Here is a 56851-nt window from a genome sequence, read left to right as displayed (position 1 = left end):
GCAAGGCGGAAGACATCGGCATAATGGCGGATGCCGCGCGCCGACTGCATGCCGCCGACCATCGCGAAATGATCCTGGTGGCCGTTCAGCCAAGCCATGAAGACGATGCCGGCTTTATAATATTCGGTCGGCGCCTCGAAGATTTTTCGTGACAGCGGCACGGTCGGCGCCATCAACGCGTCGTAGCCGGCACGATCGCCGTCAGCCAGCTTCGCCAGCGCGGCATTGGCAACCGGCGCGATCGCGTCGAAAATGCCGAGCAATGCGTGCGAGTGCCGCTTGCCGTCTCCGGCGATCAGTTCGGGATAATTGAAGTCGTCGCCGGTGAACATCAACACGCCGTCCGGCAGCCGGTTCCTGAGCGCCACCTCCTTGCCGGCGTCGAGCAGCGATATCTTGATGCCTTCGACCTTGCCGGCGTGGCGCTCGATGATGGCGACCACCGTATCGAGCGCGGCGTCGAAATCGTCGCTGCCCCAATAACTCCTCAAGGCCGGATCGAACATGTCGCCCAGCCAGTGCAGGATGACCTTGCCTGAGGCTTGGCCCAATATGCGGTCGTAAACCAGGGCGTAATGGTCCGGCCCCTTCGCCACGGCCGCCAGCGCGCGGCTGGCCATCATGATCGCCTTGCCGCCCTGCCCTTCGATGAAAGCGAACTGCTCCTCATAGGCAGCGATCACATCGTCCAGTGTCCTGGCCGACGCCGACGCCAGATGGTCGGTTCCGGCACCCGACGCGAGATCGGCGCCAGCGACGGTTCGCGCCTCCGCGATTGAACGGCGGATCAATTCCTGCGCATTTGTCCAATCGAAGCCCATGCCGCGCTGCGACGTGTCCATCGCCTCGGCGATGCGGAAGCCGAGCCGCCACAGATGATGACGAAACGCCATCGTCCTGTCCCAGTCGACCACGGGCCGCGACCACGGATCGGTCATCTTGAGGGGATCGGCAACGACATGCGCTGCGGCATAGGCGATGCGCGGGAACCGCGCGCCGATCACCGGCTGGACCGGCTGTCCGACAAGCGCGTAACGTGTGCTGCGGCCACTCTCGCCCGGCAAGGCAATATCCATCGATCTCTCCCTTTTCGGCGCCTATTAAATGGAACGTTCCAATAAATCAAGAACCTCTAAGATTCGAAATGGCCGGCCGGCCAATGCTGCGTTGCAACACAAAAGGTCCTGAATGGCGTGTTGCTTGACCACATATCATCCGCTTCCTTCTGATTGAGAAAAAATCCCGATTGACTCGCCCACGAAGCAGAGATTAGAACGTTCCAATAAAAGTCGATCGAGAAAACCGGGAGGATATCAGGATGGCCAGCCGGGCCAAGGCGACGATCTTCGACATTGCCCGCGAGGCGGGCGTGTCCAAATCGACCGTATCGCTCGTGCTCCAGGGCAGCGGCCTGATCCGCCCCGAAACCGCGGTCAAGGTGCGCAAGGCGATCGAGGATGTCGGCTATGTCTACAACCGCGGCGCCGCCAATCTGCGCAAGGCCCACTCCAACGTCATCGGCATGGTCATCAACGATCTCACCAATCCGTTCTTCGCGGAACTGGCAGTGGGCATGGAGCGTGTTTTCCAATCGGCCGGCATCGTGCCCTTCATCGCCAACACGGCCGAAAATCCTGTGCGCCAGGAAGAAGTGCTGAAGTCTCTGATGGAACAAGGCGTCGCCGGGCTCATCGTTTCCCCGGCGCGCGGCACCACGCCAGGGGCGTTCCGGCGGCTGGAAATAGCCGGTCTGCCGATTGCCTTCGCCATGCGCCGGCTGCCTGAAAGCCGCATTCCGGTGATTGCTCCCGACAATCATCGGGGCGCCTATCTCGCCACCGCTCATCTCGTCGGCAAGGGACATCGACGCCTGGCCTTCTTCGGCGGCTCGTCCGATCTGGTGGTCTACCATGAGCGGTTGGGCGGCTTTCGCGAGGCCTGCGAGACGCTCGGCATCGACGCTCGCGACGCGCTCATCATCGAGGGCGAGACCAACCGCAAGGGCGGCATGGCCTGCCTGGAAACGTCACTCGCAATGGCGGAGCCGCCAACCGCGGCGCTCTGCTTCAACGATGCCGTTGCCTTCGGCGTCATGCTGGCGCTGCGCAAGCGCGGACTTGAGCCGGGCCCGGATTTCGCCGTCGTCGGCTTCGACGATGTGGTCGAGGCCGAACATTATATGCCGCCGCTGACCAGCGTCGCGGTGGACTCCGCCGGTCTCGGCGAACGCGCGGCCCACGTCATGATCAAGATGATCCAGTCGCGCACCACGCGCGCCGAGGACCATATCGGCGCCGTCAATCTCGTGGTCAGGGAAAGCTGCGGCCCAGATCGCCGCACGCAAAAAAGGCCCGCGCCTACGGGAGCCGCGACATGAGCGTCAAATGGGGGCTGATCGGCGCCAGCACGATTGCCCGGCAATTCATGATCGACGCCATTCGCGCCCGAGCCGATGGCGAGATCGCGGCGGTAATGAGCTCCAACTCCGAACGCGCCACGGCCTATGCGACGGAAAATGGTATTCCATCCGCCGTATCAAATCTCAATGCCTTGCTCGGATCCGACATCGACGCCGTCTATATCTCGACCACCAACGAATTGCATCTCGAACAGGCGCTGGCCGCGATCAAGGCGGGAAAGCATGTGCTGTGTGAAAAGCCGCTGGCGCTGACCAGCGACGACGCGCGCAGAATGGTCGTTGCGGCCAAGGCCGCGGGCATCGTGCTCGGAACCAATCATCATCTGCGCAACGCCGGCGCGCACCGTGCCATGCGCGAGGCGATTGCCGCCGGTCGCGTAGGCCAGCCGATCGCCGCGCGGGTCTTCCACGCCGTCTACCTGCCCGAAAACCTGCAGGGTTGGCGCATCGCCAGGCCTGAGGCGGGCGGCGGCGTGGTGCTCGACATCACCGTGCACGATGCCGACACGCTGCGCTTCGTGCTTGGCGACGATCCGGTCGAGGTTTCCGCTTTCACGCAATCCGCCGGTATGGCCGGCAGCGGGCTGGAAGACGGCGCCATGTGCATCTGGCGCTTCGAGTCGGGCCTCATCGCGCAATCGCATGAAGGCTTCACCACCAGATTTGCCGACACCGGCTTCGAGGTGCACGGCTCCCAAGGCTCGCTGATCGCCCGGAACGTGATGACGCAGAAACCGGTCGGCTCTGTCCTTCTGCGCACCGCCAGCGGCGAGGAAGAATTGAGCTGCGACCGCGAGAATCTCTATGTCAGGTCGGTGCGCCGGTTCCATGCCGCGATCCGTGGCGAGGGCCAGCCTTCCGCCACCGGCGAGGACGGCATCTGGTCGCTCGCCGCGGCCGAGGCGGCATTGCAATCGGCCAATTCCGGCAGAGCCGTCAAGATCGACCCGAAACTCGGGAGCATGAATTGAGCAAGGTCGTTTCGTCGGCGCAGGCAGCCAGCCTGATCAAGGATGGTGTGGTCGTCTCGGTGTCCTCGTCGAGCGGCCTCGGCTGCCCGGACGCCGTGCTCGCCGCCATCGGCGAACGCTTCGACAGCGAGGGCCATCCGAAGGACATCACCACGCTGCACCCCATCGCCGCCGGCGACATGTATGGCATCAAGGGCATCGATCATCTGGCCAAGCCGGGCCTGTTGAAGCGTACGCTGTGCGGCTCCTATCCGTCAGGTCCCTCCTCCGCCGAGCCGCCGCGGATCTGGAAGATGATCGGCGACAATGCCGTTGCCGCCTATAACGTGCCGTCCGGCATCCTGTTCGACATGCACCGCGAGGCCGCCGCCAAGCGGCCGGGCGTGCTGACCAAGGTCGGCCTGGACACTTTCGCCGACCCGCGCCACCAGGGCTGCGCGATGAACGCCGCCGCCGGCGAGCCGATCGTCTCGGTGCAGCAATTCGACGGCGAGGAATGGCTCTATTTCCGCGCCATCGTGCCCCAGGTTTCGATCATTCGCGCCACCACCGCGGACGAGCGCGGCAACCTGACCTATGAGCATGAGGGCGCCTATCTCGGCGGCCTGGAACAGGCGCTCGCCGCCCGCAACAATGGCGGCATCGTCATCGCGCAGGTCAAGCGCGTCGTCGAGAACGGCACGCTGAAGCCGCATGATGTGCGCGTGCCGGGCGTGCTGGTCGACCATATCGTCGTCGCGCCCGACCAGTTGCAGACGACGCTGACGCCTTACGATCCGGCAATTTCGGGTGAAATCTTCCGGCCGCTGTCGAGCTTCCGCACGCCGGAAATGAGCGTTCAGAAGGTGATCGCGCGCCGCGTCGCCATGGAGCTTCGCGACGGCATGGCCGTCAATATCGGCTTCGGCATCTCGGCCAACGTGCCGCGCATCCTTCTGGAAGAAGGCCAGCACGGCAAGGTCACCTGGCTGATCGAACAGGGTGCTGTCGGCGGCGTGCCGCTGCTCGACTTCAAGTTCGGCTGCGCCTCCAATGCCGAGGCGATCATGCCCTCGCCGCACCAGTTCATCTATTTCCAGGCCGGCGGCTTCGACGCTTCGCTGCTCTCCTTTCTGCAGATCGACCGCCACGGCTCGGTCAACGTCTCGAAGCTTTCGGCACGGCCGCATGTCACCGCCGGCGCCGGCGGCTTCGTCGACATCACGTCGCGAGCGAAGAAGATCGTCTTTTCCGGCTTCTTCAATGCCGGAGCCAAGCTGTCGCTCGCCGATGGCGGCATCCGCATCGACGCGGAAGGCAAGGTCAAGAAAGTCGTCGAGGAGGTCGAGCACATCTCCTTCTCCGGCAAGCGCGCCGTCGCGCAGGGACAGGATATCACCTATGTGACCGAGCGTTGCGTGATGAAGCTGACATCAGATGGGCTGATGGTGACGGAACTGGCGCCGGGCATCGACCTCGAGCGCGATGTGCTTGGTCAAGCCGAGATCCCGCTCAACGTAGCCAACGACCTCAAGGTGACGCCGGCCGCGCTCTACCAGGATCGGCCGATCGGACTGTCGCTCAATGGCAGCACCTCGCTCGGAGGCGAGCATGGCTGAGCGCCTCGTCACCTTGGAGCAGGATGGTGCGATCGGCACCGTCACCTTGCGCCGGCCCGAAAAATTCAACGCGCTCGACATCCCGATGCTGCGCGCGCTGGAAGCGGCGCTCGATGAGGTGGAAAGCGCCGAAGGTGTGCGCGTAGTGCTCATATGCGGCGAAGGCAAGGGTTTTTGCGCCGGCGGCGATGTCGAGGCCTGGGGCGGCATGAGCGCCGCCGATTTCCAGGTGCAATGGGTGCGCTACGGCCACCGTGTCTTCGACCGGCTGGCGAGGCTGCGGCAGCCGACCATCGCGGTTCTGTCCGGCCATGCGCTCGGCGGTGGGCTCGAATTGGCTGTCGCTTGCGATTTTCGCGTCGCGGAAACGCAGGTGAAACTCGGCTTTCCCGAAACCTCGATCGGCGTCGTCCCCGGCTGGTCCGGCACGCAGCGCGCGGTGCGCCGCCTTGGCGCCCAGACGGTCCGTCGTATGGCTGTCGGTGGCGAGGTTTTTCTGGCGGCGGAAGCGCTTGCGCTGGGTATCGTCGACCGCGTCGTCGAAACCGGCAAAGCGTCGGGTGAAGCCAAGACATGGGCTGAAAAAATCGCCGAACGCGGGCCGCTGGCAACCGAAGCCGCCAAGCTGATGATCGCGGTGGCGGAAGGCGAAGAAAGCGCTGCCGCGACCGAAGCCTTGGCCAGCGGCTTCATAGCGCTCACCGGCGATCTCAAGGCCGGCGTCGGCTCCTTCAAGACCAAGCAAAAGCCAGTGTTTTCGCGTTCCTAGGACAGAGTGGAAATCACATGAATGCACCTCTGAAGATTTCCATGCCAGCCGAGGCCTCCGCGGCCCCCAAGGCATACAGGCTTCTGATCGACGGCAAGCATGTGGATGCCCGCGACGGCCGTATGCTGGAACGCAAGAGCCCCGGTCACGGCTTCACCGTTTCACATTATGCCCAGGCGGGTGCCGCCGAAGTGGAAGCCGCGATGCAGGCCGCGCACAGGGCGTTCGAGACCGGTCCCTGGCCGCGCATGAAAGCGGCCGAGCGCGCCGCGATCCTGCTCAAGGCCGCCGACCTGATCGAGGCACGGCTGGAAGACATCGCCCGGCTCGATGCGCTGGAATCCGGCAAGCCGATCGCCCAGGCGCGCGGCGAGATCGGCGGCGCCGTCGACATCTGGCGCTATGCCGCCTCGCTGGCCCGCACGTTGCACGGTGAAAGCTACGCCAATCTCGGCGATGCCATGCTGGGCGTCGTGCTGCGCGAGCCGATCGGCGTCGTCTCGATCATCACGCCGTGGAACTTCCCGTTTCTCATCGTCAGCCAGAAGCTGCCTTTCGCGCTCGCCGCCGGCTGCACGGCGGTGGTCAAGCCGAGCGAGATGACCTCGGCCTCGACCTTCGTGCTTGGTGACATCCTGCTCGAAGCCGGCGTGCCTGCCGGCGTCGTCAATATCCTCGCCGGTCTCGGCGCCGATGTCGGCGCGCCGATGGTCAGCCATCCCCTGGTCGAGATGGTTTCGTTCACCGGCTCCACCCACGTCGGCAAGATGACCATGGCGGCGGCCTCGAACTCCCTGAAGAAGGTGTCGATGGAGCTCGGCGGCAAGAACGGCCAGATCGTCTTTCCCGATGCCGATCTCGAGGCGGCCGCCGACGCAGCGGTATTCGGCGGCTTCTTCAATGCCGGCGAATGCTGCAATGCCGGCAGCCGGCTGATCGTGCACGAGGCGATCGCCGACGATTTATTGGCCGCCGTGAAGGCGTTGACCGCCAGGGTGACGGTGGGCGATCCGCTCGATGACGGGACCAAGGTCGGCGCGATGATTTCGTCCGACCATCTGGCCAAGGTGACGGATTACGTGGCGGCGGCCGCGAGTGACGGCGGCAGCATCTACAGCGGCGGCGGACAACTCCCCTCCAATGCCGGCCAATATCTCGATCCGACGATCTTACGCTACGTCACCGAAAACATGGCCGTCGCCCGCGAGGAAGTGTTCGGGCCGGTGCTCTCGGTGCTGACTTTTGAATCGATTGAAAGGGCGTTGCACATCGCCAACAACACGCCCTATGGTCTGTCGGCGGGTGTGTGGAGCGCCAGCATCGACACCTGCATGTCGGTGGCGCGGGGCGTGCGTTCGGGGACGGTCTGGGTGAACACGTTCATGGAAGGTTATCCAGAACTGCCGTTCGGCGGCTACAAGCAGTCGGGCCTGGGCCGTGAACTCGGCAAGCGCGCCGTCGAGGACTATACCGAGGAAAAGACAATCCAGTTTCATCGCGGCCAGCGCACCGGTTGGTGGGTCGGCTGAGTTGGGAAGAACCCGGTGGGCTGCCACCGGTCGTGTAATGCAACAAGGGAGGAAGTACATGTTGCGCAAACTGCTTATCGGAACGGCGCTCGCTTCGGGCCTGGCTTTCGCGGCCCATGCCGAGGATGTCAAGGAAGTGCAGATGCTGCATTGGTGGACGTCGGGCGGCGAAGCGGCTGCTCTCAACGTGCTCAAGGGCGATCTGGCCAAGGAAGGCTATGCCTGGAAGGACGTTCCCGTGGCTGGCGGCGGCGGCGATGCCGCCATGACCGCGCTGAAGGCGATGGTCGCGGCCGGCAACTATCCGACCGCCTCGCAGATGCTCGGCTACACCGTGCTCGATTATGCCGCTGCCGGCGTCATGGGCGACCTCACCGAGACGGCGAAGAAGGAAGGCTGGGACAAGTCGGTTCCGGCCGCCCTGCAAAAATTCGCCGTCTATGAAGGCAAGTGGGTTGCCGCTCCGGTCAACGTCCACTCGGTCAACTGGCTGTGGATCAACAAGGCGGTGATGGACAAGATCGGCGGCACCGAGCCGAAGACCTTCGACGACTTCGTGGCATTGCTCGACAAGGCCAAGGCGGCCGGCGTCACCCCGCTCGCGCTTGGTGGTCAGAACTGGCAGGAAGCCACCATGTTCGATTCCGTCGTGCTGTCGACCGGCGGGCCGGAGTTCTACAAGAAGGCGATGAACGACCTCGACGACGCTTCGCTCAAATCCGACACGATGAAGAAGTCGTTCGACAATCTCGCCAAGCTCGTCACCTATGTCGACCCGAACTTCTCGGGCCGCGACTGGAACCTCGCCACCGCCATGGTCATCAAGGGCGATGCGCTGGTGCAGGTCATGGGCGACTGGGCCAAGGGCGAATTCCACGCCGCCAACAAGACCCCGGGCACCGACTTCCTCTGCTATCGCTTCCCGGGCACCGACGGCTCGGTGATCTACAACTCCGACATGTTCGGCATGTTCAACGTCCCGGACGACCGCAAGGCCGCCCAGGTTGCGCTCGCCACCGCCACTTTGTCGAAGAGCTTCCAGTCGGCCTTCAACGTCGTCAAGGGTTCGGTTCCGGCCCGCACCGACGTGCCTGACACCGACTTCGACGCTTGCGGCAAGAAGGGTATTGCCGACCTGAAGAAGGCCAATGACGGCGGCACGCTGTTCGGCTCGCTCGCCCAGGGCTATGGCGCGCCCCCGGCTGTCGCCAATGCCTACAAGGACGTCATCTCCAAATTCGTCCATGGTCAGATCAAGACCTCGGACGAGGCCGTGACCGAACTGGTCAAGGCAATCGACGACGCCAAGTAAGCGCTACGCACGAAAACGCCTTCCCCGCTCCGGCGGGGAAGGTCCCGTGAGGCCGGTCGGCCGGACGCCGATGGGAGGAACCCATGAGCACAGTTGCGACAAGCCAGATCAAGCTGACGCCGGAGCATGCCCGCCCGCGCACCTCTGTGCGGTCGCGCCTGCAGGACGCCTTGCCGAAAATCGTGCTGGCGCCGAGCTTCGCCATCACTATCGTTTTCGTCTACGGCTTCATCCTGTGGACGATCTACCTGTCCTTCACCAACTCCAAGACCTTCCCGTCCTACGCCATAACGGGCGGGCGCGCCTATCAGCGACTGTGGGGCTGGACCTTCGACACCGATCCGCCATCGAGCTGGTACACGTCGATCACCAATATGGGCATTTTCGGCTTTCTCTACATCTTGATCTGCCTGGCGCTCGGCCTGTTCCTGGCCATCCTGCTCGACCAGAAGATCCGCGGTGAAGGCGTGCTGCGTCCGATCTATCTCTACCCGATGGCGCTCTCCTTCATCGTCACCGGCGTTGCCTGGAAATGGTTCCTCGACCCTGGCCTCGGTCTCGAGCAGACGCTGCATCAATGGGGCTGGACGAGCTTCCATTTCGACTGGATCAAGAACAAGGATTTCGTCATCTACACCGTGGTCATCGCCGGCGTCTGGCAGGCCTCCGGCTTCATCATGGCGATGTTCCTGGCCGGCCTGCGCGGCATTGACGGCGAGATCATGAAAGCGGCGCAGATCGACGGCGCCACCACCTTCCAGCTCTATCGCCGCATCGTCATTCCGCTCTTGCGGCCGATCTTCCTGTCAGCCTTCATCGTGCTCGCGCACCTTGCCATCAAATCTTACGATCTGGTTGTGGCGCTGACCAGCGGTGGCCCCGGCGGCTCGGCCTGGCTGCCGTCCAACTTCATGTATGAATACACCTTCAAGCGCAACGAAATGGCCGTCGGTTCGGCAAGTGCCGTGATCATGCTGATGACCATCGTCGCCATCATCGTGCCCTATCTCTATTCGGAACTCAGGGAGAAGTCGCGATGAGCGCCGTGACCATTCCCACCCGCCAGGCCAGCGGCGGCATGAACGCCAAGATCGTCAACCGCATCGTCATCTACGGGCTTCTGGCGCTGTTCGCGCTGTTCTACCTGATGCCGCTGTTCGTCATGCTGGTGACCTCGTTCAAGACCATGGACGAGATCCAGAATGGCAACATGCTGGCGCTGCCCAAGGCGCCGACCTTCGAGCCCTGGCTGAAGGCCTGGGGCGAGACCTGCGTTGGCCTCACCTGCGCCGGCATCAAGGGCTATTTCTGGAACTCCATCAAGATGGTGGTTCCCGCCGTGCTGATCTCGACCATGCTCGGCGCGCTCAATGGCTACGTGCTGACCAAATGGCGTTTCCGCGGCGCGACACTGGTGTTCGGGCTGATGCTGTTTGCCTGCTTCATCCCGTTCCAGTCGGTGCTCTTGCCGATGGCGACGATCCTGGGCAGCCTCGGACGCTTCGGCGTGACGCTGCAGAACACGGTCGGAACCAGCTTCGGCCTTGGCAACCCGACGGTCAACCTGGTGTTCGTCCACGTCGTCTACGGCATCGGCTTCACCACGCTGTTCTTCCGTAACTACTATGAGGCGTTCCCGACCGAACTGGTGAAGGCCGCGCAGGTGGACGGCGCTTCCTTCTTCCAGATCTTCCGGCGCATCATGCTGCCGAACTCGATGCCGATCTTCGTCGTCACCGTCATCTACCAGTTCACCAACATCTGGAACGACTTCCTGTTCGCCTCCGCCTATGCCGGCACAGGTGACGCGATGCCGATGACGGTGGCGCTCAACAATGTCGTCAACACCTCGACCGGCGTCGTCGAATACAACGTCAACATGGCGGCCGCGATGATCGCCGCGCTGCCCACCCTTCTCGTCTATGTGCTCGCCGGCCGCTATTTCGTGCGTGGCCTGATGGCCGGCGCGGTCAAAGGATAACGCAATGGCTTTTCTGGAAATTGATGGTCTGAGGAAGCGTTTCGGCCAGGTCGAGATCCTGAAAGGGATTAACCTCGAGCTTGAAAAGGGCGGCTTCCTGGTGCTGGTCGGTCCGTCCGGCTGCGGCAAGTCCACGCTGCTCAACACCATTGCCGGACTGGAGACGATCACCTCTGGCGATATCCGCGTCGACGGCCGCACCATCACCGATCTTCACCCGTCCAAGCGCGACATCGCCATGGTGTTCCAGAGCTATGCGCTCTACCCGAACATGACGGTGGCCGGGAACATCTCCTTCGGCATGGAGATGCGCGGCGTACCAGCCGAGGAACGCCAGAAGGCGATCGACAAGGTGGCCAAGGTCCTGCAGATCGGCCATCTGCTGCAGCGCAAGCCGAGCCAGCTCTCCGGCGGCCAGCGCCAGCGCGTCGCCATGGGCCGGGCATTGGTGCGTGACCCCAAGCTGTTCCTGTTCGACGAGCCGCTCTCCAACCTCGACGCCAAGCTGCGTGTCGACATGCGCATCGAGATCAAGCGTCTGCATGCCACCACGGGCACAACCATCGTCTACGTCACCCACGACCAGATCGAGGCGATGACACTGGCGACCAAGATCGCGGTCATGCGTGACGGCGAGGTGCAGCAATTCGGCACGCCGGCGGAAATCTACAATAACCCGAGCAATGTCTTCGTCGCCGACTTCATGGGGTCGCCGGCAATGAACCTGATCCCGGCGACCATCGGCGGCAATGGCGGCGATCTGGCCGTCGTGCTTGATCGAGAGGCACGCCAGCCGATCACCTTGCCGATGGCCAACGCGCCGGCTGGATTGTCGGCGTTCAAGGGCAAGCCGATCATCTTCGGCGTCCGCCCGGAGGCGCTCACCGATCCGGAAGGCGCGGAACGCAACGCCTCGCAAATCGCCACCGCCGACTGCCATATCGAGGTGGTGGAGCCGGCCGGTTCCGACACTTTCGCCGTCACCAATCTCGGCGGCAAGGGCGTGGTGGCGCGGCTGCGCGCCGATGCCAACATCCAGCCGGGCACCAACACGCCGCTGGCCTTCAACCTGACCAAGGCTGTGTTCTTCGATCCGGCAACCGAGAGCCGTATTCGCTGATGCGTGTCGCCCAAAAGTGGATCCGGTTTTGGGGCAACGACGTGCATCAAAACAAACGACCTGAAGCGGGTCGCATGTGTCAATTCAAACGCGGCGCGCTTTAGGCGATGGCAACCCCCGATATCGTCATCATCGGTTCCGGCATCGGCGGCGCCACGATCGCCGCCGGTCTGGCCGGCAGCGGCGCCTCTATCCTGATGCTGGAGCGTGGCGAGCCGCTGCCGGCAACGCCGCACGCGCGCGACACACGTGCCATCTTCGTTGACGGCCATTACCGGCCGAAGGAGATGTGGCGCGAGGCCGGCGGTGCCGCGTTCAACCCAGGTAATTACTACTATGTCGGCGGCAATTCGAAATTCTTCGGCGCGGTGCTGATCCGCTACCGCAAGGAAGACTTTTCCGCCATGGAACACTTTGGCGGCGTCTCGCCGGCTTGGCCGTTTTCCTATGAAGAGTTCGAGCCTTGGTATTCCATGGCAGAGCAGCTGTTCCGCGTGCGCGGCGCGCTGGGCGAGGATCCAACCGAGCCATTTCATTCGGTTCCCTATGCCTTCAAGCCGGTGCCCGACGAGGCGCCGATCGCGCGCGCCCGTGCCGAACTCAAGGGGCTGGGGCTGCATCCGGCCTCCCTGCCGCTCGGCGTCGACATCGACGCCTGGCTGAGGGAGGGCAGGACCGGCTGGGACGCTTTTCCCAATACCGGCCAGGGCAAGGTCGACGCGCAGACCGGACCGCTGACGGCGGCCCTGACCGACCGGAACATCAAGCTCGAGACCGGCGCCTGTGTCGAATATCTCGAGACAGCCCCGGACGGCAAAACCATCTCGGCCGTTCACTACCGCCAGAACGGCGAGCCGAGGAAAGTCGCGCCGAAGCTGGTGATCCTGTCGGCCGGCGCGGTCAATTCAGCGGTGATCCTGCTGCGCTCGCCCTCACCCGGTAATGGCAAGGGCCTGGCCAACCGCTCCGACCAGGTCGGCCGCAACTTCATGAATCACAATTCGAGCGCCATGCTGGCGATCGATCCGCGCCGCAGGAACGATGCCGTCTACCAGAAGACGCTGATGCTGAACGACTACTACCTCACAGGCGGCAAGGGCGGAAAACCGCTCGGCAATGTCCAGCTTCTCGGCAAGATCGACGGCAACATGCTCAAGGCCAATGTGAAACGGGTGCCGAAATTCGCGCTCGACTTCATGGCCGGCCATGCCGTCGACTGGTATCTGATGTGCGAGGACCTGCCCGATCCGGAAAGCCGCATCATGGTCGACGGCAAGGACATCGTCATGCAATGGCGACGCTCCAACATGCAGTCGCTCGACGGGCTGACCAAGATGATGCGCGCGAATTTCCGCGCCTGCGGTTATCCCATCGTGCTGTCGCGCCCGTTCGACAAGCGCACGCCCTCGCACCAGTGCGGCACGGTGAAAATGGGCGACGATCCGGCGACGTCGCCGCTCGATCCGTTCTGCCGCGCCTTCGATCACCGTAACCTCTTCGTCGTCGACGCCAGTTTCCTGCCGAACTCGGCCGCCGTGAACCCGGCGCTGTCGATCGCCGCCCAGGCGCTGCGGGTCGCCGAACACATCCGCAAGACAGAGCTTGCCGCATGACCCGCCCGGCAGCCATCGTCACCGGCGGCGCGCGCGGCATCGGCCTTGCCTGCGCCGAGGCGCTGGCCGACGCCGGCTTCGACATTCTCGTCGCTGACCTTGCCGAAACAGCCGCAGGCGAGCTCGCCGCAAACATCACCGCGCGCGGCGCGAAGTTTGCCTATGTCGGCTGCGACGTCGCCGATCTTTCCGCCCATGCCGCCCTTGTCGACGCCGCCATGCAAGCCTTCGGCCGCATCGATTGCCTGGTCAACAATGCAGGCGTCGGCGCCGTGGTGCGGGGCGACCTCCTCGACCTCAAACCCGATAATTTCGACCGTGCGCTCGGCGTCAACCTGCGTGGCACCGTCTTCCTCAGCCAGGCCGTCGCCAAGGCGATGCTGGCCAAGCCGGGCGATCATGCCAAGTCGATCATCACCATCACCTCGGTCAGCGCCGAGATGGCCTCTCCGGAACGCTCCGAATATTGCATGTCGAAGGCAGCGCTTTCCATGTGGGTGAAGAATCTGGCGCTCAGGCTCGCCCCGGAAAACATCGGCGTGTTCGAGCTGCGGCCGGGCATCATCCGCACCGACATGACGGCAGGGGTGAGTGCCAAATACGACGCGCTGATCGACGGCGGCCTGGTGCCGGCGAAACGCTGGGGCGAAGCCTCCGATATTGGTGCCATGGTGGCGGCGCTCGCTGCCGGCAGACTGGGTTTTTCGACCGGCTCGATCATCAATGTCGACGGCGCGCTCTCCGTGCCCCGGCTGTGAACGGATGAGACAATGACCGACCACATCATCGTGGGCGCCGGTCCGGCCGGCTGCGTGCTGGCCAACCGGCTAAGCGAGGATCCATCCAATTCCGTGCTGCTGCTCGAAGCCGGCGGCAAGGACTGGCACCCCTATATCCACATGCCGGCGGGTTTCGCCAAGATGACCAAGGGCATCGCCTCCTGGGGCTGGTCGACCGTGCCGCAGAAACACATGAACGACCGCGTCTTCTGGTACACGCAGGCCAAGGTGGTCGGCGGCGGTTCTTCCATCAACGCCCAGATTTACACGCGCGGCAATGCCCGCGACTACGACGCGTGGGAGAAGGAAGAAGGTCTTGCCGGCTGGGGCTATCGCGACGTACTGCCCTATTTCAAGCGCGCCGAGAACAACCAGCGTTACGCCAACGATTTTCACGGCGACCAGGGCCCGCTCGGCGTCTCCAACCCGATCTCGCCGCTGCCGATCTGCGAGGCCTATTTCCGCGCCGGCCAGGAGATGGGCATTCCTTTCAACCCGGATTTCAACGGCGCCAGCCAGGAAGGCGTCGGCTACTACCAGCTCACCCAGAAGGACGCCCGCCGGTCCTCCGCTTCGGTGGCCTATCTCAAGCCGATCCGCGACCGAAAGAATCTCATTGTCCGGACCGATGTGCTGGTCACCCGCATCGTCGTCGAGAACGGCCGTGCCATCGGCGTCGAGGTGGTCGACAGACCGGGCGGCCAGACAACAATCCTGCATGCCGACCGAGAGGTGATCGTCTCGTCCGGCGCCGTCGGTTCGCCGAAGCTTCTGATGCAGTCAGGCATCGGGCCGGCCGACCACCTGAAATCGCTCGGCATCACGCCGGTACACGATCTGCCAGGCGTCGGCTCCAACATGCAGGATCATCTTGACCTGTTCGTCATCGCCGAATGCACAGGCGATCACACCTACGACAATTACGCCAAGCTGCACCGCACGGCCTGGGCCGGCCTGCAATACCTGCTGCTGAAGAAGGGACCGGTGGCTTCCAGCCTGTTCGAGACCGGCGGCTTCTGGTACGCGGATCCGACCGCCGCCTCGCCCGACATCCAGTTCCATCTGGGCCTCGGCTCCGGCATCGAGGCCGGCGTCGAGAAGCTGAAAAACCCGGGCGTCACCTTGAACTCGGCTTTCCTGCGGCCGCGCTCGCGCGGAACGGTGCGGCTGAAAAGCGCCGATCCAGCCGACCATCCGCTGATCGATCCGAACTACTGGTCCGATCCCTATGACCGCGCCATGTCGCTGAAGGGGCTGCGGCTGGCGCGGGAGATCATGCGGCAGAAGGCACTTGCCCCCTACGTGCTGCGCGAGGTGCTGCCCGGTCCGTCGCTCGCCAGCGATGACGAGTTGATCGACTATGCCTGCCGCACGTCCAAGACCGACCACCATCCCGTCGGCACCTGCCGCATGGGCCATGACGAGATGGCGGTGGTGACGCCGGATCTCAAGCTGCGCGGTATAGAAGGCTTGCGCGTCTGCGACGCATCGGTGATGCCGCGTGTGCCTTCTTCCAACACCAACGCGCCGACCATCATGGTTGGCGAAAAGGGCGCTGATCTGATCCTTGGCCGCGAGCCGCTGGCGCCGGCGGTGTTTTCCGGCAATCGTGCTGCTTAGGGAGTGGTAAAATGATCAGGCACTGTGTTTTCGCAAGATTTCGTAGTGATGTGTCCCCGGCCGAGCGCACAGCTATCCACGCCGACCTCGAAGCGTTGCGGCAGGTGATCGAAGGCATGGAAACGGTTCAATTCAGCGCCAATGTCAGTCCGGAGCCCTTCGCGCGGGGTTTCAGCCATGGCTTCACCATCGATTTCCGCGATGCAGCGGCGCGCGACGCCTATCTCGTCCATGAGGCGCATCAGCGTGCCGGCGCCCGGCTGGTCGCGGCCCTCGAAGGCGGCACCGACGGATTGATGGTCTTCGACCTCGATCTTACGAAAAAGTGAACCGCCGGCCTTTCGAAAGCTGCCCGGTCGCTGTTCTCTTTTGCCGACAAGGCGACATATCGTTCCTTTGGGGGTACAAAGGAGGACGCCTTGAACCTCGCCGCCGAGCAGAAGAAAACCGTTCTGGCGTCATTTCTGGGCTGGACGCTCGATGCTTTTGATTTCTTCCTTCTGACCTTTCTGCTCACCGACATTGCGGCTGAATTCCGGACCGATGTCCCCGCGGTGTCGAAGGCTCTGTTCCTGACCTTGGCGACCCGCTTCATCGGCGCGTTCTTCTTTGGCATGCTTGCCGACAAATACGGTCGCAAGCCGATCTTGATGCTCAACATCGTCAGCTACTCGGTGATCGGGGCGCTGGCTGCTTTCTCTCCCAATCTCGGCATCTTCCTGGCGCTACGCGCCCTGTTCGGCATCGCCATGGGTGGCGAATGGGGCCTCGGCTCCTCGCTTGCCATGGAATCCATACCGCCGCGGGCACGCGGCATGGTCTCGGGTATCCTGCAATGCGGTTATCCCGCCGGTTACCTCCTGGCGGCGGTGGTCTATGGGCTGCTCTATGGACAGAAGGTCGGCGACTTCGTCCTCGGCTGGCGCTTCATGTTCCTGCTGAGCTTCATACCGGCGCTGATGGTTCTGTTCATCCGCTCGCACGTGCCGGAATCGCCCCCCTTCGTCGAGGCACAAAAGCAGGTCAGACCGGGGTTGCTGGAAACGCTGCGGAAGCACTGGCGCGTCGCGCTCTATGCCGTGGTGCTGATGATGTTCTTCAACTTCTTCAGCCATGGCACGCAGGACCTCTACCCGACCTTCCTGAAGAAGCAGCATGGCTTCGACCCGCATACGGTGAGCTGGATCACCATCGTCGCCAATATCGGCGCCATTGCCGGCGGCCTGGCGTTTGGCGCGCTGTCGGAGAAGACCGGCCGCATCAACGCCATTACCCTCGCATGCATCATCGCCCTGCCGGCGATCCCGCTATGGGCCTACAGCTCCACGCCCTTCATGCTGGCCATTGGCGCCTTCATCATGCAGGTCGCGGTCCAGGGTGCCTGGGGTGTCATCCCGGTTCACCTCAATGAGCTTTCGCCCGGCGCGGTGCGCGCCACCTTGCCCGGCTTCATATACCAGGCCGGCAATCTCGCTGCCTCCTACGGCGGTCCGTATCAAGCGGGGATCGCGGAGGCACCCGGCGGCAGTTATGGCTATGCGCTGGCGCTGTTTGCCGGCGTGGTCGCCGTCTGCATCATCGTGGTCATCCGCTTCAGTCCTGAACGGCGCGGTCAGGTAATGACTGTGCTGGGTTGAAACGTCAGCCCATCCTCAGCGCGATCACGCCTGCGACGATGCTGAGCGCGGCGGCACCGCGCCAGCCCGTCATCTTCTCGCCGAGCGCGTAGACCGAAATCATCATGGCGAACAGGATCGAGGTCTCGCGCAGTGACGCCACCGAGGCGATCGGCGCCTTGGTCATCGCCCACATGACGATCCAGTAGGCGGCGCCGGAAAGTACGCCGGTGAACAGCCCGGTCTTCCAGTCGCGCGCCAGAACCGGAAGCGCCTTGGGTCCTCGGAAAACGAGGCAGAGCACCAGCGCCCCAAGCGCATCGCAGATGAACAACCAGGCGGCATAGCTTTGCGCGGTTGCGGCCAGCCGCGCGCCGCTGCCGTCGGATAGCGTGTAGCTGGCAATGAAGATCGACGTGCCCAGCGCAAATGCGACCGCGCGCAGGTTCAGCTTCTCCAGATGCGCCCCACCGCGGAACGACATTACCAGCGTTCCGGCCGATAGAAGCAGGATGCCCACGATGGCGAGCGGCGCCGGCACCTCGGCGACGACGAACATCCCACCAATCGCGGCCAGCAGAGGTGCCGTGCCACGCGCCAGCGGATAGGTCTGGGCAAAATCTCCGGCCTGGTAGGCGCCGATCAGGAAGGTGCGGTAGCCCATGTGGAAGATCACCGAAGCGGTGATGTAGGGCCAGACTTCCGCCTTGGGCACCTCGACGAAAGGCAGCACCACGAGGCCAGCGACCCCCATGCCGAACGTCATCAAAGTGATCGACAGGAAGCGGTCGAGATGCACCTTGACCAGCGCGTTCCAGATCGCGTGCATGGCGGCCGCGGCAAGCACCGCGAAGAAGACGAAAAGCGTCATATGGAGCTCATCGACCTCCAGAGCCGAAGGGCGTTTCGAGATCAATGTCGACCCGGACGGGGAAGTGGTCGGAAGCAAGCTCGCCGATATCGGCGCTGGCCGAGCGCACACGCCCGGCCAGCATGCCGCCGACAAAGCAATGGTCAAGACGGCGCTTTGCCAGTCTGCCGTCGATGATCTTCTCATGCGTGTGGAAATCACCAGCCGGTTCAACCGCCACGGCGGCGGCATCGACGAAGCCGTCGAAATAGGCTGCTCCACGATGATATGGCGTGCTGCCGACGATGCGACGGTACTCGGCGCTGCCGGGTTCCATGTTGAAGTCGCCCAGCCAGATCGCCGCCAGCGGATTTTCCGGCTCGACTTCCCCATGTGTCCAGTTGCGCGAAGGTTCGTCGTCCACGCCGCTCCACGGTCCGCCTTCCCCCGGCGCCCGGCGATGCTGCGCCAAGAGATAGTCGATCTGGTCCAGCCGCTCTTCCGCGGCGATGTGCGCGAGATGCAGCGAAAGCACCCTGACCGACCCGGCCGGCGTGCGGATCATGCATTCGAGCGCGGCGTTGCGGGTGTTGAGCGGACGCAGCGTACGGCGCATCGGCAGCGCGTGCAGCCGCGACCAGACGATCGGCAGTTTTGACAGGACCATGGTGCCGAATTGCCGGCGGCGGTTGACCAGACGGCCGTCCCGCCATTCGCTGGCATCCATGTCGAAGGCCGGGCCATACACCCAGTGATAATCAGGCAGAAGCCGTGAAAGCAGCTCCGGCTGGTCGTCGAAATTGCTGCGCTGCCAGTGCCGCTCGACCTCCTGCAAGGCGATGATGTCGGCGCCGGCAATCATGCGCGCGGCGCGCGAAAGATCGTAGCGCCCGTCGCTGCCGAACCCGTACTGGATGTTGTAGCTGACCAGCTTCATTGCTTATCCGGCTCACTTCCCGGTGTTGGCAGTAACGGTTCGGTCGATCGCTTGCAATGTGCAGGAGGACGGACGGGGCTTGGGCCAGCAGGGCGGCGGTCGAGACGCGGCATCTGCTAGTCGGTGGTCAACGGCTGGAACCGGCCTGCCGGCGACGCCGCCAGTTCCGCCCAGTCGATCTCTTCCTCCAGCCGGTGATAGGCTTCATCGCCGATCGTGCCGTTGCTGCGCAGTTCTTCCAGCGTGTCGCGCTGGCGGTTGATGGCGTAGAGCCGCAGCCGGTCGTATTCGGTCGCCGCCTGCGCGTCCTCCGGGTTTTCCGCGACCACGCGCTGAGCCTCGTATTGTTCGCGCACGACGGCCGCCGCGGCCGACGTCTTGCGGCTCAATACATCAAGGGCGGCCTGCATGATGGCAACCCGCGCCTGAGCCACTTCGCGATCGACACTCGTGTCCCGTTCGAAGTTGAGTATCCGCAGCAAGGGCTTCAAGGTCATGCCTTGCAACACCAGCGTGCCCAGAACCACTGCGAAGGCCGCAAGCACGATCGGGTCGCGGCCGGGAAAGCCGGCCGGCAGGGCAATGGCCACCACCAGCGTCACCAATCCCCGCATGCCGCACCAGCCGACCAGCACGGCGCCGCGAAATGTCGGCGCTTCTCGCCTTCTGTCTTCGCCGCTGAAACGGGCGAACCATCGGATGATCGCAACGTAACTCGCCACCCAGACGAGACGTGCCAGAATGACGACAACCAGCACCGTCGCGGCAAAGAGAAAGGCTCCGCCCTGCCCGTCGCCGGAGAGCCGGCCGACGATAGAGCGTGCCTGCAGCCCCATCAGCACGAAAGCCAGTACATTGAGAACGAACACCGCCGATTCCCAGACTGAATAGGTGCTGACGCGGCGTCTCGCCGACATGCGGCGCGGCGCACTGCGCGCAATGGTGATGGCATAGACGACGATGGTGATGATGGCGGAAAGACCGAGCCTGTCGGCCAGGATCCACACCCCGAATGTCCCGGCGAACTGCACCACGGTGCTGCTTGCGGCGTCGTCGATCCGGCTAAGTGTCAGCAGCGAGACACGGCCAAGCACATAACCCGCGGCCAAACTGCCAATCGTCGACAGCAAGATCACCGGAATGGCGTTGCTCAGCAGGATCGAGCCGAGCGCGGCCGAAACCGCCAACCGGTAGATCAGCAGCGCGGTGGCATCGTTGAGCAGGCTCTCGCCCTGCAGGATGGCGGTGAGGCGGTACGGCACCTTGAACTGGCCGAGCACGGCGCTGGCCGCCACCGCATCCGGCGGCGCGACGATGGCGCCAAGCGCGACCGCAGCCGCGATCGGCAGCCCGGCCATTTTCCAGCCGACGAAGGCAACGACCACGGTGGTGAAGACCACGGCGCCGAGCGCCAGCAGCACCAGAGACAGCCTGTAGCGCTTCAGGTCGCGCAGCGACGTGTCATAGGCGGCATCGAGAAGCACCGGCGCGATGAACAGGGCAAGCGCCAGTTCCGGATCGATCTCGATCACTGGCGCACCGGGTACGAAGGCAATCGCGACGCCGGCCAGGGCCAGAAGGGACGGATAGGGAATCTCCAGCCGTCGCGACAGTGCCGTCAGCGCGACGGCGGTCAAAAGCAGGACAAGGGTGAGTTCGAAAAGAGCCATGGGCGTTTAAATCCATGCGACGGGAGTGCCTGCCTCGACATGCCTGGAGGATGCGGTGGATTGGCCACCAAACTCAAGCCCTCTGGCAGTACGTCTCAAACCGCCTTCAGCCGGACAGACCGAACGCGCGGCCAGGCCAGGAAAGGCGAGCCGACAGAAACATTTGCCTGATGCCAATTGGTCAAACGATGAGTCTTGACCTTTCAACGACAGCGGTCCTCTATTACCAACTGCAAAAGTCATATCTCGATATTTAGCTGATTGAAGAGTCCCATGCTGAGATTGTTCGCGACACTGTGCGCATTGATACTGCTCCCGCCAATGGCAACAGCGTCCGCACTTTACGAAGAACTACTGGTCGCGAAGGTAAAACTTCTGGGAACCCAGCGACCAGATCCGGGCATGGGACTCTGGGCGAAACAGACAAATGAGAGATTGATGTCCACACTAGAAGGGAAATGGGTCGATCTCGGATACTCCGATCTGACCAGCGAAGACCGCCTGAATAAATACTGCCGTGAATTTGGAGTCACATTCAGAAAATTAACAGACTATTCCTTTGAAGTCACCTCACAGGCAGTCCTCCGTCACGCGAAACAGCCGATCCATAAAGAGTATATTTTCAAAATGGGAATGTCCTACAACTACCGATGGAACATCCAGCAACAAATAGACAACCTCGGCGACTCGGAGCCCACCAGCACGCAGATATTGAGAAATGCCAACGGAACAAGCTCGTTGATGATGATGTCGCCAAACATCCTGCTGGAAGTTGATTTCGGCTTCGGAATGCCTTTCCTTTGGGGGCGTTGCCCCGCGCAATAGTCTTGCGGCTTGGGCCCGCCCTAATTGACCAAACGGCCTGTGCTACTGTCAATGCAACACCAGCATATCGCTCGACGAGAACGAAATCTCGGCCTTTTCACCGACCGCGGGCGGCGGCGTCGCCGGGCTGTTGAACGTGTCGAGCGACACCGTGTTGCCGCCGATGCCGACGCGAACACGGATCACCGAGCCGAGGAAGTGTACTTCGGAAATCTCGCCCGAAAGACTGGAATCACGGCCGGGCTGGCGACCAAGCGAAATTGCCTCGGGCCGCAGCGCCAGCGACAGCATGTCGCCGGACTTCGAGCCGTTGAGCTTGCCCTTGAGCGAGACTTCCTGCGTGTTGACCTGCACCGTGCCGGATGCGGCGTCGGTGACCTTGCCTTCGAGCACGTTCAGCGTGCCAACGAAATTGGCGACGAATTTGGTTGCCGGCCGGTTGTAGATCTCGAACGGTGTGCCGACCTGCTCGGCCTTGCCGCCATACATGACGGCGATGCGGTCGGAGATGGACAGCGCCTCTTCCTGGTCATGGGTGACGAAGATGGTGGTGATGCCGAGCTTCTTCTGGATCGAGCGGATTTCCTCGCGCAGCGACACACGTACCTTGGCGTCGAGCGCCGACAGCGGCTCGTCGAGGAGCAACAGCTTCGGTTTCGGCGCGATCGCACGCGCCAGCGCAATGCGCTGCTGCTGGCCGCCGGAGAGCTGGTAGGGATAGCGGTCGGCCATCTGCGGCAGCCTGATCATGTCGAGCATCTCGGCGACGCGGGCATCGATATCCGCCCTGGGCATGCCGGCGACCCTCAGGCCGAAGCCGATGTTCTGCGCCACGGTTAGGTTCGGGAACAGCGCATAGGCCTGGAACACCATGCCGACATTGCGCTGGTTGGGCTTCAACCGGGTGATGTCCTTGCCGGCTACGACGATCTTGCCGGCTGATGGCTCCTCGAAACCGGCGACCATGCGCAGCACAGTGGTTTTGCCACAGCCGGACGGCCCAAGAAACGAGACGAATTCACCCGGCTCGACGTCGAGATTGAAGTCCTCCACCACCGTGGTGGCGCCGAAGGATTTTCGGACGTGCTGGATGGAGAGGAATGGCTCGGCCATGGTTCTTTCTTTCAATCAATTCGGGCGGTTGGCGGACTTCGGCGCAAACCGCGACAGGACCTGGATCAGCGACATGCAACCCCAGGTGATCACGAAAGCAATAATGGACAGCGCTGCCGGTTCATAGGCTCGGTTGGCAACCAGGTTCTGCAAATAAGGACCGAAAGCGGGCCGATTGAGCAGACTTGCCATGGTGAACTCGCCGATGACGATCGCGAACGTCAGGAAGGCGCCGGAGAGCACGGCGATCAACACGTTGGGAAGGATCACGCGGGTGACGATCGTACCCCAGCCGGCGCCGAGGATCTGGGCCGCTTCCGTCAGCGTCCGAACGTCGATGGTACGAAGTCCGGTGTCGACTGCTCTGTACATATAGGGCAGCGCCAGCGCCGCGTAGCCGATGACCAGCAGAGCATTTGTGGCTGTATTGTTAGACAGGAACGGCAGGGGCGAATTCGAGCCGTACATCCTGATATAGCCGAAGACGATGACGATGGCCGGGATGACCAGCGGCAACAAGGTGATGAACTCGACCACTGGGCGAAGCTGGGGCAGACGCAGCCGGATCCAATAGGCGGTGGGCACAACGATTAGCACACCAAGAAGGATGGTGAAGACCGCCACGATCACCGAATACATGAAAGTTGTCTGGAACTGGCTATCGCCGAGCACGACCTTGTAGGCGTCGAAGGAATAGACGCCGCGACGCATGCGCAGCGAAAACTCGATCGTCGCGATGAGCGGTATGAAGAAATAGGCCGCGCCGAGGATGAAGACGACCCAGGCCCAGAATTTGCCAGCCTTCATTTGAGCCACCTCTCGGAACGGGAGCGGAACCAGATGTAGAAGATGTTGGCCAGCCCGGTGATGAAGATCATGCCGAACGCAATCGCATAGCCGAGGTGGGCATTGTGCAGCACATCGCCGCGTATCTGCGCGTAGAGCAGGATGGGCACGATGTTGAGCGAAGAGCCCGTTAGCGCATAGGCGGTGGCGATGGCGCCGAAGGCGTTGGCGAAAAGCAAGATCACGGTGCCCAGGAAACTCGGCCATAGCACGGGTATCACAACCATCCGCCAGTACTGCGACTGTGTCGCGCCGAGCGTCGCTGCGGCCTCACCCCATTCCTTCTTCAGCCCGTCGATCGCCGGCACGATGATGACCACCATGAGCGGGATCTGGAAGTAGACATAGGTGAGCGTCAGCCCCCAGAACGACAGTAGGTTGAAACCATGCGCATAGAGATTCAGCCCAACCAGCGTATTGAGCAGAACGGTAACCAGCCCAAGGCGGCCAAGCGTGGCGATGAAAGCAAACGCAAGCGGCACGCCGGCGAAATTGGAAGCCACCCCGGAAAAGGTCAGCGTTGCCGACCGTATCCAGTTCGGCAGACCGCCTCGTACGATGGCAATCGCAATGGCCAAGCCTGCAAAGGCGCCGATCAGCGACGAGGCCAGGCTTACCTTGATCGATATCCAATAGGCGGCAACGATGTTCGCCTGCGACAATGCGAAGATGTTATCCAGCGTGAATTCGCCTGCATCGTTCTGGAATGCGCCGAGCATAAGGTAGAGCGTCGGCAAAATCAGAAACATGATGGCGAAAATGAAGAACGGCGTCACCCCGAGCCACTGCGTCGGAAACCGCAAGGCGCGCGCTTCTCCTGGGGGCGCGCTCTTTCCCGCAATGGCCTGACTGGAAAGCGTAAGATCGGTCATGCGCCGGCTACCGTCTTCGAGGAAAGACCGGGCGGCCACGTGGCCGCCCGGTGGATTTCAAGTTACTTGACGTTGGCGCCGACGACAGCGTCCCAGTTCTTGGTGATGGTTTCCTTGGCCTTGCCCTGTTCGTCGAGCGTCGGGAACGCGGCGGCGGCATAGGATTCCGCCGGCGGCAGCTTGGCCAGCACGTCAGCCGGGACCTTGCCGTTCTTGGCAAGATCGTTGAAGCGGATCGGGTGGCAATAGCCCTTCAGCCAGCCGATCTGCCCCTCGTCCGAATAGAGGTATTCCATCCACAGCTTGGCTGCATTCGGATGCGGCGCGAAAGCGCTGATCGCCTGCACGTAGACACCGGCGACAACGCCGGTCTTCGGCACGATGACGTCGACGGGCGGGTTGCCCTTCAGCGTGTCGCGGCCCGAAAGCGCGTTGTAGTCCCAGGTGACGAGGATCGGCGTCTGGCCCTGGGCGAGCGTCGCCGTCTTGCCGATGACCGGCACGAAATTGCCGGCGGCGTTGAGCTTCTTGAAGAAGTCGAGGCCAGCGGTGCCGGCGGCTTCACCAGCTGCCGCACCACCGGAAAGGCCGGCGGCGTAGACGGCCTGGATGGCCTGGTTCGAAGCGCGCGGATCACCGGCAAGCGCGACCGAGTTGGCGAATTCCGGCTTCAGCAGGTCGGCCCAGTCGGTTGGAGCTTCCTTGACCAGATCCTTGTTCACTTCGAAGGCGAGCACACCGTAATAATCGCCGTACCAGGCGCCATCGGCATCCTTGGCGCTGTCCGGGATCGAGTCCCAGGTCGACACCTTGTAAGGCATCAACAGGCCATCGGCCTTGGCGGTCGGGCCGAAGGACAGGCCGACGTCGATGACATCAGGAGCCTGCGGGCCCTTATTGTCCTTATTGGCCTTGATCGCCTCGACTTCATCGCCGGAACCGGCGTCGGGGTTAAGTTCGTTGACCGTGATTTCCGGATATTTCGCCTTGAAGCCGGCGATGACGTCGCCGTAGCCGCACCAGTCATGCGGCAAGGCGATCGTGGTGAGCTGGCCTTCGGCCTTCGCGGCCTTGATGAGATCGTCCATCGAAGCAGCGGACGAAATCACCGACGACACCATGAGGGTCGCGGCCGAAAGGGAAAGCACCTTCCCCGTGAATTTGAACATGTGTTCTCTCCATTGAACTGACGCCGTTGGACGTCTGCGATGCGGTATAGTTTCCGTGTGACAGCCAGATGAAAGCTTTGTGAAACCAGCGCCTCGCAGTGTGAAAAGTTAACTCTTTTTAACGGGCTGTAGCAATTAGCCATCACTTAATTTTCCGGCTAATCATTAATACGCCCTATATTGCCCCTTCCCCTTTCCTTTCCCCTCGTTTCCCGATCAACTTCCGCACCCCGGAACCAGCCTCAGACCGTCCCGGCGATCGCGTTTTCGAGCAGTGTCAGCGCCGCCTTCTTGGTCAGCTTGACGGGATTGCCGCCGGCAGTCGGATCGACCACCGCCATGTCGGCGATCAGCGCCTTGCGCTTCTTGTCCATGTCGAGCCCCTTGATCAGGCCCGGCAGCGCGTGCGGCACCTTCAATTCCTTGCGCAGCTTGATGATTGCCTTGGCGAAGCCGTCGAAGCCGCCCTTGATGCCGCAATAGGCGGCAAGCCTGGCAATACGCTCCTCGATGGAGTCCCGGTTGAAGGCCAGCACGTAAGGCATGAACACGGCATTGGTCATACCGTGATGGGTGTCGTAGAGCGCGCCGATCGGATGCGACAGCGAGTGGATGGCGCCCAGCCCCTTCTGAAAGGCGGCAGCACCCATGGCGGCTGCGCTCATCATATGGGCGCGGGCGACCAGGTCCCCACCGTTGGCATAAGCCTTCGGCAGGTTCTCGAACACCAGGCGCACGCCTTCCACGGCAATGCCATCGGCCATGGGATGGTAGCCCGGTGCGCAATAGGCTTCGAGGCAATGGGCGAGCGCGTCCATGCCGGTACCGGCGGTGATGAAGCCCGGCATGCCGACCGACAGTTCCGGATCGGCAATGACGATCGCCGGCAAAAGTTTCGGGTGGAAGATGACCTTCTTGGTATGGGTCGCCTCATTGGTGATGACACCGGCGCGACCGACCTCCGAGCCGGTGCCTGCCGTGGTCGGCACGGCGATGATCGGGGCGATCGCATCGGAGTCGGCGCGCGTCCACCAGTCGCCGACGTCCTCGAAATCCCAGACCGGCCGCGTCTGGCCGGCCTGAAAAGCGATCAGCTTGCCGAGGTCGAGCGCCGAGCCGCCGCCGAAAGCGATGACACCGTCATGCTTGCCCTTCTTGAACACCGCGATGCCGGCGGTGAGGTTGGAGTCCACCGGGTTCGGCTTCACCTCGAAGAACACGCCATAGGGCACCTTGGCCTCATCGAGAATCCTGAGCGTCGAGGCGACGACCGGCAGTTTCGCCAGGCCCGGATCGGTCACGAAAAGCGGCCGCTTGATGCCGGTGGCCGCGAGCACCTCCGGCAATTCCTTGATGCGCCCGGCGCCGAAGCGAACGGTGGTGGGGTAGTTCCATTTGGAGATGAGCTTGGACATTGCTTGTCTTTCAAAAATCAGATGGCTTCGCGCAGGTGGAATGACTTCGGCCTCGTCAGATTGTCGTAGCCGATGGCCGACAGCCCGGCGCCCTTGCCGGTGTCCTTGACGCCGGTCCAGACCAGCGCGGGATCGAGATAGTCGCAGCGGTTCATGAACACCGTGCCGGTCTCGACCCGGTCGCCGATCGCCACCGCATGCTCGGTGTCGCGCGTCCAGATCGAGGCGGTCAACCCATAGGCGCTGTCGTTCATCAAAGCGATCGCCTCTTCGTCGTTGCGCACCTTCATGATGCCGACGATCGGGCCAAAACTTTCCTCGCGCATGACGCTCATCTGATGGTCGACTCCGGTCAACACCTCCGGCGCCAGGTAGGGCGAGCCGGGCTCGTCGTTAGCCACCTTCATGTCGATGTGCGCCACCGCACCCTTACGCAGCGCTTCGGCCTTCTGCTCGCGGATCAGGTCGGCGAAACGCGCCTGCGCCATCGGCCCCATCGTCGTCGCCTGCTCCAGAGGATTGCCGACGACATAATTCTTCGTCTCGGCGATGAAGCCTTCGACGAACTCGTCATAGACCTTCTCGTGCACATAGACGCGCTCGATGCCGCAGCAGCACTGGCCGGAATTGAAGAAAGCGCCGTCGACCAGATTGGCGACCGCATGGTCCATCTTGGCATCGGGCAGCACATAGGCCGGATCCTTGCCGCCAAGCTCGAGGCCGAGCGTCATGAAGGTGCCTGCCGCCGCCTTTTCGATGGCCCGGCCGCCACCGACCGACCCGGTGAAATTGACATGGTCGATCTTGCCCGAACCCAGCAGTTTTTCGGTCTGGGCGTGGTTGAGGACCACGTTCTGGAACACGCCCTTGGGCAGGCCGGCCTTGTCGAAGGCCTGCTGGAAGCGCTCGCCGACCAGCAATGTCTGCGCCGCATGTTTCAGGATAACGGCGTTGCCGGCCATCAGCGCCGGTACGATGGTGTTGACGGCGGTGAGATAAGGATAGTTCCACGGCGCGATCACCATGACCACGCCGAGCGGATCCTTCTTCACATAGCGGCGGAAGCCGTCCTTCGGGTTGGAGGCCGGCACCGACTTGAGCGCCTGCTCGGCGATCTCGACCATATAGTTGGTGCGTTCCTTGACGCCGCCGAACTCGCCGCCATAGCGAACCGGCCGCCCCATCTGCCAGGCAATCTCCGGCACGATCTCGTCGGTCATCGCGACCAGCGCTTCCAGCATCGCCAGCATGTACTTGCCGCGCTCGACGATCGGCGTCTGCGCCCACTTCTCCTGCGCCGCTTTGGCGCGCTCGACCGCGGCGTTGATCGCCTGATCCGTTGCGATCGGACGCTCGGCGTAGATCGAGCCGTCGATGGGAGATTTTAACTTGACCGTTTCGGTCATTCGTTCAGTCCTCGCACTTCATGAATCTTGATTGGCGCCGCCGCCATTCCAGCGATGGCCCGAGAGGGCAGCGGCGGCTTGGTTTAATATCGTTCGAACCCTCTGTGCAGTTCCCAATCCGTGATCCGGCGGTCGTATTCGAACTGTTCCCACTTCGCCGTGTGGACATAGTGCTCGAGCACATCCTCGCCGAGCGCCTGCTTCAGCATCTTCGACTTGGCCAGCGTCTCCGTGGCATCGCGCAGTGTCTTCGGAATCTCCGGCAAACGAGAAGCCTGATAGGCGTCGCCGACGAAAGGCTTCTGCAATTCCAGCTTCTCGTCGATGCCGGCAAGGCCGGCCGCGATCAGCGCCGCGAAGGCGAGATAGGGATTGAGGTCGGCGCCGCCGATGCGGCATTCCATGCGGATGCCCTTGGTGCCCTCGCCGCACAGGCGGAAGCCGGCGGTGCGGTTGTCCTCGCTCCACATGATCTTGGTCGGCGCGAAGGTGCCTGCCTGGAAGCGCTTGTAGGAGTTGATGTAGGGCGCCAGGAACCAGGTGAATTCCTTGGCGTATTTCAATTGTCCGGCCGCCCATTGCTGGCCGAGCGTCGACAAGGTCCAGTTGGCCGTCTTGTCGAAGAACAGCGGCGTGTTGCCGTCGGCGCTCCACAGCGAGTTGTGGATGTGGCTGGAATTGCCGGCGAGCCCGTAATTGTACTTCGACATGAAGGAGATCGCCTTGCCTTCGGACTCGGCGATTTCCTTGGCGCCGTTCTTCAGGATGACGTGGCGGTCGGCCATGTCGAGCGCTTCGGCATAGCGCACATTGATCTCTTCCTGGCCCGGACCCCACTCGCCCTTGGAATTCTCGATCGGAATGCCGGCCGCTTCCATCTCGTTGCGAAGCCGGCGCATGACGCCTTCTTCCTTGGTGGTGATGCCGATCTGGTAATCGCCGATATAGGGCGAAGCGGTGTCGAGACCTTGCCAGTGCTTCTTGCGGGCGGAATCGTAGCTCTCGTTGAACAGGTAGAATTCGAGCTCGGAAGCGAAATAGCCGATGTAGCCGCGCTCGCTCAGCCGCTTGACCTGTTTCTTCAGGATGGCGCGCGGCGAATGCGGCAGGTCGTCATGGGTGTGGTGGTCGAGCACGTCGCAGATCACCAGTGCGGTCTTTTCCAGCCATGGAATGCGCCGCAGCGTCGCCAGGTCCGGCTTCATGACGAAATCGCCATAGCCCTTCGACCAGCTTGCCGCCTTGTAACCCGGCACCGGTTCCATATCGATGTCGGCCGCCAGCAGATAATTGCAGCCATGCGTCTCGTCATGCGCGGAATCGACGAAATATTGCGCCAGGAACCGTTTTCCCGCCAGTCGGCCCTGCATGTCGACGATGCAGGCCAGCACCGTGTCGATCTCGCCATTGGAGACCGCTTTCTTCAACTGATCGAACGAGAAATTTCCGGCCATTCCTTTGGCGCTCCAGTGCTTGGTCGTTGAAAGGGAGAAACAAAACCATGGCCGGCGCGATGCCGGCCATGGCCATGATGGCGGATGTCAGTGGCCGGTTTCGCCGACCGCCTGTTCGGCAGCTTTGATCGCCGCCTGGCGCTTGGCAATCTGGTCACCGATCGGCGGACCTTGGAAGCGGCGGCTCTCGAAGCCGAACCAGAGCACGGCGGTCAGCAACAGAAAGCCGATGGTGATGTAGAGCACCTTGTCATTCGGCGGCTGGACGGCAATGTAGAAAATGATCGCCATGCCGACGACAGACAGGGCGCAGAACAGCTTGAACAGGCCGCTGCCGAGATTCCATGGACCGGGGCTCGGCCACTTCGCCGTTCCGAAAGCCATCATGCCGAGCACGATCGGAATGATGAAGGAGAGGAACAGGAAGACCAGCGTCGAGTTGACCACGATGGTATAGATATTCGTGCCGCCGATCGAGATGAACTGGGCAAGGAAGACATAGATGATCTCGAGGATCGCAGCGGTCCAGATGGCGTTGACCGGCGTGCGCCAAGTCGGATTGACCTTGGCGAGTGAGGCCGAGCCGACCGGCATGCCGCCGTCACGAGAGAAGGCGAAAAGCATGCGCGAAGCCGAGGTCACCGTGGCCAGACCGCAGAGGAACTGCGCGATCAGGATTCCCAGATAGAGCAGTTCCTTCAACCAGACCGGCAAGATCGCGTCCATGGTGGCGAAAAAGACGTTCCAGCCCTGCTTGGCGCCCGCCGCCAGGTCCGGGATCGCCAGAACGATGGCACACAGCATCACCCAGCCGATCAGCGAGGACCAGACCACGGACGAAACGATCGCCCGCGGAACCGAGTGCGCAGCCTTCAGCGTCTCTTCCGACGTATGTGCCGAAGCATCATATCCGGTGATGGTGTAGACCGGCAAAAGCAGGCAAAGCAGGAAAAGATAGCTCATGGAGTCGGTCTGCGGGAAAACGCCGCCGCCGGCGTCACCCGAGTAATTGGTGAAAGTCCACAGCCGCGTGACGTCGATCGCCGGGGCAAACACAAGGCAGGCCACGATCAACACCGCGGTCGTGGCGAGAATGATGAAGCCGGAAGCATCGGTCAGCATGGCGGTCAACTTGATGCCGAAATGATTGAGCAAAGCCTGCAGCACGGTAATCAGAGCGACGAACCCGACAATTTCTCCTGGAGTCCCGGTTATCCCGAACCAGCTCCCGAACGTTCCGGTGAAGAAGAACGCGGTGCCGATGTTGATTGCGCCGAGCACGGTGATCAAGCCAAGCAGGTTGAGCCAGGCGGTCAGCCAGCCGGTAAAGCGGTTCCCAAGGATCGAGGCCCAGTGATAAAGGCCGCCAGCTGTCGGGAATGCCGAGGCGATCTGTGCCATGGCGAGGGCAAAGAAACCGGATACGGCGCAACCGACGATCCAGCCGATGCCGGCACCGGCGCCGCCGATCGAAGACGTGGCTTGGGCGAAGGAATTGATCCCGCCTGAAAGGATGCAGATGATCGAGAACGAGATCGCGAAGTTCGAGAAGCGACTCATGCTTCGCGACAATTCCTGGGCATAGCCCATTCCGTGGAGAACCTTTAGGTCCTCGTGCTTGTCGACTTCCGTGTAGTCTTGCGCTGACATGTTAGTCCCCTTTGTTTCTTAGCTGGCCGAAAGTACTGACTTTCCTACTGCGCGTTGTCGGGAGCCCATGGCCTCCTCTGGCTCCAGATCCGAAAAAATGCCGGTGAGCAGATCCGCCCATTTCCGCTGCCCGGTCTCGCCGGAGATTTCGTCGTTGCGGATCTCGATCATCGCACAGGGCAAGCCTCGCGAACGTGCGTGCCGTTCCAGCGTGAAATAGACGCGGTCGGCCGGCGAATAGGGCTCGTTGACGCCGACGGTTACGTCGGCAAGCCGCTTGAGTGCAGCGATCAGCGGCGCCGCCAGGCGGCGATCCTCGTCATGGATAATGCCGATGTGCCAGGGCCGGTTTTTGGACTTGTAGACCGGCGTGAAGGAATGGACGGAGACCAGCCGCGTCTCCTGGCCGCGCACCAGCCGCTCCTCGACGATGCGCTCGATCGTGCTGTGAAATGGCTGCCATGACAGGGCCACCCGCGCCGCGAGCTGCTGTTCGGACAGGCCGGTATTGCCCGGTATGGCTGTCGTTTCGCTGACCTGCGGCACCAGGTCCGGCGCGTCGAGCGGCCGATTGCAGTCGACGACCAATCGCGAAATCCGGGTTTCGACCAGCGTGGCATCGAGTGCCTGCGCCATCCGCGACGCAACCGGCAGCGCACCGGGATCCCAGGCGATGTGGCGCGTCAGGTCCTCGGCGGCGAGGCCGAGCGTACCGAATTCGGTCGGCAGGAAATTGGAAGCGTGGTCGCAGGTCAGTACGAAAGGGCTCGATCCGCCGGGGTTCGTCACCCGCACGGTATCAGACGATGCAAGGCTGGCGGGCCGTGCTTTCTCCATAGTCTGCCGTCCCCGGGGAGCGCTGTATCGTATGTTACGTATTTTGCCTCATTGCGTCCCTACGGATGATTTCATACAGTTTGTCTGGCTTTGTCAAATGCGATTTGGGGAAAAGACCGTCGACGGGCCAGGGTGGGGAAAAGATGATTTCCAACATTGCCGAATTGATCGCCGACCGTATCGGCGCGATGCCCGCCGGCGAACGGCGAGCGGCGCAGACGCTGATCGCGAACTATCCGATGATCGGCCTGAAGACGGTCGCCGAATTCTCATACGCGGCCGGCGTCTCCTCGCCGACGATCCTGCGTTTTGTCGCCCGGCTCGGCTTCCAGAACTATCCCGAGTTCCAGTCGAGCCTGCAGGACGAACTGGCGGCGCAATTGCAGTCGCCGGCGATACGAACGCTCAATCCGCCCTCGCCCAATGGCGGCACGGTGTCGCCCATGCTGGAAGCGACGCTCGACAATATGCGCGAGACCTTCAGGCATCTGTCCGACAGGCAGCTTGCCGACATTGCCACCAGGCTGGCCGAGCGGCGCGGCAAGACCTTCCTCATCGGCGGCCGCTTCACCGATCCGCTGGCGCGCTACATGGCAGCCCATCTGGCCGTCATCCAGCCCGATGTCTTTCACCTCGCCGGCCAGGAGAGCATGTGGCGCGACAGGCTGATCGACATGGGCAAGCGCGACGTGCTGGTGATCTTCGACATCAGGCGCTACCAGGACAGCCTTGTCCGCTTTGCCGAGAAGGCGCATCAGCGCGGCGTGCAGATCGTGCTGTTCACCGACCAGTGGCTGTCGCCCATCGCCCGCTTTGCCCGCCATGTCATCGCCGGACGAACCGCCGTGCCCTCCGCATGGGACTCCTCGGCAGCGCTTTTCGTCGTCGCCGAAACGCTGATCGGCGCCGTCACAAGGCAACTCGAAGCTGACGGCGCCCGGCGCATCCGCGAGATGGAAGGCCTGCGATAAGCAGATCCCCCCGGGGCATCGCATCGGCTCCAATACGGCGTCCCGAATTCACGTTACCGAGATTTAATGTGCACGATTGCGTGATAATTGCCATAAACCGATGATATCGGGGTGTGGCGTGGCCGGTTGTTGCCGCCAGCCCGCATCGTCGCTGCATCCGCTTCCACCTGGAACCCAGCGGACGATTGTTGCCGCTGGAGTATCGATGTCGAGCTGGAAACAGATTGTCCTCGCACTTGTGATCGTGGCCGCCGCCGTGGCTGCGTGGGCGCGTTTCTACCCCGGCGCTCCCGAAGTGCTGGCACGCTGGGGGATGGACTGGGCGTATGGCGCGACGCCTTCAGCAAAGGACACCGCAGCGGCTGGCGCCCGGCAGACGGAGCGCACCCGGATTGCCACTATCGTCGCGTCGCCAGCCAGCATGGCCACGATCAACGACCGCCTGCAGGCGATCGGCACCGGCCGCGCCAACGCCTCGGTGACCGTCAATCCCTATAGTTCCGGCCGCCTTGCCGAACTGCTGGTCGAATCCGGCAGCCATGTCGATAAGGGGCAGATCATCGCCTCGCTCGATTCCGACACGGAGATCATCGCCCAGAACCGGGCCAAGCTCGCTTTGCAGGATGCCCAGTCCAAGCTCGACCGTGTCAAGTCGTTGCGCGCCTCAAACACCGCGACGCCGGTCGCGGTCGCCGATGCCGAAGTGGTGCTGGCCGGCGCCAAGCTGGCGCTTCAGGATGCCGAGCTTGCGCTGCAGCGCCGCTCGATCCTGGCGCCTATCGCCGGTACCGTCGGCATCCTGCCGATTTCGGCCGGCAACTATGTGACCAACCAGTCGGCGATCGCCACGCTTGACGACCGCTCCTCGATCCTGGTCGATTTCCAGGTGCCCGAGCGCTTCGCCGCCGCTGTCAAGGTCGGCGCGCAATTGACGGCGACGCCGATCGCCAATCCGAGCAACGCCTATACCGGAACGGTGTCGGCGATCGACAACCACATCGACGAAAAGAGCCGCACCCTGCTGGTCAAGGCCAAGATCGCCAACCCGGCCGATTCGCTGCGCGCCGGCATGTCGTTCTCCATCACCATGAAATTCCCGGGCCAGACCTATCCGGCCGTCAGCCCGCTGGCGATCCTGTGGGGATCGGAGGGCGCCTATGTCTGGCAGATCGAGGACGGCAAGGCCAAGCGGTTGCCGGTTCGCATCATCCAGCGCAACACCGAGACCGTATTGATCGACGCGAAGATCGACAGCGGCGACATGGTGGTCACCGAAGGCACCCAAAGTGTCAGCGAAGGCGGCGAGGTTCGCATCGCCGGCCAGGACCAGCGCGCCGCCGACGCCGCGGAAGGCTCATGACCGGCCCCGCCAACGCCTCCAGCGACACCGGCTTCACCGCGCTGTTCATCCGCAGGCCGGTCATGGCCTTCGTGCTGAACACCCTTATCGCCGTTGCCGGCCTCGCTGCCTTCTACGGTGTCGAGATCCGCGAATTGCCCGACGTCGACCGTGCCGTCGTCACGGTCTCCACCACCTTCGAAGGGGCCGCCGCCGAAACCGTCGACCGCGAATTGACCGACACGATCGAGGGCGCAGTTGCCCGCGTCTCCGGCGTCAAGTCGATCTCGTCTTCCTCCTCCTTCGGCTCGAGCCGTGTCACCATCGAGTTCAACGACGGTGTCGATCTCAACGTCGCCGCCTCGGACGTGCGTGACGCGGTCGGCCGCGTCGCCAACCAGATGCCGGACACGGCCGATCCGCCGCGCATCGTCAAGGCCGACGCCAATTCCGACGCGGTGATGCGGCTGGCGGTGACCTCCGACACCATGTCGATCCAGGACATGACGGTGGTCGTCCAGGACCAGATCGAGGACGAACTGGCCGCCGTGCCCGGTGTCGCCGACGTCCAGGTCTATGGCGATCGCGACAGGATCTTCCGCATCGATGTCGACCAGACCAAGCTCGCCAGCCTTGGCTTCACGGTCGCCGACCTCAGGGCCGCGCTTGCCTCCGTCGCCTTCGATTCCCCGGCCGGGTCGATCACCACGACAAACCAGGACCTGATCGTCCGCACCACGGCCGACGTGACGACGCCTGAGGAATTCGAGAACATCATCATCGGCGGCACGACGCGCATCCGCGATGTCGCGACCGTCACGCTAGGCCCCGATGTCGGCCAGACGACGCTGCGTTCGGACGGCAAGACCGGCATCGGCATCGGCATCATCCGGCAGGCGGAATCGAACACGCTGGACATTTCGACCGGCGTCCAGGCCGCCGTCGCCAAGCTGCAGGAGAACCTGCCCGAGGGCATGTCGATCAAGATCACCAGCGACGACGCTGTCTTCGTCAAGGGTGCGGTGCACGAGGTCGAGATCGCGCTTGGCCTGTCGGTCACCATGGTGCTGATCGTGATTTATGTCTTCCTGCTTGACTGGCGCGCCACGCTGATCCCGGGCTTGTCGATGCCGGTCGCCATGATCGGCACCATAGCCGCCATCTATCTGGCCGGCTTCTCCGTCAACATCCTGACGCTGCTCGCTTTGGTGCTGGCCACCGGCCTTGTCGTCGATGACGCCATCGTGGTGCTGGAAAACATCGTGCGACGGCGTAACGAAGGCATGGGCCCGCGCGCGGCCGCCGTGCTCGGGGCGCAGGAGGTTTTCTTCGCCGTCGTCGCCACGACGCTGACGCTGGTCGCCGTCTTCGTGCCGATCTCGTTCCTGCCGGGCCAGACCGGCGGCCTGTTCCGCGAATTCGGCTTCGTGCTTGCTATGTCGGTGCTTTTGTCCTGCGTGGTGGCGCTGACGCTTTGTCCAATGCTTGCCTCACGCATGCTGACCAGCGCGTCGCTACACCACGAAGGCGGCCATGGCATTGGCGCGCGCATCGGCGGCGTCCTGAATGCCGGCTACAAGCGTGCCCTCCATGCATGTCTCGACGCGCCGTGGATCGTGGTTCTGGTCGCGGTTCTGTTTGCCGGCATCGCGTTTGCGCTGTTCGGCACCATCCGCCAGGAGCTGACGCCAACCGAGGACCGCGCCGCCGTGCTGTTGCGCATCAACGCCCCGCAAGGCGTCAGCCTCGACTATACGACGCAGCAGATGCAGAGGATCGAGCGCCTGATCCAGCCCATGCGCGATTCCGGCGAGATCCGCTCGACCTTCGAAAACGCCGGCCAGAACGGCTCCTACAATTCCGGTTTCATGGTGATGACGCTGGCGCCGTGGGACGAGCGCAGCCGCAGCCAGCAGGAGATCATGGCCGAGATCAGCCAGTTGACCAGGCAGGTGCCCAGCGTGCGCATCTTCCCGGTCCAACCCAACAGCCTCGGCATCCGCGGCGCCGGCAATGGCCTGCAATTCGCGCTGGTCGGCAACGACCGCAAGGCGCTTGGCGACGCGGCGGTCAAGATCATCGCCGAGATGCAGAAGGATCCGCGCTTCCAGACGCCCCGCCTGTCGATCGACCCGACGCAGCCGCAGCTCGCCGTGGCCATCGACCGCGAGCGCGCTTCCGATCTCGGCATCGACATCACCGGGCTCGCCAACACCATGCAAGCCATGCTCGACGGCAACGATGTTGTCGATGTTTACATCGCCGACCGTAGCTACGGCGTGAAGCTGGTCTCGACCACCAACCCGATCAACGACCCGACCGATCTGGAAAATGTCTTCCTCAAGACGGCGGATGGCCGCTTCGTGCCGATGTCGACCATCGCCACGCTGACCGAGCGCGCCGTGCCGCCGTCGCTCTCGCGCGAACAGCAGCAGCCTTCGGTGGCGATTACCTCGAATCTCTCAGGCAATTTCGCGCTTGGCGACGCGCTGACACGCGCGCAGGAGATCGCCGCGCCGCTTCTGCCGCCCGGCAGCCGCATCCTGCCGCTGGCCGAGGCCGCGACTTTGGGCGAAACCAACAGCGCCATGGTCACCATCTTCGGCTTCGCGCTGGTCATCATCCTCTTGGTGCTGGCCGCCCAGTTCGAGAGTTTCGTCAGCGCGGTCATCATCATGGCGACGGTGCCGCTCGGCCTTGCCTGCGCCATTTTCGCCTTGCTGCTCTCGGGCACCAGCCTCAACGCCTACAGCCAGATCGGCCTGGTGCTTCTGGTCGGCGTCATGGCCAAGAACGGCATCCTGATCGTCGAATTCGCCAACCAGCTGCGTGATCGCGGCATGGGCGTGCGCGAAGCGATCGAGCAGGCTTCCACCATTCGCCTGCGGCCGGTGATGATGACGATGATCTGCACAATTCTCGGCGGTGTGCCGCTTGTGCTGGCCGCCGGCGCGGGCGCCGAGGCGCGCGTGGCGCTCGGCTGGGTCATCGTCGGCGGGCTTGGCCTGGCCACCGTCTCGACGCTGTTCCTGACGCCGGTCGCCTATCTCCTGCTTGGCCGCTTCGTCACCCCAAAGACGCATGAGGAAGCACGGCTGAAGCGCGAACTCGAGGAAGCCGCCTACACCAATGTGGAACCGGCGCAATAGAGATAGTTATTTCAGCAGCCGGCCTTCGATGGACCAGCGGGCGGCAAGGAAGTTCAACACAGCCGCTACGATGACGCCGCCGATCTTTGCCGGCCACACACCGGTGATACCGGCGAAGAGTGCGATCGACAGGCTGGAAACGCCGAGCGAAATCAACGCCCCGGCCGTGACGAACCGCAGGAAGGCATCATGCAGCCGGATGGCGTGATTGCGCTCGAACGACCAGAAGCCATTCGCCACGAAAGAGAAGATCACGGCGATCGACCACGAGACGACATTGGCGGATAGCGGCGGGACGTGCAGCTTGAGCAGCAGGGAAAAGCCGACAAGATCGATGGCCGTGTTCGCCAGTCCGACAAGCGCAAAACGGACGATCTTGCTGCCGGTCGAACGCTGGGGCTGTTTGCCGCCGCTCATCCCATGCCGTCCATGATCTCGACACCGGCGCGGGCCAGGCGCGCGCCGAACGCGTCCGAGGCCAGAACCCCAAATTCCACTTCGCGCACGCTTTGCATCGGGTCGCGCGCGCACAGTGTTTCGTCGACATGGCCGGGGTGGCACATGAACAGTCCATGGTCCGGCAGCGCTTCGACCGCAGCCTCCAGCAATGGGGCAAATTTTTCGGGTTGCCGCCAGTCATAGATGCCGGCGAGCGGCTTCCAAACGGCAAAGCCGGCGCGCTGCATCGATTGGTTGAAGCCGGCGGCCACGGCAGCGATTGCCGCGATCTTCGGTGCGACGGCGGCATCGCCCAGCGCGGGAGCGCCGCGCAACGCCGGCCTGTCGGCAGCTTCGCGAAAATGCGCCCGCAGCCATCCGCGCACGACGGGCAGGAAATGCACGTGCTGATGTCCGTCGATGAAGTCGGGCTTGCGGCCCAGCGCCTCGACAAAACGACTATATTGCGCGCCGAGTTCGGCATGGACGTCGCGCTCGTCGATCCGGCCGCGCAGGACCGGCAGGGCCAGCGAACGAAGCGGGGGCAGCCGGCCCTCAGGCGCCAGGCTCGATTTGCCCGTGACGGCTGGCTGGTCCGTAAGGGTCAGGTGCAGTCCGATCGCCGCGTGGCCGCACAGTGGCCTTATACGCGCTGCTGCCCCAGCCCATTCCGGAAAACCGGTCATGCAGCTGGTGCCGGTCAGGCGTCGCCGGCCGATCAGGTCGAGAATCCCGGCGCAAACCCCTGGCGCCAGGCCGTAGTCATCGGCGATCAGGCGAATGCGCCGCGTCATCCGCGGGACGCGCCCGGGGCGCCGTCCGAAACGTCGCTGCGTACGACATCGCGCACGATATACACCGGCCGGTCCTTGCTCTCCGACAGCGTGACCCAGACATATTCGCCGATCAGGCCAAGGAGGGTGAGGTTGAGGCCACCGAGCAGGACGACGGCGACCATCAGGCTGGGATAGCCAGGCACTGCAATGCCGTAGAACATCACTTCGAAGAACACCTTGGCGCCGTAAACGACGCCCGCCAGCGCCGCCAGCATGCCGCTCAGACTGATGATGCGCAGCGGGATGACGGAAAACGACGTAAAGCCTTCCAGCGAAAAGGCGATCAGGTTGAGCCGGCTCCATTTGGATGTGCCGATGGCACGGTTTTCCGGCGAATAGGGTATGGCTTTCTGGCGGAAGCCGGCCCAGGCGAACAGGCCCTTGTTGAAGCGCCGCTTGTCGCGCAAGCTTGTCAGCGCGCGCGCCACGGTACCGCGCATGACGCGAAAGTCTCCCGCATTCTCGGGGATATCGAAACGCTGGCTGCTGTTGATCAGGCTATAGAACAGCTTCGCCAGCTGGCTTCGCCGCCAACTGGCCTCGCGCCGGTCGTTCTGGGCGTAGACGACGTCGATATCGGGGTGTTCCACCAACTCGGCAATCATCTGCAGGCTGACATCCATGGAATGCTGAAGGTCGGAGTCCATGATCAGCACCATGTCGCCGCGCGAATGGTCGAGGCCGGCGAGCACCGCGACCTCCTTGCCGAAATTGCGGCTGAGCCGCACGACCTCCCAGGAACCCGACAGCGCCAGCGAAAACCGCTCGGCGCCGTCGTCGCGACTGCCATCGTCGATCAGGATCTTATGGACGGCCATGCCGAAACGGCTTGATACCGCTTCCTCGAGCCTCTCAAGCAGCCCGGCAAAGGCCGACGCCGACTGCGCCTCGTTGAAGAAGGGCGCTACGATATCGAGTTTCTGCCGCGACTCAGCCATGTGCAACGGGTCCGACATTCACCGCCTTGTCGCGCGCCTTGGCCCAGAACCACCAGATCAGCGAACAGGCGATAAAGGTGACCGCGAGCGGCCGGAACCAAGGGTAGAAGAAATTATGCATGTGGCGCTCGACGCTGGTCAAACCTGTGAGGAACAATACCGTCGACAGCACCGAAGCCAAGACGCCACCACGCTCCTCCCGCCATAGTGTGGCGATAGCGAGACCGGCAGGCACGGCGATCATGGCATAGGTATTTGGCTCGACGCGCGGATTGAAGACGCACATGTAGAAGGCGGCCGTCAGGAAGATCGCCAGTCCGGCCATCCCAGGCTGGAGCTTGCGGTCGAACCAGAGGACGATCGATAGCGTAAGCAGTGCCACGACGACGCGCACGATCGTGGCGGCGAATTCAGGCATGGGCACTCCCGCCGAGGTGAAAGGCGCCGTGAAGTCGGTGGGGACAAAGTGGCCGGACTGGTCGACGGCCATCGAGGTCAGCATGCGGGCGAAATCACCGTACTGCGCGTTGAGATAGCCGGCGGGTGCGAAGGCATACGGTATGGCGAGCACGAACAGCACCGCCAGCACGAGCACGGGTATCAGCCGCAGGCGCAGGGCTCCCACCAGCAAAAGCATGATGATGGCGGTCGGTTTGGCAATGATGGCGACCGAAGCCCAGAAGAAGGTCTCGGCGCGCCGCCCTTCGAGCGCCGACAGGGTCAGGAGCCAGCAGGCGCCGGTCAAGAGGATCGTCGCCTGGCCGTTGCGGATCGCGCCCAGCGCCATCGGCAGGGCAAGGAAGAGCCCGAAGGAAAGCAGCCACGGCAATTCCCCGCCACCGATTTTGCGCACTTGCCGCATCGCCGCGAAGGTGAGCGCCGCGAAGCCCACCGCATGCCACACCACGCCGCCCAGATACGGTCCGAGCTTCAGCACCGGAATGTAGAGTGCGGCAAAGGCCGGCGCGTAGAGATAGCCCATCTCCGACTGGAGATTGTACAGCGGCTGGCCGCTGAGGAATGCCTCGCTGCCATATCCGTAGGCCTGCATCACCGTGCGCGTGTGGGGCGACCATAGCACCAGGCCGAGAACGACCAGGAACGCCCCGACCCACATGCCCAGCCCCAAACGGTCGAAAACCGGCTTGGAAATCGTCATCAACACACCCCGCACGCCATCGCGGAAGACGCCTCAGCCTGGCGTCGTCCCGGCATTCGATGGCGGCGGCATATCACGGACAAAGCGACCAGGCATAGGGGGCTCAATGGCGCAAGCTACGATCCGGCCGTTCCGATAGCGCCGGACACGTGATTGTGTCGAGCGTCGAGAGCAAGGTCACCGCTTTAAGGCCGAATGAACACCTTGCCGTTGGGCTTGGCCAGTTCCGCCGGCACGCGTGCCATTGCCTCGGCCAGCGGAATGACCGCCGTCACGTCGGTCGACCAGCGTCCATCGGAAAAACGCTTCTGCGCCTCGAGGATCGCCGGACCACGCCGATCTTTGAATTGCCGCATCCATTCGCTCAGCCAGAAGCCCTCGATGTGCTTGTGCTGGAAGATCAGTTGGCCGGGTTCGCGGATGACCGTGGCCTCGGGATCGAGCCGGCCGTAGATGATCCAGCGCGCCCGTTTCGGCATTGCATTGAAGATGGCTGAAGCCAGCGGGCCCGTGACAGCATCGAGGAAGATGCGCGGCTGTTCGGCCTTCATCACCTCGCGCAGCGTGGCCTCGAAATCCGGTGCCTTCTCGTTGAGGACATGCGCCGCGCCAAGCTCTTTAAGCATGGCGATCTGCTCGTCGCGGCGCACGGTGACAACAGGCCGGACCCCTTCCTCGCTGGCAAGGCCGATGATCAGCTTGCAGAGCTGGCTGGCGCCGGCGGTCATGACGAAGGCCTTCTCGCCTTCCTGTTTGACGATGTCGAACATGGCGATCGCGGTCAGCGGATTGACGATCATCGCGGCGCCGTCCTCGTCGCGCACCGTATCGAGCAACGGAATGCAGGCCGCCGCCTCGGCGACGGCATATTCGGCCCACGAGCCCCAATTGCTGAGACCGGTGGCGAAAGCGACACGCTTGCCGACGAGGCTTTTGGGATAGGCCTCCTCGCCGCCCGCGACGACCGTGCCGACGCCCTCGAAGCCGGCCGGCCGACCTTTGGCGCGCGGCTGGCCATACTGGCCCTTGATGAAGGCGACATCCGATGGATTGATCGAAGCCAGGCTGACCTTGATCAGCACCTGGCTCGGTCCGGGCGCAGGCACGGCGATGCTGCCCGGCTCGAGATAGGGCTCCATCGCCTCGAGCGCACTGCCGCTCGGCGTCCTGGTATAGCCGTCACCGACCAAGAGCAGCGCCTTCATTTCGGAGGGGATGGTTATCACTGACACTCCTTGGTTGCCGCAGGAAAACCTGTATGTGGCCAGCCGAACGGCCGCTCAGAGCTTCTCCTGCGTATATTTCTTCAACTCCGTACGCGCCACCTGGCGGCGATGGACTGCGTCAGGCCCGTCGGCGAGGCGCAGCGTCCTCAGATGCGTCCACGAGCGCGCCAGTGGCGTATCCTGGCTGATGCCCTGGGCGCCGAACATCTGCACCGCCTCGTCGGTGACCTTGAGCGCCACCCGTGGCGCGACGACCTTGATCTGGCTGATCCAGGGAGCGGCGGCCCGCGCGTCTCCCTGGTCGATCATCCATGCCGCCTTGAGGCAGAGCAGGCGGGCCATCTCGATCTCCATGCGGCATTCGGCGATGATGTCGAAATTGGCGCCAAGCTTCGCCAGCTTCTGGCCGAAGGCCTCGCGGCGCACGGAACGTTGGCACAGCATCTCCAGCGCCATCTCGGCCTGCCCGATGGCGCGCATGCAATGATGGATGCGGCCCGGCCCGAGCCGGCCTTGCGCGATCTCGAAGCCCCTGCCCTCGCCCAGGATCAGGTTCGAGGCCGGTACCCGGACATTGTCGAAGCGAAGATGCATATGGCCATGCGGCGCGTCATCGTCGCCATAGACCTGCATGGCGCGGACCTTGGTCACGCCCTTTGTGGCCGAGGGTATCAGGATCATCGAATGACGGCGATGCTGCGGCTCGTCCTCGCCGCCGGTCCGCACCATGACGATGTAGATGGCGCAGCGCGGATCGCCGGCGCCCGACGCCCACCATTTCTCGCCGTTGAGCACGTAGTCGCCGCCCTGCCGCTCGCAGCGCATGGAAATGTTGGTGGCGTCGGAGGAAGCGACATCGGGCTCCGTCATCAGATAGGCCGAGCGGATTTTTCCGTCCAGCAACGGCTCGAGCCATTCCCGTTTGTGCTCGGCCGAGCCGTAGCGTTCCAGAACCTCCATATTGCCGGTGTCCGGTGCCGAGCAGTTGAATGTTTCGGCGCCGAGATGCGCCTTGCCCATCTCCTCGGCCAGATAGGCGTATTCGACAGTGGACAGGCCGTAGCCACGTTCCGAGCCGGTCAACCAGAAGTTCCACAGGCCGCGCTCCCGTGCGGTCTTCTTCAGCCCTTCGAGGATCTCGCTCTGGCGTTTGCTGTAGACCCAGCGGTCGCCGGCCTTGCCGACTTCGCCCAGGAACTCCTTGTCGAGCGGCATGATCTCGTCGCGCACCATGGCCGCGACGCGTGCGTGGATCGGCTTCAGCCGCTCGGTCATGCCGAGATTCATCTGCGTCATCGGTCGCTAACCCTTCATGCAGGCCGGGCATTTATCCGTGGCAAGGATGACCGTACTTCGGATAGCCTTGTCAACGCGAACTGTTTTGCCCGCGGGCGAAGGCGCGGAGAATTTGGATGAGCTATCTGGATGAGCTGTTTTCGGTTGCCGGCAAGACCGCGCTGGTGACGGGAGCGGCGACCGGCATCGGCCGCATGGCGGCAACCGCGCTGGTCAAGGCCGGCGCTAGCGTCATGATCGCCTCGCGCAAGGGCGAGGACTGCATCAAGGTCGCCAGCGAGTTGAACGGACTTGGCGCCCCGGGCCGGGCGGAAGGCTTTGCCGCCGACGTTTCCAGCGAGGCTGGCATCGCCGCCCTGGTCGGCGAGGTCAAGGCACGGACCGAAAGTCTGCATATTCTGGTCAACAATGCCGGCGTGTCCTGGGGCGCGCCGCTGGAGAGCTTTCCCTATCACGCCTGGGCCAAGGTGTTCGGCGTCAATGTCACCGCGGTCTTCCATCTGACACGCGAATTGCTGCCGCTGCTTGATGCTGCTGCAAGCGACGCCGATCCGGCCCGGGTGATCAATCTGGGATCGGTGATGGGCACGCAGCCGCTGGCCGACGATGCCTATTCCTACACCGCCTCCAAGGCCGCCGTGCATCATCTGACACGCACGCTGGCGTTCGAATTCGCTGGCCGCCGCATCACCGTCAACGCCTTCGCACCAGGCCCATTCCAGAGCCGCATGACCGCATTCGCCACCGGCACGGACGAACAGGCCAGGCATGTCGGCGGCCATGTCCCGATCGGCCGCATCGGCACGCCGGATGACATTGCCGGCGCAACGCTCTATTTGTGCAGCCGTGCAGGCAGCTATGTCACCGGCGCCATCCTGCCGATCGACGGCGGGCAGTCGGTGCAGCATGGGTTGACCTTATTCAAGGAATGACATTTTCCGGCCGCAGAAGCCGGGAGTGAAACAGGAGGACATGAGCGTGGAACCGATCAGTCTCGATGTGCTTCTGGCCAGTGTCGGCAAGGAGGTCGGCGTTTCGCCCTGGCGCGTGGTCACGCAACGCATGATCGACCAGTTCGCCGACGCCACCGACGATCACCAGTTCATCCACTGCGATCCGGAGCGGGCCAAGCGCGAAACGCCGTTCGGTGGCACCATCGCGCACGGCTTCCTATCGCTGTCGCTGTTGTCGGCGATGACATTCGAGACCATGCCGCCGCTGGAAAACGGCAAGATGGGCGTCAACCATGGCTTCGATTCGCTGCGCTTTCTGGCGCCGGTGAAGACCGGCGCGCGCATCCGCACCCATTTCGTGCTGGCCGACGTCAAGGTCAGGCCATCGGGCTGGGTGCAGACGGCGCATGACGTGACCATCGAGATCGAAGGTTCCAAAAAGCCGGCGCTGACCGCCCGCTGGCTGACGCTGACCTTGCTTGAACGTCAGCCCGAGACGGTATGAGCGACCCGAACGCGCTCGACCAGGCGGCGCTTGCGCCTTACCTCGAGGCGCACATCCCGGGCTTTTCCGGGCTCGCGGCAATCGAAAAATTCAAATCCGGCCAATCCAACCCGACCTATCTCCTGACGGCGGCAAGCGGCCGTTACGTGCTGCGCGCCAAGCCGCCAGGCCAACTCTTGAAATCGGCGCACCAGGTCGACCGCGAATTCCGGGTGATGGAGGCGCTTTCGGGCACCGCCGTGCCGGTGCCCAAAATGCTGCATCTGTCGGCCGAGGGCTCGCCGATCGGCCGCATGTTCTACGTCATGGATTTCCTCGACGGCCGCATCTTCTGGGATCCGGCACTGCCTGAGGCCCGCGACAACGATGAGCGCGCCGCGATCTACGATGCCATGAACGCCACGCTTGGTGTCCTGCACGATGTCGATGTCGAGGCGGTGGGTCTCAGCGATTTCGGCCGCCCCGGCAATTACTTCGAGCGGCAGCTGGCACGCTGGACCAGCCAGTACCGTGCCTCCGAAACCGGCACCATTGCCGACATGGATCAACTGATTGCCTGGCTGGACACCCATATGCCGACCGATGACGCCAGGGTCTCGCTGGTGCATGGCGACTATCGGCTGGACAATCTGATCTTCGCGCCGGACCAGCCGAGGGTACTGGCGGTGCTCGACTGGGAATTGTCGACATCAGGCCACCCCTTCGCCGACATCGCCTATCAATGCATGCAATGGCGTCTGCCGCATGTATCCGGCTTTCGCGGCCTTGGCGGCATCGATCGCTCGGCACTCGGCCTGCCTTCCGAGGAAGACTATGTCGCCGCCTATTGCCGGCGACGTGGGCTGACCGGCATCGGCAACTGGACGTTCTTCCTCGCCTTCTCCTTCTTCCGCCTGGCTGCAATCTGCCAGGGTGTCTACAAGCGGGCGCTCGACGGCAATGCGTCCAATCCGGAGAAGGCCAAAACCTATGGCGAGGCGGTGAAACTGCTCTCGCAGCTCGCTGCCGAACTGATCGAAAAGCAGTCGTAATGGGGAGACGTCATGGGTCGCTTCTGACGCCTGCCGCTTGGGAACCCGCGGCGCCCTTGTTCGTTTCCGTACAGCGTATATAATTTAGCCAAGGCACCAACCAGACAAGGGCAACGGACTTGCCGCTGAGCGTCCAGAAACGCCGCGAGAAACAAAAGGCCGAACTGCGCTCGGAGCTTGTCGCGGCCGCGCACAAGCTCGTCCAGGAAGAAGGCTATGAAGGCCTGACCATTCGCAAGCTGGCCAAGCGGGTCGGCTATGCGCCGATGTCGGTCTATTCCTACTTCGCCGACAAGCAGGACATCCTCTTCGCGCTGGCCGAGGACGCATTTGAAACGCTCGCTCGGCGTATCGAGGAGCACCCGTCCGACGATCCGATCGAGGCCTTGCAGGCGGTGATGACCGAATATGCCGCCTTCGGGCTCGGCAATCCCAACGAATACCGCACTGTCTTCATGACCGAAAAGACCAAGCTGCCGGAAGGCAGGAGCTACGAGGACATGGAGGAAGGCAACCCTGCGATGAAGGTGCTGATCAGCAGGGTCGAGGCCTGCGTCGCCGCCGGCAAATTGCGTGGCGATCCGCGCGCCATCGCCACCATGCTGTGGGCGGTCGGCCATGGCACGATCTCGCTGCTGATCACCTTCCCCTTCTATCCCTTCGGCGACGCGCAGGCTTTCGTGAAGCGGATGTGCGACTTCACCCTTGCCACGCTCAGCACGCAAGATGTGCCACCGTTGACCGAGACACCGGTCAACTGCTGAGCGCGACCTCTTCGTTTTTCCAGATTTCCTCACCGCCTCTCCCAGCCAGAATGGGGCGGATCTCTTGGTTAACAAAAAGTCTACCGTACGTGTACAATTTCTCTTGAACTTCGCGATCGACGGACGTATATGTACAGAGCAACGTACATGTACGGAACAAAATTCACCGCCGAACACGGAGACTGACCATGAAAAAGACACTCCTCACCCTCGCCGCCGTCCTGGCACTTTCGGGCTCGGCCTTTGCCGCCAACAACACCACCCACGCGGTCAAGCACCCGACTGCAGCGACCTGCGTCGACACCAAGACCAATGTGAAGCTCGATTGCGCTTCGACCGGATCGGTCGCCAAGAACGCTTCCACGGAAGCCACAACCGACGGCAAGGGCCCGCGGCTCGGGATCACGGTGAACCCGTGGATCATGCCGAGCGCCTACTGAGATTTTCCGAAAGTCGGTTCTGGCCGACTCAGCCGGCCAGATGGTGATTTCAGGCGACCGACACCGGCAGCTTGGTCGCTGAACTTTCGAAGGCCGCGTCGATCAGCTTCTGCATGTCGGCGGCGCGCCGGAACGACGGATCGCCATTCCATCCCGTGTCCAGCGCATCGGCGAAGCGCCGGGCATTGTGCTTGACGGCAGGCGGCGTCAGCATCCGCCAACGGTGCTGATCGACGTCGTCACCCAGGCAGGCCGACAGCCGCGAAACCTTGCCGTCGGTCTCGACCTTGATCGCGCCCTTGGTGCCGTGCAGGGCCAGCGACAAATCATTGCCATGGCCCGTCGCGTAGCGGCTGGCCATGATCGTGGCCAGCGCACCTGAGCTGAGCCGCGCTGTTATCGCCAAGCTGTCATTGACGTCGAGCACATAGTCACCGATGCGGTCGCCCCCCGCCTTCGGAAACGTCACCAGATCGGCATGCAGCGAGACGATATCCTGGGCCGCGCCATAGGTCGCGAAGTCGAGGATATGGATGCCGACATCGCCCAGAACACCCGTCGAACCGTGCCGGCTCGACAGGCGCCACAGCCATTTGTCGTCGACCCGCCAGTCACCCCAGAACTTGCTGACCAGCCAGCTTTGCCGGTAGTTCGCCTCGACATGGCGCAGCTCGCCGATCTCGCCGGCCTCCACCATGCGCCGCGCCTCGTGGATCACCGGCGTGTTGCGATAGGTCAGGTTGACCATGTTGACGAGCCCGGCCGCCTCGGCGGCTTCGCTCATCGCAAGCGCATCGGCATGGTTCGGCGCCAGTGGCTTCTCGCAGAACACATGTTTCCCGACGGCCAGCAGGGCCAGCGTCGTCGCCTTGTGGACCTGGTCCGGCGTCGCGTTGATGGCGGCATCGAACTCGCCCCAGGCGATCGCAGCTTCGAGGCTTTCGAAGAAATTGCCTATTTTGTTGGCGGCGGCGAACGCCGCCGCGCGGCCCGGCAGATGATCGACGCAAGCGACGATGGTACAGCTCGGAACCTGACCGAACTCCTCGATATGATGTGCCGCGATCCAGCCGGTGCCGAGCAAAAGCAGGCGATGCATCAGCCCAGCCCCTTCTCACCGTCGGCATGCAGGCGCAGGCCTTTCTGGACGATCTTCTCCTTGGCCTTGTCCGTCGGCACATTCGGCGCGTTGGTGATGCCGGACCATGCCGGGGCCGGGTTGTGCGCCCAGTGCACGGCGTTGCGCAGCACCTGCTGCACGCCTTCATTGTGATAGATCGGATAGGTCTCGTGGCCCGGTGAGAAATAGAAGATTTTTCCCGCTCCCCGCTGATAGGTCAGGCCGGAGCGGAACACCTCGCCGCCCTCGTACCAGGAGATAAACACCGTCTCCAGCGGCTCCGGCACCGCGAACGGCTCGCCATACATTTCCGTCTCGCCGATCTCCAGGCATTCGCCGATGCCTTGCGCGATCGGGTGGCCGCGATTGATCGCCCAGACACGCTCGCGCTCGCCCGCCTCGCGCCATTTCAGCGAACAGGGCGTGCCCATCAGCCGCTTGAAAATCTTCGAGTAGTGGCCGGAATGAAGCACGATCAGCCCCATGCCTTCCCAGACCCGCTTCTGCACGCGCTCGACGATCTCGTCCTTGACCTCGCCATGGGCGGCATGGCCCCACCACAGAAGCACGTCGGTGGCCGCCAGACATGTCTCGCTCAGGCCGTGTTCGGGTTCCTGCAAGGTGGCGGTGGTCGCTTCGATGCGCTTGTCCTGGTTGAGGGCGGCGGCGATGGTACCGTGCATGCCCAGGGGATAAAGGTCTCGCACGGCGGCATTGGTCTGTTCATGGACGTTCTCGCCCCAGACAACGGCTTTAACAGGCATTTTTCCTCTCCAAAGCGCTTTGAATATCGCATCCGATGAGGTCTTGGGAAGATGTCTGTCGACCAAAATTTGTGAATCAGGGTTTGCGGGTCTTGCGGCCGGGGACGGCCTTGGCCTTGCCGGGTTTCGCCGGCGCGCCAGGAATGGACGACCCCGTAATCGACACGGGATCGCTGGCTGGAAATGTGTCCTCGAGGCCCTCCTCGAGTTCCTCTTCGGCGTCGGCCTCGCGATGCCGCTCATGCTCGAGCGAACGGACCGCCGCGGTTTTCGGCGATTTCGGCGCGGACTTCGACGGCATCGGCAGTTCTCCCTCGATTTGTCGCCGCACAACGGACGCGGGCGGCAAACGTTCCGGGGTCAGCCGGCGGCGTCGCGGGCTCCCTCGGACAGGAAAGTAAAGACATAGTCCGAGAAGGAACGCCAGCACTCGACCCTGAAGGCCTCGTCGGCCGTGCGCGACAGCACGATCTCGGCCTTGCCCAAAATGGTGCGCGAAGCGGCGCCCACCGGGAAGACTTCGAGCGACAGATCCTGCGGGCAGCCCGAATTGATCGCGGCTTCCGCCGCCGGGCCGGTGACGGAAATCGCGATGTTCCGGTGCGAGATGCCGACCGACGAGTGCAAGGCTGAAACCTTCGCGCAATCAGCGAGCGGGTCCTTGCCGGCCTCGTCGATGACAAGCCACTCGTCCGGCCCAAGCCACAGCGCCGTACGCCCGCCCTTCGACGCCGATGTTTTCGGCTGCCTCGGCAAGGTCAGTCCGAGCGCCTTCGACAGAGCGGCGACCGAAGCTTCCGGCGCGCGCAGCGAAATGCGCTGGGCCGGCGGCAGCACTTCGACCTTGACACCCGTTGCGGAGACAGTGCGCCCGGCCAATGCGGGACGCCGCTCCGCCGAGGGCGAAGCAGTCGCGGCCGTCTTTGCAGCAGCCTTAGCCATTAAGGCGCCCTCCTGTCTCGTCGAAGAACACCATGCCGGCAACCTCCACTTCGATCACCCCGTCCGGCATCGGCACATAGAGCGTATCGCCCATCCGGTCACGCCCGCCGGCGACCAGCGCCAGGGCGATGGAACGGCCGCAATTCTGCGACCAGTAGCTCGAGGTGACGTGGCCGATCATCTTCATGGGGATTGCCTGCTTCGGGTCCTCGACGATCTGCGCGCCTTCTTCCAGCACCACCTTGGGGTCCTTGGTCTTCAAGCCGACCAGTTGCTTGCGGCCCTTGGCGACCAGATCCGGCCGCGCCATGCCCCTGATGCCGACGAAGTCGGCCTTTTTCTTGCCGACCGCCCAATCGAGGCCGGCATCGTTTGGCGTCACCGTGCCGTCCGTATCCTGGCCGACGATGATGTAGCCCTTCTCGGCGCGCAGCACGTGCATCGCCTCGGTGCCGTAAGCGGTGGCGCCATGCTTCTGGCCTTCGGCCCACAACGCTTCCCAGACGGCCTGGCCATAGTCGGCCGGGACATTGACTTCGAAACCGCGCTCGCCGGTGAACGACATGCGGAACAGCCGCGTCGGCACGCCACAGATCTTGCCTTCGCGCACCGACATATGCGGCAGCGCCTCATCAGACATGTCGATGCCTTCGACCAGCGGCGCGATGATGTCGCGGGATTTCGGACCCTGCACGGCGATGACCGCCCATTGCTCGGTGACCGAGGTCAGCCAGACATTGAGATGCGGGAACTCGGTCTGGAGGTAATCCTCCATGTGGTTCATGACGCGCGGCGCGCCGCCCGTCGTCGTGGTGACATGGAAGCGGTCCGGTGCCAGCCTGCCGACGACACCGTCATCATAGATGAAGCCGTCCTCGCGCAGCATGATGCCATAGCGGCAGCGGCCCGGCTCCAACTTTTCCCAGGGGTTGGTGTAGAGCAGCTCCATGAACTTGGCCGCGTCGGGGCCGACCACTTCGATCTTGCCCAGCGTCGAGGCATCGAAAAGGCCGGCCTGATTGCGGACCCCAACGCATTCGCGGTCCACCGCCGCATGCATGTCCTCGCCGGCTTTCGGGAAATACCAGGCGCGCTTCCACTGGCCGACATCCTCGAACACCGCGCCTTGCGCCTCGGCCCAGGGATGGATCGCGGTTCTGCGGGTCGGGTCGAACAGCGGCCCACGCGCGTGGCTGACGATCGCACCGAATGTGACAGGCGTGTAGGGCGCGCGGAACGTGGTCAGGCCGACCTCCGGGATCGGCTTGCCCAGCGTTTCGGCGGCAATCGCCAGGCCGTGCATGTTGGAGGTCTTGCCCTGGTCGGTCGCCATGCCGTTGGTGGTGAAGCGCTTGACATGCTCGATCGAGCGCATGCCTTCATGCACCGCCTGGCGGATGTCCTTGGCGGTCACGTCGTTCTGGAAATCGACGAAGGCTTTAACCGTCGTGTCCGGTCCGGCGCCGGGCGCCGCACCCAGCATGCCGCGCGACCAGCTCTCCGAGGCGTCCACCTTCGGTTTGGTCCCCTTGGCGGCTTTCGCGCCAGCATCCTTGGCCGCCTTGGAGCCCGCCGCATAGGCCTCGTCGACCGTCGCCGCCAGTCCGTCGGTGCCGTTGCAGGCGCCGACCGAGACGCAGTCCTGCGCGTAGGTGCCAGGCACGAACCGCTTGGTCTCGTCGTTGAAGGCGACCTTGCCGCGCGACTGCGAGAACAGATGCACCGACGGTGTCCAGCCGGCCGACATCAGGATCGCATCGACCGGAATTGTGCGTTCGCCGCCGCCATTCTTCGGCTGCACCGTCATCGACGACACCCGCAGCTTGCCGCTGGCCCGGATCACAGCACGGCCGAAATTGATCTCGATGCCGAGCGCCCTCGCCTCGTCGATCACCGGGCCGGTCGGGTTGTCGCGCAAATCGACGATAGCCGCCACGTTGACGCCGGCCTTCTTCAGGTCGATCGCGGCGCCGTAGGCCGAGTCATTGGCGGTGTAGACACCGACATTTTTTCCGACCGCGACACCATAATGGTTGAGGAAGGTGCGCGCCGCGCCCGCCAGCATGACGCCCGGCCGGTCGTTATTGGCGAACACCATATGGCGCTCGATGGCACCGGAGGCCAGCACCACGCGCTTGGCGCGGACCTGCCATAGCCGTTCGCGCGGCAGGTCATGGCCGGGAGCCTTCAGGTGATCGCTGACGCGCTCGACCAGGCCGACGAAATTCTGCGCGTAATAACCGAACGCCGTGGTGCGCGGCAGCACGCGGACATTGTCCATCGCACCCAGCCTGGCGATCGCCGCTTGCGCCCAGGCAAAGCCGTCCTTGCCGTCGATCTTCGCGCCGGACTCAAAGCGCAGGCTGCCGCCGAACTCGGCCTGCTCGTCCGCGAGGATGACACGCACGCCGGTCTCCGCCGCGGCAAGCGCCGCCGCGATACCAGCCGCACCGCCGCCCAGCACCAGAACGTCGCAATGGGCGTAGCGCGAGGAATAATGGTCGGGATCCGGCCTGTCGGGGGAAACGCCAAGACCGGCTGCTTCGCGGATCTTCGGTTCGTAGAGGCTCTTCCAGGCCGCCTTCGGCCACATGAAGGTCTTGTAGTAGAAACCGGCCGAGAACAGCGGTGATGCCAAATCGTTGACCGCGCCGACGTCGAAGGACAGCGACGGCCAGCGGTTCTGCGAATTGGCGGCAAGCCCGTCATAGAGCTCCTGCACGGTGGCGCGCACGTTGGGCGTCTTGCGCGCGTCATCACGCACGATCTGCACCAGGGCGTTGGGCTCTTCCGCGCCGGCCGAGAGGATGCCGCGCGGGCGGTGGTACTTGAACGAACGGCCGACCAGATGCACGCCATTGGCAAGCAGCGCCGAAGCCAATGTGTCGCCCTCGATGCCGGCATAGGACTGGCCATCGAAGCTGAAGCGGGCGGTCTTGGCCTGGCTGAGGCGTCCGGCGCCGGGAATGCGCAACGCGCCGCTCATTTGGCAAGCCCTTCGTTGGAGTTTTTGGGCAGCTTGGAAGGTTTCGGCTCGCCGGCCCTGTAGGTCATGACGAACTTGTCGGTGACGGTGTCGCGCACCGCGTTGAAGAAGCGCGCGCAGCCATGCATGTGCCGCCAGCGCTCATAAATGATGCCCTTGGGATTCGAGCGGATGAAAAAGAACTTCTCGAAATCGTCGTCGCTCTCGCCGACCATGTTGGCCGAACGCGCGATATGCGCCTCGCCGGCGTTGCGGAATTCGAGTTCCGGGCGCTCTTCCTCGCAATAGGGGCAGCGGATGAGAAGCATCGTGTTTGTTCCTACAATTCGCCGTGGCCGACGCGCGCGCCGGGGGGTTGGTCGCAAAGCTTCTGGCCCATGGTCATGAAGGGAGCGACGAGTCGCAGCCGCTCCTCGACGCTCGTCGCCGCACTGAAGAGATCGCGGTTGGCCATGTTGCCGAGCGTCAGCTGCATCGGATCGGTCGTAACGATGACGCCACGCGGTTGGAAATCCTCGTCCTCATCCAGCCCATGCGGCCTGCCCTCGAAGAACATCACCACTTTCTGGCCGACACTCCAGACGCAGGCGAGCATTCCCTCGTCGACGGAAAACGGCCAGCCGGCCTCGTTTCCGGCACGGCTGATCGGCTGTAGCCGCACCTCCTGCGCCGTGGGAACATGGAACATGCCTTGTTCCCCCGCCAGCATCAGCGGCATCGCGACTGCCACTTCGGCCATCATCAGTGCGCCACCGCCGCCGCCGCTGCCTCGTCGATGAGGCGGCCGGTGCGGAAGCGTTCGATGGTGAAGGGCGCGTTGATCGGATGCGGATCGTCCTTGGCTATGGTGTGGGCGAAAACATGGCCCGAGCCAGGTGTCGCCTTGAAGCCGCCCGTGCCCCAGCCGCAATTGACGTAGAGGCCGGGCACCGGCGTCTTGGCCAGGATCGGCGAGCGGTCGGGCGTCACGTCGACGATGCCGCCCCACGAACGCAGCATCTTCATGCGCGTGAAGATCGGGAACATTTCGCAGATGGCATCCAGCGTATGCTGAAGAATGTGAAGCCCGCCGGTCTGCGAATAGGAAACATACTGGTCGGTGCCGGCGCCGATCACCAGTTCGCCCTTGTCGGACTGCGAGATATAGGCGTGCACCGTGTTCGACATCACAACGCAAGGCACGACCGGCTTGACCGGCTCCGATACCAGCGCCTGCAGCGGATAGCTCTCCAGCGGCATGCGCACGCCGGCCATGTTCATGATGACCGAGGAATGGCCGGCCGCGACGACGCCGACCTTCTTGGCGCCGATGAAACCGCGCGTCGTGTCGACGCCTGTGACCGCGCCGTTGGCAGCCCGCTTGACGCCGGTGACCTCGCAGTTCTGGATGATGTGGACGCCGCGCGCCGAAGCGCCGCGCGCATAGCCCCAGGCGACCGCGTCATGGCGCGCCGTGCCGCCGCGGCGCTGCAGGGCAGCCCCGACGACCGGATAGCGCGCGTCTTTCGAGGTATTGAGCGGCGGACAGAATTCCTTGGCCTGCTCCGGCGTCAGCCATTCATTGTCGATGCCGTTCAGCCGGTTGGCATGGACATGGCGCTTCAGCACCTGGATGTCGTGCACATTGTGGGCGAGCATCATGACGCCGCGCGCCGAATACATGACGTTGTAGTTGAGCTCCTGGGAGAGCCCGTCCCACAGCTTCAGCGCATGGTCGTAAATCCCTGCGCTCTCGTCATAGAGATAGTTGGATCGGATGATGGTGGTGTTGCGGCCGGTATTGCCGCCGCCCAGCCAGCCCTTTTCCAGCACCGCGACGTTGGTGATGCCGTGCACGGTGGCGAGATAATAGGCCGTCGCCAATCCATGACCGCCGGCGCCGACGATGATGACGTCGTATTCCTTCCTGGGCTCAGGCGAGGACCATTGTTCCTCCCAGCCCTTGTGGCCGCGCATGGCCTCGCGGGCGATGGCGAATACAGAGTATTTCTTCACGGTCCAGCCTCGCGCCAAAAGGTCTCGCGGATTGCAGCCGGGCCTTCCTTCGGCCCAGCGCGCGAGGTGTATCACTAGCGAAACGGCGCTGCCATCCTTGCGCTGTTTGCGACGGCGCTTGCCGTTTTGCGCCGTGCTGAAAAAGAGGTATCCGGTCTGGCCCCGATGATTGGCTTCAGTCACACTTCCCGGCGTCGGGGATTCGGAGGATGATGGTGGGCAACGCCTGGTGGAATCTCACATTGCGCTTCCTGCTGGAGCTGGCGGCCTTGCTTGGCCTCGGCATGGCAGGCTGGAGCCTTTTCGAGGGCTGGTGGCACTGGATCCTGGCCCTTGCCTTGCCACTCATCGCTGCAGCGTTGTGGGGGATTTTTGCCGTGCCCGGCGATCCGAGCCGTTCAGGGAATGCACCGGTACCGGTGCCCGGCGCTGTCAGGCTGGCGCTGGAATTCGTCGTCCTGTTCGGCGGCGCGGCGGGTTTCCATGTGGCGGGCCATGCCGCCACGGGCACCATCATGGCCGTGCTGATCGTCATCAGCTACGCGTTCTCGCTGGACCGATTGGCTTGGCTGCTGCGGCAATAGTTGGTGCGAGCCTCTGCGGCTTTCGGGTGGCTCTCGCACCGCCGACCTGCGACCAAGCATCCGGTCGCCGGCAAAGCTGGCGCGAAGGACAAGGATGCCAGACATGCTCGCACTCGCCAACAAGATCGCCATCGTCACCGGTGCCAGTTCCGGCATCGGCCGCGCCACCGCCAAACTGTTCGCGGAGGAAGGCGCCAAGCTGGTCATTTCCGCTCGCCGCCAAGCGGAGCTTGATGCACTCACCGTTGAAATCGAGGATGCCGGCGGCACGGCCGTCGCTCTCGCGGGGGATGTCACCGACGAGACCTACGCGAAAGCTCTCGTCGAACTGGCGGTCGGCAGCTTCGGTGGACTCGACATCGCGTTGAACAATGCCGGCTCCGTCGGACCGATGGGTCCTGTCCCCGACATGTCGGCACAGACATGGCATGGGACGATGGACACCAATCTGACCAGCGCCTTTCTCGGTGCGAAGTATCAGATACCGGCCATGCTCGAGCACGGCGGCGGCTCGCTGATCTTCACGTCGAGCTTTGTCGGTTACACAGCCGGCATGCCGGGCATGGCCGCCTACGCCGCGGCCAAGGCCGGCCTGATCGGATTGACGCAGGTGCTGGCCGCCGAATACGGACCGAAGGGGCTGCGCGTCAACGCGCTGCTTCCCGGCGGGACCGACACGCCAGGCGCGACGACGACCACGCCTGAGGCTCGCGCCTTCGTCGAGGGCCTCCACGCCCTGAAGCGCATGGCACAGCCGCAAGAGATCGCCCGCTCCGCGCTTTACCTCGCCTCCGACGCCTCGAGCTTCACCACGGGAACCGCGCTGTTTGCGGATGGCGGCGTGTCGATCAACCGGACGTGAAGGATTTTTTGCGGGGACAGGCCTGTTCGTCGTTGTGACGCAGGCCGCCGGTCTTGCTTTTTCGGCGCGATTTGGCGATTCCGTTTCTATCTAAACGGGTCTTCTTGCCAAGACGGGTCCTGGAACCATGATGCTGATCCGAACCTATGTCGCCCAGAGTGCAATCGAAGGCGTCGGAATGT

General features: G+C 63.3%; 53 protein-coding genes (2 of these 53 only partly in view). 26 read left to right on the top strand and 27 right to left on the bottom strand.

The window, feature by feature from the left end; all coding sequences use genetic code 11:
• Positions 1-1076: the 5' portion of a dihydrodipicolinate synthase family protein gene (locus O7B34_RS24880; RefSeq protein ID WP_337148531.1), read on the bottom strand. The gene continues 79 nt to the left of window position 1, outside the view; the window shows 1076 of its 1155 coding nt (coding positions 1-1076); its start codon is at positions 1074-1076; its stop codon lies off the left edge, out of view.
• A gap of 242 nt (positions 1077-1318) precedes the next feature.
• Here O7B34_RS24880 and O7B34_RS24875 point away from each other — a divergent pair, with 242 nt between their 5' ends.
• The 14 genes from O7B34_RS24875 (at position 1319) to O7B34_RS24810 (ending at position 17348) form a co-directional block, all read left to right on the top strand.
• Positions 1319-2377: a LacI family DNA-binding transcriptional regulator gene (locus O7B34_RS24875; protein WP_027142938.1), complete on the top strand. Its 1059-nt coding sequence runs from the start codon at positions 1319-1321 to the stop codon at positions 2375-2377.
• Positions 2374-3390 (top strand): Gfo/Idh/MocA family protein, encoded by a 1017-nt coding sequence (locus O7B34_RS24870; RefSeq protein WP_337148530.1) that lies wholly within the window; start codon positions 2374-2376, stop codon positions 3388-3390. Before O7B34_RS24875 ends, O7B34_RS24870 begins: the two co-directional genes overlap by 4 nt.
• Positions 3387-4988: an acyl CoA:acetate/3-ketoacid CoA transferase gene (locus tag O7B34_RS24865; protein WP_337148529.1), complete on the top strand. Its 1602-nt coding sequence runs from the start codon at positions 3387-3389 to the stop codon at positions 4986-4988. The genes O7B34_RS24870 and O7B34_RS24865 overlap by 4 nt, the downstream gene beginning before the upstream one ends.
• On the top strand, positions 4981-5757 hold the full coding sequence (locus O7B34_RS24860; protein ID WP_337148528.1) for an enoyl-CoA hydratase/isomerase family protein: 777 nt from the start codon (positions 4981-4983) through the stop codon (positions 5755-5757). The genes O7B34_RS24865 and O7B34_RS24860 overlap by 8 nt, the downstream gene beginning before the upstream one ends.
• A gap of 17 nt (positions 5758-5774) precedes the next feature.
• Positions 5775-7286 carry an aldehyde dehydrogenase family protein gene (locus O7B34_RS24855; RefSeq protein WP_337148527.1) on the top strand — a complete coding sequence of 504 codons (1512 nt, stop codon included), beginning with the start codon at positions 5775-5777 and terminating at the stop codon, positions 7284-7286.
• A gap of 58 nt (positions 7287-7344) precedes the next feature.
• Positions 7345-8598 (top strand): ABC transporter substrate-binding protein, encoded by a 1254-nt coding sequence (locus O7B34_RS24850; RefSeq protein ID WP_337148526.1) that lies wholly within the window; start codon positions 7345-7347, stop codon positions 8596-8598.
• An 83-nt stretch (positions 8599-8681) separates the two neighbouring features.
• Positions 8682-9638, top strand: coding sequence for a carbohydrate ABC transporter permease (locus O7B34_RS24845; RefSeq protein ID WP_027142944.1), 957 nt, complete (start codon positions 8682-8684; stop codon positions 9636-9638).
• On the top strand, positions 9635-10579 hold the full coding sequence (locus tag O7B34_RS24840) for a carbohydrate ABC transporter permease (protein WP_337148525.1): 945 nt from the start codon (positions 9635-9637) through the stop codon (positions 10577-10579). Before O7B34_RS24845 ends, O7B34_RS24840 begins: the two co-directional genes overlap by 4 nt.
• A 4-nt stretch (positions 10580-10583) precedes the next feature.
• Positions 10584-11699, top strand: coding sequence for an ABC transporter ATP-binding protein (locus O7B34_RS24835; RefSeq protein ID WP_140711924.1), 1116 nt, complete (start codon positions 10584-10586; stop codon positions 11697-11699).
• 107 nt (positions 11700-11806) lie between these two features.
• The gene (locus tag O7B34_RS24830) at positions 11807-13312 is read left to right on the top strand and encodes a GMC family oxidoreductase (protein ID WP_337148524.1); all 1506 of its coding nucleotides are present in this window, start codon (positions 11807-11809) and stop codon (positions 13310-13312) included.
• Positions 13309-14070, top strand: a complete 762-nt coding sequence (locus tag O7B34_RS24825) for a 3-ketoacyl-ACP reductase (protein ID WP_337148523.1) — start codon at positions 13309-13311, stop codon at positions 14068-14070. The genes O7B34_RS24830 and O7B34_RS24825 overlap by 4 nt, the downstream gene beginning before the upstream one ends.
• A 12-nt stretch (positions 14071-14082) precedes the next feature.
• Positions 14083-15711 carry a GMC family oxidoreductase gene (locus O7B34_RS24820; RefSeq protein ID WP_337148522.1) on the top strand — a complete coding sequence of 543 codons (1629 nt, stop codon included), beginning with the start codon at positions 14083-14085 and terminating at the stop codon, positions 15709-15711.
• 11 nt (positions 15712-15722) lie between these two features.
• A complete protein-coding gene (locus O7B34_RS24815) occupies positions 15723-16040 on the top strand; it encodes a Dabb family protein (protein WP_337148521.1) in 318 nt (105 codons plus the stop codon).
• 90 nt (positions 16041-16130) lie between these two features.
• Positions 16131-17348 (top strand): MFS transporter, encoded by a 1218-nt coding sequence (locus O7B34_RS24810; RefSeq protein WP_337148520.1) that lies wholly within the window; start codon positions 16131-16133, stop codon positions 17346-17348.
• A gap of 4 nt (positions 17349-17352) precedes the next feature.
• Here O7B34_RS24810 and O7B34_RS24805 read toward each other — a convergent pair whose 3' ends face one another.
• The 3 genes from O7B34_RS24805 to O7B34_RS24795 form a co-directional block, all read right to left on the bottom strand.
• Complete coding sequence (locus O7B34_RS24805; RefSeq protein WP_337148519.1) at positions 17353-18198, bottom strand: EamA family transporter; 846 nt, start codon at positions 18196-18198, stop codon at positions 17353-17355.
• A gap of 7 nt (positions 18199-18205) precedes the next feature.
• The gene (locus O7B34_RS24800) at positions 18206-19114 is read right to left on the bottom strand and encodes an endonuclease/exonuclease/phosphatase family protein (protein WP_337148518.1); all 909 of its coding nucleotides are present in this window, start codon (positions 19112-19114) and stop codon (positions 18206-18208) included.
• 116 nt (positions 19115-19230) lie between these two features.
• The gene (locus O7B34_RS24795; protein WP_337148517.1) at positions 19231-20784 is read right to left on the bottom strand and encodes a cation:proton antiporter; all 1554 of its coding nucleotides are present in this window, start codon (positions 20782-20784) and stop codon (positions 19231-19233) included.
• Positions 20785-21057: 273 nt separating this feature from the next.
• On the opposite strand from O7B34_RS24795, the gene O7B34_RS24790 reads away from it, so the two are divergent.
• Positions 21058-21609 carry a hypothetical protein gene (locus tag O7B34_RS24790; protein ID WP_337148516.1) on the top strand — a complete coding sequence of 184 codons (552 nt, stop codon included), beginning with the start codon at positions 21058-21060 and terminating at the stop codon, positions 21607-21609.
• A 48-nt stretch (positions 21610-21657) separates the two neighbouring features.
• On the opposite strand, the gene O7B34_RS24785 is transcribed toward O7B34_RS24790, so the two are convergent.
• The 9 genes from O7B34_RS24785 to O7B34_RS24745 form a co-directional block, all read right to left on the bottom strand.
• Positions 21658-22722, bottom strand: coding sequence for an ABC transporter ATP-binding protein (locus tag O7B34_RS24785; protein WP_337148515.1), 1065 nt, complete (start codon positions 22720-22722; stop codon positions 21658-21660).
• Between the two features lie 15 nt (positions 22723-22737).
• Positions 22738-23529 (bottom strand): ABC transporter permease, encoded by a 792-nt coding sequence (locus O7B34_RS24780; RefSeq protein ID WP_337105528.1) that lies wholly within the window; start codon positions 23527-23529, stop codon positions 22738-22740.
• Positions 23526-24440, bottom strand: a complete 915-nt coding sequence (locus O7B34_RS24775) for an ABC transporter permease (RefSeq protein ID WP_337148513.1) — start codon at positions 24438-24440, stop codon at positions 23526-23528. The genes O7B34_RS24780 and O7B34_RS24775 overlap by 4 nt, the downstream gene beginning before the upstream one ends.
• A gap of 62 nt (positions 24441-24502) precedes the next feature.
• Positions 24503-25609 carry an ABC transporter substrate-binding protein gene (locus tag O7B34_RS24770; protein WP_337148512.1) on the bottom strand — a complete coding sequence of 369 codons (1107 nt, stop codon included), beginning with the start codon at positions 25607-25609 and terminating at the stop codon, positions 24503-24505.
• 242 nt (positions 25610-25851) lie between these two features.
• Positions 25852-27024 (bottom strand): iron-containing alcohol dehydrogenase, encoded by a 1173-nt coding sequence (locus O7B34_RS24765; protein ID WP_337148511.1) that lies wholly within the window; start codon positions 27022-27024, stop codon positions 25852-25854.
• A gap of 17 nt (positions 27025-27041) precedes the next feature.
• Positions 27042-28430, bottom strand: a complete 1389-nt coding sequence (locus O7B34_RS24760) for an aldehyde dehydrogenase family protein (protein ID WP_337148510.1) — start codon at positions 28428-28430, stop codon at positions 27042-27044.
• A gap of 83 nt (positions 28431-28513) precedes the next feature.
• Positions 28514-29884: a glutamine synthetase family protein gene (locus O7B34_RS24755; protein WP_337138745.1), complete on the bottom strand. Its 1371-nt coding sequence runs from the start codon at positions 29882-29884 to the stop codon at positions 28514-28516.
• A gap of 87 nt (positions 29885-29971) precedes the next feature.
• Positions 29972-31534, bottom strand: a complete 1563-nt coding sequence (locus tag O7B34_RS24750; protein ID WP_337105523.1) for an amino acid permease — start codon at positions 31532-31534, stop codon at positions 29972-29974.
• An 18-nt stretch (positions 31535-31552) separates the two neighbouring features.
• Positions 31553-32371: an N-formylglutamate amidohydrolase gene (locus O7B34_RS24745; RefSeq protein ID WP_337148509.1), complete on the bottom strand. Its 819-nt coding sequence runs from the start codon at positions 32369-32371 to the stop codon at positions 31553-31555.
• A gap of 143 nt (positions 32372-32514) precedes the next feature.
• Here O7B34_RS24745 and O7B34_RS24740 point away from each other — a divergent pair, with 143 nt between their 5' ends.
• From O7B34_RS24740 to O7B34_RS24730, 3 genes are all read left to right on the top strand, one after another.
• Positions 32515-33342: a MurR/RpiR family transcriptional regulator gene (locus O7B34_RS24740; protein WP_337148508.1), complete on the top strand. Its 828-nt coding sequence runs from the start codon at positions 32515-32517 to the stop codon at positions 33340-33342.
• Positions 33343-33547: 205 nt separating this feature from the next.
• Complete coding sequence (locus tag O7B34_RS24735; protein WP_337148507.1) at positions 33548-34702, top strand: efflux RND transporter periplasmic adaptor subunit; 1155 nt, start codon at positions 33548-33550, stop codon at positions 34700-34702.
• Positions 34699-37830 (top strand): efflux RND transporter permease subunit, encoded by a 3132-nt coding sequence (locus tag O7B34_RS24730; RefSeq protein WP_337148505.1) that lies wholly within the window; start codon positions 34699-34701, stop codon positions 37828-37830. Before O7B34_RS24735 ends, O7B34_RS24730 begins: the two co-directional genes overlap by 4 nt.
• Before the next feature lie 6 nt (positions 37831-37836).
• On the opposite strand, the gene O7B34_RS24725 is transcribed toward O7B34_RS24730, so the two are convergent.
• From O7B34_RS24725 to O7B34_RS24700, 6 genes are all read right to left on the bottom strand, one after another.
• Positions 37837-38247, bottom strand: coding sequence for a GtrA family protein (locus O7B34_RS24725; RefSeq protein ID WP_337148504.1), 411 nt, complete (start codon positions 38245-38247; stop codon positions 37837-37839).
• On the bottom strand, positions 38244-39062 hold the full coding sequence (locus O7B34_RS24720; protein ID WP_337148502.1) for a ChbG/HpnK family deacetylase: 819 nt from the start codon (positions 39060-39062) through the stop codon (positions 38244-38246). The genes O7B34_RS24725 and O7B34_RS24720 overlap by 4 nt, the downstream gene beginning before the upstream one ends.
• Positions 39059-40042, bottom strand: a complete 984-nt coding sequence (locus O7B34_RS24715) for a glycosyltransferase family 2 protein (RefSeq protein WP_337138752.1) — start codon at positions 40040-40042, stop codon at positions 39059-39061. The genes O7B34_RS24720 and O7B34_RS24715 overlap by 4 nt, the downstream gene beginning before the upstream one ends.
• Positions 40035-41201, bottom strand: a complete 1167-nt coding sequence (locus O7B34_RS24710; protein ID WP_337148501.1) for a glycosyltransferase family 87 protein — start codon at positions 41199-41201, stop codon at positions 40035-40037. Before O7B34_RS24710 ends, O7B34_RS24715 begins: the two co-directional genes overlap by 8 nt.
• 185 nt (positions 41202-41386) lie before the next feature.
• Positions 41387-42424, bottom strand: a complete 1038-nt coding sequence (locus O7B34_RS24705) for a zinc-binding dehydrogenase (protein WP_337148542.1) — start codon at positions 42422-42424, stop codon at positions 41387-41389.
• Positions 42425-42481: 57 nt separating this feature from the next.
• Positions 42482-43723: an acyl-CoA dehydrogenase family protein gene (locus O7B34_RS24700; RefSeq protein ID WP_337148500.1), complete on the bottom strand. Its 1242-nt coding sequence runs from the start codon at positions 43721-43723 to the stop codon at positions 42482-42484.
• Positions 43724-43839: 116 nt separating this feature from the next.
• Here O7B34_RS24700 and O7B34_RS24695 point away from each other — a divergent pair, with 116 nt between their 5' ends.
• The 5 genes from O7B34_RS24695 (at position 43840) to O7B34_RS24675 (ending at position 47416) form a co-directional block, all read left to right on the top strand.
• Complete coding sequence (locus O7B34_RS24695) at positions 43840-44655, top strand: SDR family oxidoreductase (protein WP_337148498.1); 816 nt, start codon at positions 43840-43842, stop codon at positions 44653-44655.
• A gap of 40 nt (positions 44656-44695) precedes the next feature.
• A complete protein-coding gene (locus tag O7B34_RS24690) occupies positions 44696-45181 on the top strand; it encodes a MaoC family dehydratase (RefSeq protein ID WP_281405562.1) in 486 nt (161 codons plus the stop codon).
• A complete protein-coding gene (locus O7B34_RS24685) occupies positions 45178-46212 on the top strand; it encodes a phosphotransferase (protein WP_337148496.1) in 1035 nt (344 codons plus the stop codon). Before O7B34_RS24690 ends, O7B34_RS24685 begins: the two co-directional genes overlap by 4 nt.
• Positions 46213-46331: 119 nt before the next feature.
• Positions 46332-46976, top strand: a complete 645-nt coding sequence (locus O7B34_RS24680) for a TetR/AcrR family transcriptional regulator (RefSeq protein WP_027142975.1) — start codon at positions 46332-46334, stop codon at positions 46974-46976.
• Between the two features lie 188 nt (positions 46977-47164).
• The gene (locus O7B34_RS24675; RefSeq protein ID WP_337148494.1) at positions 47165-47416 is read left to right on the top strand and encodes a DUF680 domain-containing protein; all 252 of its coding nucleotides are present in this window, start codon (positions 47165-47167) and stop codon (positions 47414-47416) included.
• Between the two features lie 49 nt (positions 47417-47465).
• Here O7B34_RS24675 and O7B34_RS24670 read toward each other — a convergent pair whose 3' ends face one another.
• From O7B34_RS24670 to O7B34_RS24635, 8 genes are all read right to left on the bottom strand, one after another.
• Complete coding sequence (locus O7B34_RS24670) at positions 47466-48515, bottom strand: Gfo/Idh/MocA family protein (RefSeq protein ID WP_337148493.1); 1050 nt, start codon at positions 48513-48515, stop codon at positions 47466-47468.
• Positions 48515-49300, bottom strand: coding sequence for a ThuA domain-containing protein (locus O7B34_RS24665; RefSeq protein ID WP_337148492.1), 786 nt, complete (start codon positions 49298-49300; stop codon positions 48515-48517). Before O7B34_RS24665 ends, O7B34_RS24670 begins: the two co-directional genes overlap by 1 nt.
• Before the next feature lie 76 nt (positions 49301-49376).
• Positions 49377-49601 (bottom strand): hypothetical protein, encoded by a 225-nt coding sequence (locus O7B34_RS24660; protein ID WP_337138761.1) that lies wholly within the window; start codon positions 49599-49601, stop codon positions 49377-49379.
• Positions 49602-49660: 59 nt separating this feature from the next.
• On the bottom strand, positions 49661-50242 hold the full coding sequence (locus O7B34_RS24655) for a sarcosine oxidase subunit gamma (protein ID WP_337148491.1): 582 nt from the start codon (positions 50240-50242) through the stop codon (positions 49661-49663).
• On the bottom strand, positions 50235-53228 hold the full coding sequence (locus O7B34_RS24650) for a sarcosine oxidase subunit alpha (protein WP_337148490.1): 2994 nt from the start codon (positions 53226-53228) through the stop codon (positions 50235-50237). The genes O7B34_RS24655 and O7B34_RS24650 overlap by 8 nt, the downstream gene beginning before the upstream one ends.
• Positions 53225-53536, bottom strand: coding sequence for a sarcosine oxidase subunit delta (locus O7B34_RS24645; protein ID WP_337138764.1), 312 nt, complete (start codon positions 53534-53536; stop codon positions 53225-53227). The genes O7B34_RS24650 and O7B34_RS24645 overlap by 4 nt, the downstream gene beginning before the upstream one ends.
• Before the next feature lie 11 nt (positions 53537-53547).
• Positions 53548-53970 carry a hypothetical protein gene (locus O7B34_RS24640; protein ID WP_337138765.1) on the bottom strand — a complete coding sequence of 141 codons (423 nt, stop codon included), beginning with the start codon at positions 53968-53970 and terminating at the stop codon, positions 53548-53550.
• Complete coding sequence (locus O7B34_RS24635; protein WP_140504341.1) at positions 53970-55223, bottom strand: sarcosine oxidase subunit beta; 1254 nt, start codon at positions 55221-55223, stop codon at positions 53970-53972. The genes O7B34_RS24640 and O7B34_RS24635 overlap by 1 nt, the downstream gene beginning before the upstream one ends.
• Positions 55224-55432: 209 nt before the next feature.
• On the opposite strand from O7B34_RS24635, the gene O7B34_RS24630 reads away from it, so the two are divergent.
• The 3 genes from O7B34_RS24630 to O7B34_RS24620 form a co-directional block, all read left to right on the top strand.
• Positions 55433-55807: a DUF2568 domain-containing protein gene (locus tag O7B34_RS24630; RefSeq protein WP_245262081.1), complete on the top strand. Its 375-nt coding sequence runs from the start codon at positions 55433-55435 to the stop codon at positions 55805-55807.
• Positions 55808-55910: 103 nt separating this feature from the next.
• The gene (locus O7B34_RS24625; RefSeq protein WP_337148488.1) at positions 55911-56669 is read left to right on the top strand and encodes an SDR family oxidoreductase; all 759 of its coding nucleotides are present in this window, start codon (positions 55911-55913) and stop codon (positions 56667-56669) included.
• Between the two features lie 127 nt (positions 56670-56796).
• Positions 56797-56851, top strand: partial view of an SET domain-containing protein gene (locus O7B34_RS24620; protein ID WP_027142987.1) — the start only. It continues 332 nt past the right edge of the window; 55 of the gene's 387 nt are visible here — the first part of the coding sequence; it begins with the start codon at positions 56797-56799; its stop codon lies off the right edge, out of view.

Origin of the sequence: Mesorhizobium sp. Cs1299R1N3 (assembly GCF_037179625.1) — a bacterium.
Classification (GTDB): Bacteria; Pseudomonadota; Alphaproteobacteria; order Rhizobiales; family Rhizobiaceae; genus Mesorhizobium; species Mesorhizobium salmacidum.
Note: the sequence above shows the minus strand (reverse complement) of the source record. Positions and strands in the feature narration are given on the sequence as shown.

Excerpts from the sequence above, each read along its gene's own strand:
- O7B34_RS24875 (WP_027142938.1), top strand. The coding sequence starts at position 1,319 with ATGGCCAGCCGGGCCAAGGCGACGATCTTCGACATTGCCCGCGAGGCG.
- O7B34_RS24870 (WP_337148530.1), top strand. The coding sequence starts at position 2,374 with ATGAGCGTCAAATGGGGGCTGATCGGCGCCAGCACGATTGCCCGGCAA.
- O7B34_RS24860 (WP_337148528.1), top strand. The coding sequence starts at position 4,981 with ATGGCTGAGCGCCTCGTCACCTTGGAGCAGGATGGTGCGATCGGCACC.
- O7B34_RS24855 (WP_337148527.1), top strand. The coding sequence starts at position 5,775 with ATGAATGCACCTCTGAAGATTTCCATGCCAGCCGAGGCCTCCGCGGCC.
- O7B34_RS24850 (WP_337148526.1), top strand. The coding sequence starts at position 7,345 with ATGTTGCGCAAACTGCTTATCGGAACGGCGCTCGCTTCGGGCCTGGCT.
- O7B34_RS24845 (WP_027142944.1), top strand. The coding sequence starts at position 8,682 with ATGAGCACAGTTGCGACAAGCCAGATCAAGCTGACGCCGGAGCATGCC.
- O7B34_RS24840 (WP_337148525.1), top strand. The coding sequence starts at position 9,635 with ATGAGCGCCGTGACCATTCCCACCCGCCAGGCCAGCGGCGGCATGAAC.
- O7B34_RS24835 (WP_140711924.1), top strand. The coding sequence starts at position 10,584 with ATGGCTTTTCTGGAAATTGATGGTCTGAGGAAGCGTTTCGGCCAGGTC.
- O7B34_RS24830 (WP_337148524.1), top strand. The coding sequence starts at position 11,807 with ATGGCAACCCCCGATATCGTCATCATCGGTTCCGGCATCGGCGGCGCC.
- O7B34_RS24825 (WP_337148523.1), top strand. The coding sequence starts at position 13,309 with ATGACCCGCCCGGCAGCCATCGTCACCGGCGGCGCGCGCGGCATCGGC.
- O7B34_RS24820 (WP_337148522.1), top strand. The coding sequence starts at position 14,083 with ATGACCGACCACATCATCGTGGGCGCCGGTCCGGCCGGCTGCGTGCTG.
- O7B34_RS24815 (WP_337148521.1), top strand. The coding sequence starts at position 15,723 with ATGATCAGGCACTGTGTTTTCGCAAGATTTCGTAGTGATGTGTCCCCG.
- O7B34_RS24805 (WP_337148519.1), bottom strand. The coding sequence starts at position 18,198 with ATGACGCTTTTCGTCTTCTTCGCGGTGCTTGCCGCGGCCGCCATGCAC.
- O7B34_RS24800 (WP_337148518.1), bottom strand. The coding sequence starts at position 19,114 with ATGAAGCTGGTCAGCTACAACATCCAGTACGGGTTCGGCAGCGACGGG.
- O7B34_RS24795 (WP_337148517.1), bottom strand. The coding sequence starts at position 20,784 with ATGGCTCTTTTCGAACTCACCCTTGTCCTGCTTTTGACCGCCGTCGCG.
- O7B34_RS24790 (WP_337148516.1), top strand. The coding sequence starts at position 21,058 with ATGCTGAGATTGTTCGCGACACTGTGCGCATTGATACTGCTCCCGCCA.
- O7B34_RS24785 (WP_337148515.1), bottom strand. The coding sequence starts at position 22,722 with ATGGCCGAGCCATTCCTCTCCATCCAGCACGTCCGAAAATCCTTCGGC.
- O7B34_RS24780 (WP_337105528.1), bottom strand. The coding sequence starts at position 23,529 with ATGAAGGCTGGCAAATTCTGGGCCTGGGTCGTCTTCATCCTCGGCGCG.
- O7B34_RS24775 (WP_337148513.1), bottom strand. The coding sequence starts at position 24,440 with ATGACCGATCTTACGCTTTCCAGTCAGGCCATTGCGGGAAAGAGCGCG.
- O7B34_RS24770 (WP_337148512.1), bottom strand. The coding sequence starts at position 25,609 with ATGTTCAAATTCACGGGGAAGGTGCTTTCCCTTTCGGCCGCGACCCTC.
- O7B34_RS24765 (WP_337148511.1), bottom strand. The coding sequence starts at position 27,024 with ATGTCCAAGCTCATCTCCAAATGGAACTACCCCACCACCGTTCGCTTC.
- O7B34_RS24760 (WP_337148510.1), bottom strand. The coding sequence starts at position 28,430 with ATGACCGAAACGGTCAAGTTAAAATCTCCCATCGACGGCTCGATCTAC.
- O7B34_RS24755 (WP_337138745.1), bottom strand. The coding sequence starts at position 29,884 with ATGGCCGGAAATTTCTCGTTCGATCAGTTGAAGAAAGCGGTCTCCAAT.
- O7B34_RS24750 (WP_337105523.1), bottom strand. The coding sequence starts at position 31,534 with ATGTCAGCGCAAGACTACACGGAAGTCGACAAGCACGAGGACCTAAAG.
- O7B34_RS24745 (WP_337148509.1), bottom strand. The coding sequence starts at position 32,371 with ATGGAGAAAGCACGGCCCGCCAGCCTTGCATCGTCTGATACCGTGCGG.
- O7B34_RS24740 (WP_337148508.1), top strand. The coding sequence starts at position 32,515 with ATGATTTCCAACATTGCCGAATTGATCGCCGACCGTATCGGCGCGATG.
- O7B34_RS24735 (WP_337148507.1), top strand. The coding sequence starts at position 33,548 with ATGTCGAGCTGGAAACAGATTGTCCTCGCACTTGTGATCGTGGCCGCC.
- O7B34_RS24730 (WP_337148505.1), top strand. The coding sequence starts at position 34,699 with ATGACCGGCCCCGCCAACGCCTCCAGCGACACCGGCTTCACCGCGCTG.
- O7B34_RS24725 (WP_337148504.1), bottom strand. The coding sequence starts at position 38,247 with ATGAGCGGCGGCAAACAGCCCCAGCGTTCGACCGGCAGCAAGATCGTC.
- O7B34_RS24720 (WP_337148502.1), bottom strand. The coding sequence starts at position 39,062 with ATGACGCGGCGCATTCGCCTGATCGCCGATGACTACGGCCTGGCGCCA.
- O7B34_RS24715 (WP_337138752.1), bottom strand. The coding sequence starts at position 40,042 with ATGGCTGAGTCGCGGCAGAAACTCGATATCGTAGCGCCCTTCTTCAAC.
- O7B34_RS24710 (WP_337148501.1), bottom strand. The coding sequence starts at position 41,201 with ATGACGATTTCCAAGCCGGTTTTCGACCGTTTGGGGCTGGGCATGTGG.
- O7B34_RS24700 (WP_337148500.1), bottom strand. The coding sequence starts at position 43,723 with ATGACGCAGATGAATCTCGGCATGACCGAGCGGCTGAAGCCGATCCAC.
- O7B34_RS24695 (WP_337148498.1), top strand. The coding sequence starts at position 43,840 with ATGAGCTATCTGGATGAGCTGTTTTCGGTTGCCGGCAAGACCGCGCTG.
- O7B34_RS24690 (WP_281405562.1), top strand. The coding sequence starts at position 44,696 with ATGAGCGTGGAACCGATCAGTCTCGATGTGCTTCTGGCCAGTGTCGGC.
- O7B34_RS24685 (WP_337148496.1), top strand. The coding sequence starts at position 45,178 with ATGAGCGACCCGAACGCGCTCGACCAGGCGGCGCTTGCGCCTTACCTC.
- O7B34_RS24675 (WP_337148494.1), top strand. The coding sequence starts at position 47,165 with ATGAAAAAGACACTCCTCACCCTCGCCGCCGTCCTGGCACTTTCGGGC.
- O7B34_RS24670 (WP_337148493.1), bottom strand. The coding sequence starts at position 48,515 with ATGCATCGCCTGCTTTTGCTCGGCACCGGCTGGATCGCGGCACATCAT.
- O7B34_RS24665 (WP_337148492.1), bottom strand. The coding sequence starts at position 49,300 with ATGCCTGTTAAAGCCGTTGTCTGGGGCGAGAACGTCCATGAACAGACC.
- O7B34_RS24660 (WP_337138761.1), bottom strand. The coding sequence starts at position 49,601 with ATGCCGTCGAAGTCCGCGCCGAAATCGCCGAAAACCGCGGCGGTCCGT.
- O7B34_RS24655 (WP_337148491.1), bottom strand. The coding sequence starts at position 50,242 with ATGGCTAAGGCTGCTGCAAAGACGGCCGCGACTGCTTCGCCCTCGGCG.
- O7B34_RS24650 (WP_337148490.1), bottom strand. The coding sequence starts at position 53,228 with ATGAGCGGCGCGTTGCGCATTCCCGGCGCCGGACGCCTCAGCCAGGCC.
- O7B34_RS24645 (WP_337138764.1), bottom strand. The coding sequence starts at position 53,536 with ATGCTTCTCATCCGCTGCCCCTATTGCGAGGAAGAGCGCCCGGAACTC.
- O7B34_RS24640 (WP_337138765.1), bottom strand. The coding sequence starts at position 53,970 with ATGATGGCCGAAGTGGCAGTCGCGATGCCGCTGATGCTGGCGGGGGAA.
- O7B34_RS24630 (WP_245262081.1), top strand. The coding sequence starts at position 55,433 with ATGATGGTGGGCAACGCCTGGTGGAATCTCACATTGCGCTTCCTGCTG.
- O7B34_RS24625 (WP_337148488.1), top strand. The coding sequence starts at position 55,911 with ATGCTCGCACTCGCCAACAAGATCGCCATCGTCACCGGTGCCAGTTCC.